Annotated in this window: 57 protein-coding genes and 2 pseudogenes (1 of these 59 only partly in view); 5 read left to right on the top strand and 54 right to left on the bottom strand. The window is 44.6% G+C overall.

What is annotated here, in order from left to right; all coding sequences use genetic code 11:
• Positions 1-298 precede the first annotated feature (298 nt).
• From BQ4305_RS09200 to rnz, 5 genes are all read right to left on the bottom strand, one after another.
• Positions 299-1,093: an ABC transporter ATP-binding protein gene (locus BQ4305_RS09200; RefSeq protein ID WP_110927519.1), complete on the bottom strand. Its 795-nt coding sequence runs from the start codon at positions 1,091-1,093 to the stop codon at positions 299-301.
• On the bottom strand, positions 1,093-2,097 hold the full coding sequence (locus BQ4305_RS09195; protein ID WP_110927518.1) for an ABC transporter permease: 1,005 nt from the start codon (positions 2,095-2,097) through the stop codon (positions 1,093-1,095). The genes BQ4305_RS09200 and BQ4305_RS09195 overlap by 1 nt, the downstream gene beginning before the upstream one ends.
• Positions 2,098-2,132: 35 nt before the next feature.
• Positions 2,133-3,134, bottom strand: a complete 1,002-nt coding sequence (locus tag BQ4305_RS09190) for an ABC transporter substrate-binding protein (protein ID WP_110927517.1) — start codon at positions 3,132-3,134, stop codon at positions 2,133-2,135.
• Between the two features lie 187 nt (positions 3,135-3,321).
• Positions 3,322-4,140, bottom strand: coding sequence for a squalene/phytoene synthase family protein (locus BQ4305_RS09185; protein ID WP_110927516.1), 819 nt, complete (start codon positions 4,138-4,140; stop codon positions 3,322-3,324).
• 109 nt (positions 4,141-4,249) lie between these two features.
• Positions 4,250-5,182, bottom strand: a complete 933-nt coding sequence (rnz, locus tag BQ4305_RS09180; protein WP_110927515.1) for a ribonuclease Z — start codon at positions 5,180-5,182, stop codon at positions 4,250-4,252.
• A 184-nt stretch (positions 5,183-5,366) separates the two neighbouring features.
• Between rnz and zwf the strand changes: the two genes are divergently transcribed.
• The gene (gene zwf / locus BQ4305_RS09175; protein WP_110927514.1) at positions 5,367-6,848 is read left to right on the top strand and encodes a glucose-6-phosphate dehydrogenase; all 1,482 of its coding nucleotides are present in this window, start codon (positions 5,367-5,369) and stop codon (positions 6,846-6,848) included.
• Positions 6,849-6,998: 150 nt separating this feature from the next.
• Here the strand turns inward: zwf and BQ4305_RS21420 are convergent, their stop codons facing one another.
• The 8 genes and pseudogenes from BQ4305_RS21420 to mce all read right to left on the bottom strand — a co-directional run bounded on the left by BQ4305_RS21420 (position 6,999) and on the right by mce (position 14,351).
• Positions 6,999-7,160, bottom strand: a complete 162-nt coding sequence (locus BQ4305_RS21420; protein WP_199880636.1) for a hypothetical protein — start codon at positions 7,158-7,160, stop codon at positions 6,999-7,001.
• A 310-nt stretch (positions 7,161-7,470) separates the two neighbouring features.
• Positions 7,471-7,779: an excalibur calcium-binding domain-containing protein gene (locus BQ4305_RS09170; RefSeq protein WP_110927513.1), complete on the bottom strand. Its 309-nt coding sequence runs from the start codon at positions 7,777-7,779 to the stop codon at positions 7,471-7,473.
• 171 nt (positions 7,780-7,950) lie between these two features.
• A complete protein-coding gene (locus BQ4305_RS09165; RefSeq protein WP_110927512.1) occupies positions 7,951-8,166 on the bottom strand; it encodes a DUF3006 domain-containing protein in 216 nt (71 codons plus the stop codon).
• A gap of 288 nt (positions 8,167-8,454) precedes the next feature.
• Positions 8,455-9,867 (bottom strand): NADP-dependent phosphogluconate dehydrogenase, encoded by a 1,413-nt coding sequence (gene gndA / locus BQ4305_RS09160; RefSeq protein WP_110927511.1) that lies wholly within the window; start codon positions 9,865-9,867, stop codon positions 8,455-8,457.
• 108 nt (positions 9,868-9,975) lie between these two features.
• Positions 9,976-11,036, bottom strand: a pseudogene (locus BQ4305_RS09155) (DNA polymerase IV).
• A 111-nt stretch (positions 11,037-11,147) separates the two neighbouring features.
• Entirely contained in the window at positions 11,148-12,269 is a 1,122-nt protein-coding gene (locus BQ4305_RS09150) for a M20/M25/M40 family metallo-hydrolase (RefSeq protein WP_110927510.1), read from the bottom strand.
• A gap of 112 nt (positions 12,270-12,381) precedes the next feature.
• Positions 12,382-13,932: an acyl-CoA carboxylase subunit beta gene (locus BQ4305_RS09145; RefSeq protein WP_110927509.1), complete on the bottom strand. Its 1,551-nt coding sequence runs from the start codon at positions 13,930-13,932 to the stop codon at positions 12,382-12,384.
• The gene (gene mce, locus BQ4305_RS09140) at positions 13,929-14,351 is read right to left on the bottom strand and encodes a methylmalonyl-CoA epimerase (protein WP_110927508.1); all 423 of its coding nucleotides are present in this window, start codon (positions 14,349-14,351) and stop codon (positions 13,929-13,931) included. The genes BQ4305_RS09145 and mce overlap by 4 nt, the downstream gene beginning before the upstream one ends.
• Positions 14,352-14,475: 124 nt before the next feature.
• Between mce and prli42 the strand changes: the two genes are divergently transcribed.
• Entirely contained in the window at positions 14,476-14,571 is a 96-nt protein-coding gene (prli42, locus tag BQ4305_RS21415) for a stressosome-associated protein Prli42 (protein WP_199880635.1), read from the top strand.
• A gap of 66 nt (positions 14,572-14,637) precedes the next feature.
• On the opposite strand, the gene BQ4305_RS09135 is transcribed toward prli42, so the two are convergent.
• The 5 genes from BQ4305_RS09135 to BQ4305_RS09115 form a co-directional block, all read right to left on the bottom strand.
• A complete protein-coding gene (locus BQ4305_RS09135; RefSeq protein WP_110927507.1) occupies positions 14,638-15,159 on the bottom strand; it encodes a L,D-transpeptidase in 522 nt (173 codons plus the stop codon).
• 11 nt (positions 15,160-15,170) lie between these two features.
• The gene (locus BQ4305_RS09130) at positions 15,171-16,154 is read right to left on the bottom strand and encodes an aromatic acid exporter family protein (protein ID WP_110927506.1); all 984 of its coding nucleotides are present in this window, start codon (positions 16,152-16,154) and stop codon (positions 15,171-15,173) included.
• 186 nt (positions 16,155-16,340) lie between these two features.
• On the bottom strand, positions 16,341-17,063 hold the full coding sequence (locus BQ4305_RS09125) for an amino acid ABC transporter ATP-binding protein (protein WP_110927505.1): 723 nt from the start codon (positions 17,061-17,063) through the stop codon (positions 16,341-16,343).
• Positions 17,056-17,724: an amino acid ABC transporter permease gene (locus BQ4305_RS09120; protein WP_324611573.1), complete on the bottom strand. Its 669-nt coding sequence runs from the start codon at positions 17,722-17,724 to the stop codon at positions 17,056-17,058. Before BQ4305_RS09120 ends, BQ4305_RS09125 begins: the two co-directional genes overlap by 8 nt.
• A 111-nt stretch (positions 17,725-17,835) precedes the next feature.
• Positions 17,836-18,633, bottom strand: coding sequence for a transporter substrate-binding domain-containing protein (locus BQ4305_RS09115; RefSeq protein WP_110928000.1), 798 nt, complete (start codon positions 18,631-18,633; stop codon positions 17,836-17,838).
• Positions 18,634-18,885: 252 nt separating this feature from the next.
• Between BQ4305_RS09115 and BQ4305_RS22260 the strand changes: the two are divergent.
• A pseudogene (locus BQ4305_RS22260) lies at positions 18,886-19,005 on the top strand (DUF4017 family protein); the annotation flags it as partial.
• Positions 19,006-19,148: 143 nt separating this feature from the next.
• Here the strand turns inward: BQ4305_RS22260 and BQ4305_RS09105 are convergent.
• From BQ4305_RS09105 to BQ4305_RS09060, 10 genes are all read right to left on the bottom strand, one after another.
• Positions 19,149-19,586, bottom strand: a complete 438-nt coding sequence (locus BQ4305_RS09105; protein ID WP_110927503.1) for a BrxA/BrxB family bacilliredoxin — start codon at positions 19,584-19,586, stop codon at positions 19,149-19,151.
• A 215-nt stretch (positions 19,587-19,801) separates the two neighbouring features.
• Positions 19,802-20,908: a methylmalonyl Co-A mutase-associated GTPase MeaB gene (meaB, locus tag BQ4305_RS09100; RefSeq protein ID WP_407640152.1), complete on the bottom strand. Its 1,107-nt coding sequence runs from the start codon at positions 20,906-20,908 to the stop codon at positions 19,802-19,804.
• Positions 20,905-23,097, bottom strand: coding sequence for a methylmalonyl-CoA mutase (scpA, locus tag BQ4305_RS09095; RefSeq protein WP_110927501.1), 2,193 nt, complete (start codon positions 23,095-23,097; stop codon positions 20,905-20,907). Before scpA ends, meaB begins: the two co-directional genes overlap by 4 nt.
• Entirely contained in the window at positions 23,090-24,955 is a 1,866-nt protein-coding gene (locus tag BQ4305_RS09090; protein WP_110927500.1) for a methylmalonyl-CoA mutase family protein, read from the bottom strand. Before BQ4305_RS09090 ends, scpA begins: the two co-directional genes overlap by 8 nt.
• Before the next feature lie 176 nt (positions 24,956-25,131).
• Positions 25,132-26,406 carry a dihydrolipoamide acetyltransferase family protein gene (locus tag BQ4305_RS09085; protein WP_110927499.1) on the bottom strand — a complete coding sequence of 425 codons (1,275 nt, stop codon included), beginning with the start codon at positions 26,404-26,406 and terminating at the stop codon, positions 25,132-25,134.
• 27 nt (positions 26,407-26,433) lie between these two features.
• Entirely contained in the window at positions 26,434-27,417 is a 984-nt protein-coding gene (locus BQ4305_RS09080; RefSeq protein WP_110927498.1) for an alpha-ketoacid dehydrogenase subunit beta, read from the bottom strand.
• Between the two features lie 12 nt (positions 27,418-27,429).
• Positions 27,430-28,425: a thiamine pyrophosphate-dependent dehydrogenase E1 component subunit alpha gene (locus BQ4305_RS09075; RefSeq protein ID WP_110927497.1), complete on the bottom strand. Its 996-nt coding sequence runs from the start codon at positions 28,423-28,425 to the stop codon at positions 27,430-27,432.
• A 123-nt stretch (positions 28,426-28,548) separates the two neighbouring features.
• Entirely contained in the window at positions 28,549-29,970 is a 1,422-nt protein-coding gene (gene lpdA / locus BQ4305_RS09070) for a dihydrolipoyl dehydrogenase (protein WP_110927496.1), read from the bottom strand.
• Positions 29,971-30,041: 71 nt separating this feature from the next.
• Positions 30,042-31,139 (bottom strand): branched-chain amino acid dehydrogenase, encoded by a 1,098-nt coding sequence (gene bcd / locus BQ4305_RS09065; RefSeq protein ID WP_110927495.1) that lies wholly within the window; start codon positions 31,137-31,139, stop codon positions 30,042-30,044.
• A 226-nt stretch (positions 31,140-31,365) separates the two neighbouring features.
• Positions 31,366-33,429, bottom strand: a complete 2,064-nt coding sequence (locus BQ4305_RS09060; protein ID WP_110927494.1) for a sigma 54-interacting transcriptional regulator — start codon at positions 33,427-33,429, stop codon at positions 31,366-31,368.
• A gap of 133 nt (positions 33,430-33,562) precedes the next feature.
• On the opposite strand from BQ4305_RS09060, the gene BQ4305_RS09055 reads away from it, so the two are divergent.
• Entirely contained in the window at positions 33,563-33,808 is a 246-nt protein-coding gene (locus tag BQ4305_RS09055) for a DUF2627 domain-containing protein (RefSeq protein ID WP_110927493.1), read from the top strand.
• Positions 33,809-33,823: 15 nt separating this feature from the next.
• Here BQ4305_RS09055 and BQ4305_RS09050 read toward each other — a convergent pair whose 3' ends face one another.
• The 24 genes from BQ4305_RS09050 to spoIIIAA all read right to left on the bottom strand — a co-directional run bounded on the left by BQ4305_RS09050 (position 33,824) and on the right by spoIIIAA (position 55,127).
• The gene (locus BQ4305_RS09050) at positions 33,824-34,549 is read right to left on the bottom strand and encodes a glycerophosphodiester phosphodiesterase (protein ID WP_110927492.1); all 726 of its coding nucleotides are present in this window, start codon (positions 34,547-34,549) and stop codon (positions 33,824-33,826) included.
• A gap of 249 nt (positions 34,550-34,798) precedes the next feature.
• Positions 34,799-35,590 (bottom strand): sporulation transcription factor Spo0A, encoded by a 792-nt coding sequence (gene spo0A, locus BQ4305_RS09045; RefSeq protein WP_110927491.1) that lies wholly within the window; start codon positions 35,588-35,590, stop codon positions 34,799-34,801.
• Between the two features lie 284 nt (positions 35,591-35,874).
• Positions 35,875-37,164: a SpoIVB peptidase gene (gene spoIVB / locus BQ4305_RS09040; protein WP_110927490.1), complete on the bottom strand. Its 1,290-nt coding sequence runs from the start codon at positions 37,162-37,164 to the stop codon at positions 35,875-35,877.
• Between the two features lie 136 nt (positions 37,165-37,300).
• A complete protein-coding gene (gene recN / locus BQ4305_RS09035) occupies positions 37,301-39,022 on the bottom strand; it encodes a DNA repair protein RecN (protein WP_110927489.1) in 1,722 nt (573 codons plus the stop codon).
• A gap of 21 nt (positions 39,023-39,043) precedes the next feature.
• Positions 39,044-39,493, bottom strand: coding sequence for a transcriptional regulator AhrC/ArgR (ahrC, locus tag BQ4305_RS09030; RefSeq protein WP_110927999.1), 450 nt, complete (start codon positions 39,491-39,493; stop codon positions 39,044-39,046).
• Between the two features lie 168 nt (positions 39,494-39,661).
• Entirely contained in the window at positions 39,662-40,492 is an 831-nt protein-coding gene (locus BQ4305_RS09025) for a TlyA family RNA methyltransferase (RefSeq protein ID WP_110927488.1), read from the bottom strand.
• A gap of 2 nt (positions 40,493-40,494) precedes the next feature.
• Positions 40,495-42,387, bottom strand: a complete 1,893-nt coding sequence (gene dxs, locus BQ4305_RS09020) for a 1-deoxy-D-xylulose-5-phosphate synthase (RefSeq protein WP_110927487.1) — start codon at positions 42,385-42,387, stop codon at positions 40,495-40,497.
• A gap of 86 nt (positions 42,388-42,473) precedes the next feature.
• Positions 42,474-42,782 carry a hypothetical protein gene (locus tag BQ4305_RS21410; protein WP_199880634.1) on the bottom strand — a complete coding sequence of 103 codons (309 nt, stop codon included), beginning with the start codon at positions 42,780-42,782 and terminating at the stop codon, positions 42,474-42,476.
• Between the two features lie 54 nt (positions 42,783-42,836).
• Complete coding sequence (locus tag BQ4305_RS09015; RefSeq protein WP_110927486.1) at positions 42,837-43,730, bottom strand: polyprenyl synthetase family protein; 894 nt, start codon at positions 43,728-43,730, stop codon at positions 42,837-42,839.
• Positions 43,730-43,966, bottom strand: a complete 237-nt coding sequence (locus tag BQ4305_RS09010) for an exodeoxyribonuclease VII small subunit (protein WP_110927485.1) — start codon at positions 43,964-43,966, stop codon at positions 43,730-43,732. The genes BQ4305_RS09015 and BQ4305_RS09010 overlap by 1 nt, the downstream gene beginning before the upstream one ends.
• Positions 43,966-45,315, bottom strand: a complete 1,350-nt coding sequence (gene xseA, locus BQ4305_RS09005) for an exodeoxyribonuclease VII large subunit (RefSeq protein WP_110927484.1) — start codon at positions 45,313-45,315, stop codon at positions 43,966-43,968. The genes BQ4305_RS09010 and xseA overlap by 1 nt, the downstream gene beginning before the upstream one ends.
• 180 nt (positions 45,316-45,495) lie before the next feature.
• The gene (gene folD, locus BQ4305_RS09000) at positions 45,496-46,362 is read right to left on the bottom strand and encodes a bifunctional methylenetetrahydrofolate dehydrogenase/methenyltetrahydrofolate cyclohydrolase FolD (protein ID WP_110927483.1); all 867 of its coding nucleotides are present in this window, start codon (positions 46,360-46,362) and stop codon (positions 45,496-45,498) included.
• Between the two features lie 70 nt (positions 46,363-46,432).
• The gene (gene nusB, locus BQ4305_RS08995; protein WP_110927482.1) at positions 46,433-46,825 is read right to left on the bottom strand and encodes a transcription antitermination factor NusB; all 393 of its coding nucleotides are present in this window, start codon (positions 46,823-46,825) and stop codon (positions 46,433-46,435) included.
• A 369-nt stretch (positions 46,826-47,194) separates the two neighbouring features.
• Complete coding sequence (locus tag BQ4305_RS08990; protein WP_110927481.1) at positions 47,195-47,608, bottom strand: Asp23/Gls24 family envelope stress response protein; 414 nt, start codon at positions 47,606-47,608, stop codon at positions 47,195-47,197.
• A gap of 28 nt (positions 47,609-47,636) precedes the next feature.
• A complete protein-coding gene (accC, locus tag BQ4305_RS08985) occupies positions 47,637-48,989 on the bottom strand; it encodes an acetyl-CoA carboxylase biotin carboxylase subunit (protein WP_110927480.1) in 1,353 nt (450 codons plus the stop codon).
• Positions 48,990-49,002: 13 nt separating this feature from the next.
• Positions 49,003-49,488, bottom strand: coding sequence for an acetyl-CoA carboxylase biotin carboxyl carrier protein (gene accB / locus BQ4305_RS08980; RefSeq protein ID WP_110927479.1), 486 nt, complete (start codon positions 49,486-49,488; stop codon positions 49,003-49,005).
• A 421-nt stretch (positions 49,489-49,909) separates the two neighbouring features.
• Positions 49,910-50,482: a SpoIIIAH-like family protein gene (locus tag BQ4305_RS08975; RefSeq protein WP_110927478.1), complete on the bottom strand. Its 573-nt coding sequence runs from the start codon at positions 50,480-50,482 to the stop codon at positions 49,910-49,912.
• Positions 50,483-50,497: 15 nt separating this feature from the next.
• Positions 50,498-51,163, bottom strand: a complete 666-nt coding sequence (gene spoIIIAG, locus BQ4305_RS08970; protein WP_110927477.1) for a stage III sporulation protein AG — start codon at positions 51,161-51,163, stop codon at positions 50,498-50,500.
• Between the two features lie 2 nt (positions 51,164-51,165).
• A complete protein-coding gene (gene spoIIIAF, locus BQ4305_RS08965; RefSeq protein WP_110927476.1) occupies positions 51,166-51,801 on the bottom strand; it encodes a stage III sporulation protein AF in 636 nt (211 codons plus the stop codon).
• 13 nt (positions 51,802-51,814) lie between these two features.
• On the bottom strand, positions 51,815-53,026 hold the full coding sequence (gene spoIIIAE, locus BQ4305_RS08960) for a stage III sporulation protein AE (protein WP_110927475.1): 1,212 nt from the start codon (positions 53,024-53,026) through the stop codon (positions 51,815-51,817).
• A 30-nt stretch (positions 53,027-53,056) separates the two neighbouring features.
• Positions 53,057-53,446: a stage III sporulation protein AD gene (gene spoIIIAD / locus BQ4305_RS08955; protein ID WP_110927474.1), complete on the bottom strand. Its 390-nt coding sequence runs from the start codon at positions 53,444-53,446 to the stop codon at positions 53,057-53,059.
• 12 nt (positions 53,447-53,458) lie between these two features.
• On the bottom strand, positions 53,459-53,662 hold the full coding sequence (spoIIIAC, locus tag BQ4305_RS08950; protein ID WP_110927473.1) for a stage III sporulation protein AC: 204 nt from the start codon (positions 53,660-53,662) through the stop codon (positions 53,459-53,461).
• A 21-nt stretch (positions 53,663-53,683) separates the two neighbouring features.
• Positions 53,684-54,199, bottom strand: coding sequence for a stage III sporulation protein SpoIIIAB (gene spoIIIAB, locus BQ4305_RS08945; RefSeq protein WP_110927472.1), 516 nt, complete (start codon positions 54,197-54,199; stop codon positions 53,684-53,686).
• Entirely contained in the window at positions 54,192-55,127 is a 936-nt protein-coding gene (spoIIIAA, locus tag BQ4305_RS08940; RefSeq protein ID WP_110927471.1) for a stage III sporulation protein AA, read from the bottom strand. Before spoIIIAA ends, spoIIIAB begins: the two co-directional genes overlap by 8 nt.
• Positions 55,128-55,324: 197 nt before the next feature.
• On the opposite strand from spoIIIAA, the gene BQ4305_RS21405 reads away from it, so the two are divergent.
• Positions 55,325-55,462: a hypothetical protein gene (locus tag BQ4305_RS21405; protein WP_199880633.1), complete on the top strand. Its 138-nt coding sequence runs from the start codon at positions 55,325-55,327 to the stop codon at positions 55,460-55,462.
• A 93-nt stretch (positions 55,463-55,555) separates the two neighbouring features.
• Here the strand turns inward: BQ4305_RS21405 and BQ4305_RS08935 are convergent, their stop codons facing one another.
• Positions 55,556-57,214 (bottom strand): glycerol-3-phosphate dehydrogenase/oxidase, encoded by a 1,659-nt coding sequence (locus BQ4305_RS08935; protein ID WP_110927470.1) that lies wholly within the window; start codon positions 57,212-57,214, stop codon positions 55,556-55,558.
• Positions 57,215-57,402: 188 nt separating this feature from the next.
• Positions 57,403-57,671, bottom strand: partial view of a glycerol kinase GlpK gene (gene glpK, locus BQ4305_RS08930; protein WP_110927469.1) — the 3' end only. It continues 1,222 nt past the right edge of the window; the window shows 269 of its 1,491 coding nt (coding positions 1,223-1,491); its start codon lies beyond the right edge, outside the window; it ends in the stop codon at positions 57,403-57,405.

Here is a 57,671-nt window from a genome sequence, read left to right as displayed (position 1 = left end):
AAAAGCGTGAAGGCCGATACCCCACAGGAGCAAAGCGACGAGGAGGATTGGGCCACGCCCGCGGAAAGCGTCCGCCGAAACGAAAATCAACTAACACTATTTTAAAAACTATTACTATTATTTTAAAAGAAAAAAGACTGTAGGCAAACTCGAAATTTCGAGTTTGTCTACAGTCTGTATCAAATTTCCTTTTAAGAAATTTGATATTTTTATGCTTATGCAGAATGGATTTTCGTTCAGAAACTCGGGTCAGCCTCTTCTTTACTGTCTAAACAAGAACGAAACGGATACGCCGGTTTCAAACCAGAACTGCACGGTCATTCAGGACTTCCCCGCCCTTGATCCGCTGGAATTCATCTAATAATTTGCTGACAGTGAGCCTTTGTTTTTCCTCGCCCCTTGCCTCAAAAATAATCCGGCCCTTATCCATCATAATCAAGGAATCGCCAAGGTCGATCGCCTGCTGCATATTATGAGTCACCATCAGGGTCGTCAAATGGTTTTTCTCGACAATTTCTCCTGTCAGCCTTGTTACAAGTTCAGCCCGGGATGGATCCAGAGCTGCTGTATGTTCATCAAGCAGCAGAATTTTTGGATGGGTGAACGTGGCCATCAATAAGGAAAGCGCCTGCCGTTCTCCTCCTGATAACAGCCCGACTTTTGCCGTCATCCTGTTTTCAAGCCCAAGATGAAGGGTCTCCAGCTTCTCCCGGAAAAATACTTTTCTTTTCTTTGTCACTCCGAACCCAAATCCCCTGCGGTGCGTCCGTCCATAGGCGATCGCCATATTCTCTTCAATCGTCATATGCGGGGCAGAACCGGCCATCGGATCCTGAAATACACGCCCAATCATACGCGCGCGGGTATGTTCTTCTACATGTGATACGTCCTTGCCGTCAATCAAAATTTCCCCGGCATCGGGCAAAATTTTCCCCGATACCATATTCATCAAGGTGGATTTCCCTGCTCCATTGCTGCCGATCACCGTAACGAATTCGCCTTTTCCCATTCTTAGCTGGAGATTTTGCAGGGCAAGCTTCTCATCAGGAGTTCCTTCATTGAAAACTTTAAAAATATCAGTGAGCTGAAGCATTACTGTGCCTCCTTCTTCAGAGCAGCAACATGGCTGAATTTCAATTCCTTCAGGCGTTTTTTCTTACGGCTCCGCACTTTCCGTCTTTCAGAAACTTGCGGGATAATTAGTGCTCCAATGACGATAAGAGCCGTAATCAACTTGACGTCTCCTGTTTCCAAAAAATTGAAGCGCAATGCAAATGTCACCACAATTCGGTAAATGATCGCTCCTCCAATAACAGCCAAAGTCGCCCTCGCAATCGTTTTCGCCCCGAAAACAGCTTCCCCAATAATGACCGAAGCAAGGCCAATCACAATGATGCCAATGCCCATACCGATATCGCTGAATCCATTGTACTGGGCTACAAGCGCCCCTGAAAAGGCAACAAGCGCATTGCCAAGTGCCAATCCTAAAACTTTCAAATTCGCCGTATGGGCCGAAAAACTTTTCACCATCGCTTCATTGTCACCGGTTGCACGAAGAGCAAGACCAATTTCGGTCTTCAGGAAAGCGGAGAGTGCCATCTTGATGACCAAAACCGTCAGCAGCATGACAATCAGGACAGACCAAGTTTTTGGTACACTGTCACCAAGACCGACGGAAGTCCATAGACCGTTCAGCAGCGGGTCCAGTCCGGTTTTCTGCCATGCATTCTGAATATTGGTCATAAGCGTATTTTCAGACAGAAGCGGAATATTTGATGTCCCCATAATTCTTAAATTGATCGAATATAAAGCGATCATCATCAGAATTCCGGAAAGGAGCGGATTAATTTTTCCTTTCGTATGCAAAAGCCCCGTCACCGTGCCGGCGGCAAAACCGGCAGCAAGAGCACACAGGGTTGCTATGAGAGGAGAATAGCCATTTACGATAATGAGTGCTGAGACAGAAGCTCCGGTAACGAAGCTTCCATCGACTGTCATATCAGGGAAATCAAGAATCCGAAAGGTCAGATAAACACCAAGTGCCATAATGGCGTAGATCATTCCAGATTCAAATGAATTGAACAGAGCTGTAAACATATGTGCATCTTCCTTTCCCGGCCGAGAGATCAGGCTTACTTAACAATCTCAGCCTCTTCCTTCCATTCATCCTTTATTTCTACTCCCATGTCTTTGGCAGCCTTCTCATTGATCATAAGCTTAAGATTCTGAGGGTATTGAACTGGAATGTCTCCTGGATTCTTTCCATCTTTCAGAATTTCAGCTGCCTTTTCTCCTGCTTCAAAGCCGATATCATAATAACTGAATCCATAAGCCGCAAAACCGCCCCGCTGAACAGAATCCAGCTCCCCGACAAATAATGGGATATCCTGATCGTTAGCTACAGAAATAACGGACTCCAAAGCGGATACAACTGTATTGTCCGTAATAATGTAAAACGCATCCGCTTTTCCTGCTAAAGATTCCGCTGCCGTCTTCACTTCAGCAGATGTGGACACAGAGGCTTCAGCTACCTTAATTCCAGACTTTTTCGCTTCAGCTTTCATGGCATCCACCTGGACAATGGAATTCTTCTCCCCTGAGTTGTAGACCGTTCCAATCGTTTTGGCTCCAAGCTCATCGGCAAGGAATTTCACTGAATTGGCAATGGCATCAGGCTGGGAGTCCGTCGTTCCCGTTACATTTCCGTCTGGCTTATCCATCGAAGAAACCAGCTTCGCTTCAACCGGATCCGTGACAGACGTAAATACGATGGGAATATCCTTTGTTGCATTTAAAGCGCTTAATGCACTTGGTGTTGAGTTCGCAAAGATTAAATCCACTCCGTCTCCGGCAAAGTTATTAGCGATTGTCTGGCTGTTGTTTTGATCCCCCTGGGCAATCTGCACATCATAATCTGCTTTGATTCCCTCTTCTTTTAAGGCAGCTTTGAACCCCTTATACGCTTCATCCAAGGAAGCGTGCTGCACGATTTGTGTAACGCCAATTTTATATGTCTTTCCGTCTCCTGCAGAGGAGGAACCTTCTTCTTTGCTCGAATCACTGTTCCCGCAGCCCGCCAGCAGCGAACCCGCCAAAATGGTGACAGCTGCCGCAGCACCCCATATTTTCTTCATCTGTCTCTCCCTCGTTTCTCTCTTTTTGTCTTCTATCTTTCACTTTTAAGCTTTTTAGCTTTTATGTACTAAATTATAATCGTTTAGGCATATTCTTTTCAATGAGTTTCTCGACTTTTTAGAATATTATTTGCCTTTTTGTGAATGAAAAAACCGGGGATAGGATTTCTCCTTTCCCCGGCAGCTCTTATTTCACTATATTTTGTACGATTTCATTTACTTCCTGGCGATTCAGCTTTTCCTGCCCGTCCTTTAAAACCTTCAAGGTTGCCTTGGCTAGTTCCAGCGGTATTCGGCAAAAATGGAGGATTTTCTTTGTTTCGATATCCTCCACATACTGATCAGCCAGCACCAGATTTTTTTCCGTATGGGTAAACATCTCACTGAACCCCCACCCATCTGGAAAGAAATTCACGCCTCTTTCAGCATCTTCCTCGCGATTGCGGAGAATATTGACGGTCTGAAGGCCTCTTCCAAAAGCAATAGCCAAATCTCTGTCCGTTTTCGTTCCGTCATACCAGTTCCAAATATCAGACAGCATGACGCCTACAAGACCGGCAACATAGTACGTATAGTCATCCAATTCTTCTTGCGTATGAATCATCCACCCCTTGTCGACCCACTTAGCCATTCCGCGGGCCATTTCAGCTGTGGATTCAAGGACCTTCTCCCTTGTCTCCGCAGGACAAAAGGCAATCCAGTCAGGAAGAAGCAATGTAACCTCCGGAAGCTGTTCCTGATAAGGACCGTACACTGCCTGAAATGCGTCGGCACTGTACTCTTTCTTTTCTAATAAATCCGCTGTTCTTTCTAAAAGATGAATCTTGTCTGCCGCTGGGAGAGAGGCATCATCTTCAATTTCATCAATGGCCCGCATACAGAGATAAGCTGCCCCAATAGCTTCCTGCAGGCGCCCAGGGAGCTGGCTGATGGGGATGTAAAAAGTCCGGCTCGTTTTTAGCAGGAAATCCATGGCTTTCTTATGTAAATCACTATCTTTCATCATAATCCTCGCTCCTTCATTCTCTTTCCAAAGGACTTCGTGACACATGCCTTTCAACGGAATAATAATTGCTTTATTATAACAGATTTCTGTTTTTTTTCATATGAAGAGGCTATTCCTCCAGATGTAAAGGAATCTTAATGGACAGAAGGTCTTCAGCAATGAGCGTTTTCGGAAAAATTTCCTCTCCTTCTTTTTTCAGCTTTTCTATATCCTCAGCTGTATACCTGGAGCTGATATGTGTAAGAATCAAGTTCTTTGCTCCCGCCTTTGCAGCTGTTTCTGCTGCCTGCGACGTCGTAGAATGGCAGTAGGAATGAGCCATCTCTGTTTCATCCGCTGAAAAAGTGGCTTCATGGACTAAATAATCACAGTCACTTGCCAGCTTGATTGCATTCTGACAATACCTAGTATCACCGAGGATCGAAATGACCCGTCCCTTTTTAGCTTCACCTAAATAATCAGGGCCATGAATCTTCCTTCCGTCATCCAATGTGAGGGTTCCCCCGTTTTTTAACACTTTAAATTGAGGTCCCGGTTTTATTCCTTCACGAAGGAGTCTGTCCACCTGCAGGCTGCCCGGTCGGTCTTTTTCTACAATTCGGTAGCCGAAGCTTAAGATGCCGTGGTCAAGCTCCAAACAGCTCACCGTAAAGGTTTCATCCTCAAAAACCTTTCCTTCCTGAATCTCTATGATCTCTAAAGGGTATTTTAAATAGGTTCCGCTTACCTTAAGGGACGTATTAATAAAATCAGCAATTCCTTCCGGGCCGTACACTGTCAGCTTCTCGGTCCCTCCCTGAAAAGAACGGCTGCCCAGAAGTCCCGGCAGACCGTAAATATGATCACCATGCAAATGAGTGATGAAGATTTTTTCAATTTTCCTCGGTTTGACTGCCGTATGCAAGATTTGATGCTGTGTCGCTTCTCCGCAGTCGAAAAGCCAAACCGTTCCCCTTTCTTCAAGGAGCTGCAGGGCAATAGAGGAGACATTCCGAGCTTTAGCCGGCATCCCGGCCCCCGTACCCAAAAATACAAATTCCACTCATTTTCCCTCCGTTATCAATTTTGAATGTACCATCACTATAGCATAAATGCCTCTATTTTGGCAGAAGAGGGCAAGAAGTTCAGCTTCCCAAGATAAATTGATTGATTTGCGGGAAAGCTAACTTTAAAATAAGTAGTTGATTCAGAAGATAGAATCTATATAGAAAGTCGAGGTTTTTAGGATGTCTGAAAACAAAAAGCCAACAGCTTTAATTATTATTTTCGGAGCAACAGGAGATTTAGCGAAACGAAAGCTTTTTCCGTCCATTTACCGTCTATTCCGCAAGGATAAAATTGATAAATTTGCCGTAATCGGGGTGGCCAGACGCTCGCTAACCAATGAACAGTTTCAAGAGAATGTAAAAGAATCTGTTCTTACTTTTGGAAATGGGGAGGAAGATGTCGAAGAATTCATCAGCCACTTCCACTATCACTCCCATGACGTCTCAAGCTCAGAGTCTTATTCGCAATTAAAAGTTCTGGCAGAAAGCATAGACAATCAATACAGTTTAGAAGGAAACCGAATTTTCTACTTGGCGATGGCTCCGGAATTTTTCGGAACAATTGCTGAACAAGTAAAGGCTCAAGGATTAACGGATACTGCCGGATACAAGCGTCTGGTCATTGAAAAGCCGTTTGGCCACAGTTTCGAAACAGCCCAGCAGCTTAATGAACAGCTCCGAACCGCCTTTCGTGAGGATGAGATTTACCGGATTGACCATTATCTTGGAAAAGAGATGGTCCAAAATATCGAGGTTATCCGTTTTTCAAACGCCCTGTTCGAACCGCTATGGAATAACCGTTACATTTCCAATATTCAGGTTACATCCAGCGAAGTGTTAGGAGTCGAGGAACGCGGCCGTTACTATGAAACAAGCGGAGCTCTGCGTGATATGGTTCAAAACCACCTTATGCAGATGGTTGCACTGCTGGCCATGGAACCGCCGATTTCTCTGACAACAGAAGAAATCCGCAGTGAAAAGGTAAGGGCGCTCAGATCGCTTCGTCCTATGGCCGTAAACGATGTGGACAACTATTTTGTCAGAGGGCAATACGGGGCAGGCCAGCTGAACGGCGAGGATGTTCCCGGATACAGAGAAGAACATAATGTAGATCCTGAATCCAATACGGAGACTTTTGTAGCAGGAAAACTGATGATCGATAATTTCCGCTGGGCAGGCGTCCCCTTCTACATACGGACAGGCAAGCGGATGGACAAGAAATCAACACAAATTGTCGTTCAGTTCAAAGATATTCCAATGAACCTATACTATAGGACAGAAGAAAACTTAACTCCAAATCTTCTTGTCATCCATATTCAGCCAGAGGAAGGCATCACCCTGCAGCTAAATGCAAAAAAAGCAGGCACGACTGCCAATACAACACCTGTTAAGCTTGCCGTATCAAACGAAGGCATTGATAAAATGAACACTCCGGAAGCATACGAGAAATTAATTTTTGACAGCATGCGCGGAGATGCAACCAATTTCACTCATTGGGACGAAGTTGCCTTATCATGGAAGTTTACAGATATCATTTCTGAAGCTTGGGAAACCAAAAAAGAACCATCTTTCCCTAATTATCCTGCCGGTTCAGCCGGTCCAAAAGCGGCGGATGATCTGTTAGCTCAGGACGGGCACAAATGGTGGTCAACGGATATTTAATTGCCCTGACAGAAGGAATGGAGATCCGAACCTATACAGCATAAACACAAAAACATCCAATTTCTCTGTGAAATTGGATGTTTCATTTTTTTGATAAGCTTTAGGCTCCGGTATAGAAAACACCCGGAACTAAAGACAGCGGCCGTCGTTTTAAGAAGCCTTTTTATTAAGTATTTTATCACGAAGCGAATAAAAGAATTCCCTGCCCTTGAATCCTTCAGGTTTAGGAGCGGCATTAAGCCATCTTCCGACTGCCGTTTCGAATAGGAAAATAATAAGCAAAATGATCAGTAAAATGATAGCAATTTTCATATTTCTTCACTCCTCTTAGCCTTCTAACGGCCCTGATTCATTCTATTCTATTTCCTTCTTCTGGATGATTGAAACCTTTCATAGGGTAACATCTAAAGCTTAAAGTGCAGGCAATCGAAAGATCCCTCTCCGCTTCTCTGCAAGCAAGAAAGGAATAAAATAAAACGTTTTCAGGCCGCAGATTACTAAAGGATGAATCTAAATGCTGTTTTACAGAAAATATTCTGGGATATCCTTTTTCTCCGCCGGAAGGCATCTATTATTTAAAAAATAATCTATAAAAGGGGACTGTATGGCGGATAACGTTTTATTATCGTTCACACGCAATTCCGTCTTTATCACGATCCAAATCCTTATTGTATTTCATAGCTGTTTTATAGACAGAAGATGAAATCTTTGTGCCTTTTGACAATGCTTTATACGATACTTTTTTCGTGGATTTGCTAATAACTTTATTTTTGGTTTTAGAAGATTTTGCAACGCCTTTTGAATATTTTTTATTGAACGCTGTACAGTTTTTATAAACACCGGATGCCGCATCGGCCTGTATTGGTGATGACACAGCAATTCCGCCTGTTATAAGTGTTGCTGCCACTGCTAAAGATATGATTTTCTTCAAAATTATCCCTCCTTTATCAAGAAATTATACTATATCCTCCCGACAAAATATCTAATACTTTAGATATGTAAATATATATTAAAATAAGTTTTTTTATGAAATATCCGTTTAAAAAGTATCCATTCCCTGCAAAAAAAGACCCTCTCACAGGAGAGAGCCTTTTTTATGATTTTACTCTTCAAAGAGTTCTTTGATCAGCTCATCTAATTCCTTTTTAGCCTTTTCTGTCTCTTTTTTTGAGATTTTTATATCGTCCCCATCAAACAGGAGGACATCTCCAAAATTAGCATCTGGCGGCAGCAGTTTCCTTGGAATATCCTTCATTTCCTTTTCAAATTCTATGACTGCCATGTCCCCTTCAAATCGGTCAATCATTCCTTTTTTCATTTCTTCCTTTACCTTCTTTTCAGTAATTTTCTAACCTAATAATCAAAATTTGCTGTTCACCTTTCATTACATGCAATCGAAAGTGCTCAGCTGCAAACGTGTAAAGAGGAAAAAGGATGAGCTTATCTGCCTAAGCAGTCACTCATCCTTTTATTACTCTATGTTATCTGTGATGGGAACTAATAATCATTTTGCCGCCTATCGCAGGAAAGATCTTCAGCGTTATAGGCAGGATGACATTCTAATCAACAAAAACACGGATCATAAAAGTATCCTTGTAAATTCTTCTTACTTTTCCATCCATTCTGTATGGAATGTTCCTTCTTTATCCACTCGCTGGTAAGTATGGGCACCAAAGTAATCTCTTTGAGCCTGAATCAGGTTCGCAGGAAGGGTTTCTGTCCTGTAGCTGTCGAAATAAGCAAGCGCAGCAGAGAAACTTGGAACAGGAACGCCATTCATGACAGCAGTCGCAATGACTTCACGCAGCGCCCCCTGATATTCTTCCGCAATACCTTGGAAATAAGAATCAAGTAAAAGATTATTCAATGCCGGTTCACGGTCATAAGCATCCTTGATCTTTTGAAGGAATTGGGCACGGATGATACATCCGCCGCGGAAGATCATCGCAATATCTCCATATTGAAGATCCCAGCCGAATTCATCGGATGCAGCTTTCATTTGAGCGAATCCCTGAGCATAAGACACGATTTTACTCATGTACAGCGCTTTGCGAATGCTTTCAATGAAGGCAGCACGGTCTCCCTTAAATGCAGCAGGTACAGGGCCTTTCAGTTGTTTGCTTGCTGTTACCCTTTCTTCTTTTATCGCGGAAATGAAACGCGCGAATACAGATTCAGTGATGACAGGAAGCGGCACACCTAAGTCAAGCGCACTTTGGCTTGTCCATTTTCCTGTCCCTTTTTGTCCCGCTTTATCAAGAATAACGTCGACCATTGGTTTGCCAGTCTCCGGATCATACTTCTTGAAGATATCCGCAGTAATTTCAATCAGATAGCTGTCAAGCTCGCCCTTATTCCAATCAGAGAAGATTTCATGCAGTTCAGCTGCATCTGCTCCCAAAAGGTGTTTTAACAGAAAATAAGACTCAGAAATCAGCTGCATGTCGCCATATTCAATTCCATTATGCACCATTTTTACATAATGGCCGGCACCGTCCGGACCGATATATGTACAGCATGGGTCTCCGTCAACTTTCGCTGAAATATCTTTAAGAATCGGTGCAACCAGTTCATACGCTTCCTTTTGTCCCCCTGGCATAATGGAAGGCCCTGTTAAGGCCCCTTCTTCCCCGCCGGAAACGCCGGTACCGATAAAGTGGATGCCTTGGGCGCTGAGCACTTCGTTACGGCGCTGAGTATCCTTGAAGAACGTATTTCCGCCGTCAATGACGATATCCCCTTTTTCCAGCAAAGGCTTTAACTGATCAATAGTAGCATCAGTCGCTTGCCCAGCCTTTACCATGAGGAGAATTTTGCGAGGAGTTTCCAATGAATCAACGAACTCTTCTAACGTGTAGGCAGGAAATACATTTTTCCCTTCTGCTTCTTTCATCATTTCATCTGTTTTTGCGCGTGAGCGGTTGTAAACGGAAATGGAATATCCTCTGCTTTCAATATTGAATGCCAGGTTTTTCCCCATGACCGCAAGGCCGATTACGCCGATTTGTTGTTTACTCATAAAATAATTCCCCTTTATTTTAAAATTGAAGTATCCTAACCGCCCATGCTTCAACCAGGCACTGCGGATCAACATGTATACTGTCTAATGTACCCGGATCCGGGCAGACTACTCTTCTCCCTCATCAGCTGCTCGTTTCTTTTGCTTCATCAAATCCATAAAGTCTTTACTGAAGCTCGTATCTGCGCTGTTTGAACGGTTATGAAAAGGCAGCCCCTTTTTGATAATATTTTTTCCATACTTGGTTTGCAGCTTCTGCATCGCCAAATAAAGCGATTCCTTCTCCGCTTCTTCGTGAAAAGAAAAAAGATCGAGCTGTTTGACAGCAGCTTCTTTTTCAATAACATCAAAAGCGGTAACACCAAGGAGACGGACACCTTCCCCGTTCCAATTTCATGAGGCAATGTTGTGGAGTTGCCGACACTTTTATAATCAAAGACTGAGTCCGGATCAACGGGTCTTTCGTCCTTGCCATTAGCCCGTTCCTTTAAACGGGTGCCATTAATCCCAAGTACCTTTCTCAGCTGGAAATCATCAGCTACGGCCAAATCGCCAATGGTCTGAATTCCTATAGAAGCCAGTTTTTCTGCGGTCTTCAGTCCAATACCGTGCATTTCTTCCGCCTTCATTGGCCAAAGGACTTGCGGAACATCCCGCTTTCTAAGAATCGTAATTCCTAAAGGCTTTTTCATATCTGAGGCCATTTTAGCCAGAAATTTATTCGGGGCAATGCCGATGCTGCAGGGCAGGTCCATCGTTTCCATGATTCGCCTCTGTATCGTTTGAGCGATTTCAATAGGGGTACCGATATCACCGCAGTCAGTAATATCCAAATATCCTTCATCAATAGAGACAGGCTCCACCCGTTCAGTATATTGGCGGAACAATTCAAAAATCGCCAGCGAAGCCTGCCGGTACCGATCAAAGTTAGGCTGTTGGATGATCAGGCCCGGACATAATTTTTTCGCCTGCCATACCGGCATTGTCGTTTTGACCCCGAATTTTCTCGCCTCATAACTGCAGGTAACAATAATGCCCTTTCTTTCCTCGACATTTCCTGCAATGGCGAGCGGCCGCCCTTTTAGATCGGGATTGTACGCCATTTCCACCGAGGCATAAAAACTATTCATATCGATGTGGAGAATGACTCTTCCCTTCTTAGGATACATATGATTCACGGCTGACACTTCCTTTTTACCACGCAGCCGGCAGACCGGCACAGAACGGAAGACAACGGCTTATGAAGCTGCCTATACCTTGTTTCTTTCCGACCAAAACACTTACTCTCCAGCTACGATACCGACGATGGCAATGACCATTTCAGCAAGCTTCGTTAATTCTTCAACCGGAATTTTTTCATTCGTTGTATGGATTTCCTCATAGCCTACCGCAAGATTGACAGTTGGGATCCCAAAGCCGGCAATCACGTTTGCATCGCTCCCGCCGCCGCTTTTTTGAAGTTCACACGGACGGTTAATCTTCGCTGCAGCCTGTCTTGCCACTTCGACAACATGGTCGCCTGCACCATATTTAAAGCCAGGATACATCACAGTAACATCCACTTCAGCACGTCCGCCCATTTCAACAGCAGCCATTTCAAATGCTTCTTTCATCTTTGCTACCTGCTGTTCCATTTTTTCCGGAACAAGAGAACGGGCTTCCGCAAGGATATCAACAAAGTCACAGACAATGTTTGTCTGCTGGCCGCCTTGGAAACGACCAATATTGGCTGTGGTTTCTTCATCAATTCTGCCAAGCAGCATCCTGGAAATAGCTTTTGAAGCGATTGTGATAGCCGATACGCCTTTTTCAGGTGCTACACCGGCATGAGCGGTTTTTCCATAAATTTTGGCTGCTACTTTTGCTTGGGTCGGAGCAGCTACCACTACATTTCCTACTTTGCCGTCACTGTCAAGGGCATAGCCGAATTTTGCCGTTACGAGTGAGCGGTCTAAAGCCTTGGCACCCACAAGGCCGGATTCTTCGCCTGCTGTGATAATGAATTCGATTTTCCCATGGGGAATATTCTGCTCTTTCAGTACACGGATTGATTCAATCATCACTGAAAGACCTGCTTTATCATCAGCACCCAGGATTGTGGTGCCGTCTGAAACTATGTATCCGTCTTTAATAGATGGTTTGATTCCATTGCCAGGTACAACTGTATCCATGTGAGAAGTGAAATAAATGGTTTCAGCTCCGTCTTTGCTTGCAGGAAGGGTACAGATTAAATTTCCGGCACCGTGTCCAGTTACTGACGCTGTATCATCTTCATAAACATCTAAACCAAGCTCAGTGAACTTCGCTTTAAGGACTTTCGCAATTTCAGCTTCATTTTTCGTTTCTGAGTCTACTTGCACTAACTCGAAAAATTCCGCCACTAAACGGTCTTGATTAATCATAAATAAAACCTCCATTAATATATTCCATCATAAGTATACTTCTAAAAGCAACAACCCGGCAAATAATGTGATATAAAAAGAAGTCCGGAGAACCGAACTTCTGCTTTTTCTGTCACAATGGGATATTTCCGTGCTTTTTCTGCGGCCTTGTTTCTTTTTTATTACGCAGCATATCTAATGCCTGAATGATTTTCTTTCGAGTTTCCCGGGGATCAATGACATCATCCACCATCCCTTGGCTTGCGGCCACATATGGATTGGCAAACTTCTCACGGTATTCTTCTATTTTAGCAGCCCGTGTTTCTTCGGGATTGTCACTGTTTTGGATTTCACGGGCAAAGATAATATTGGCAGCACCCTGAGAGCCCATCACCGCGATTTCCGCATTCGGCCACGCAAAAGTAAGATCGGCACCGATTGATTTACTGTTAAGTGCCACATAGGCTCCGCCGTATGCCTTTCGCAGAATGACCGTCAGTTTCGGCACTGTTGCTTCAGAATAAGCATATAGAATTTTGGCCCCGTGCCTGATAATGCCGCCATGCTCCTGCTTGACCCCCGGAAAGAAACCGGATACATCTTCAAAAGTAATGAGGGGGATATTAAAGGAATCACAAAAGCGGATAAATCTCGCCGCTTTATCAGAGGAATCGATATCAAGGCCGCCGGCAAGCACCTTTGGCTGGTTGCAGACAAATCCAGCAACCCGGCCTTTCACTCTTCCAAGGCCAATGACAATGTTTTTAGCAAAACCTTCCTGTATTTCCATAAAAGAATCCGGATCAGCAACCTCTTCAATGACCTTTCGCACATCATAAGGGCGAACGCCTTCGAATGGGACAATATCAGCCAGATTTGGACGGTCATCATCTTCCGTATCCGCTTCTCCCGAAGGAGGCTTTTCTTCATTATTTTGCGGCAGATAGCTCAAAAGCTTCCTCACAGATTTAAGTGCTTCTTCTTCAGAGGATGCCTGAAAATGGGCATTGCCGCTGACTGTATTATGTATTTTTGCACCGCCAAGATTTTCAGAACTGATTTTCTCGCCGGTCACCGTTTCAATGACTTTCGGACCTGTTATGAACATCTGGCTCGTTTTTTCAACCATAAAAACAAAATCCGTGATGGCCGGTGAATAAACCGCTCCGCCTGCACAGGGTCCCATAATAACAGAAATTTGCGGGATCACTCCCGAATAAATCGAGTTACGGTAGAAAATCTGGCCATAGCCGTCCAATGAAACAACGCCTTCCTGAATTCGTGCCCCGCCGGAATCATTCAGTCCGACAAAGGGAGCGCCGTTTTTGGCAGCCAAATCCATAACATTCGCAATTTTCATCGCATGCATCTCTCCAAGTGCCCCGCCAAAGACTGTAAAATCCTGTGAAAATAAGTATATATCCCTTCCATTCACTTTGCCGTACCCTGTCACCACTCCATCACCGGGTCCTTTGATCTTATCCAGGCCAAAATCAGTGCTCCGATGCTGAACAAATGGATTCAGCTCAACGAAAGTGTCGGGATCTACAAGCAGCTCAATTCTTTCTCTGGCAGTCAGCTTTCCCTTTTCATGCTGCTTTTCGATTCTCTCGTCTCCGCCGCCAAGCTCTACTTCTCTCTTACGGTCATACAGCTCATTAATTTTTTCATAAATATCCGTCATTTCGATTCCTCCCCGCCTGCCGGCCTCTCGCAAAGTTCAAATAAAATGCCTGCTGTGGATTTTGGATGAACAAACGCTACATCTGCATGATGTGCGCCTTTCCTCGCCTTCTCATCAATCATCCTGAGACCGGATTGCTTTATTTCCTGTATCCGATTTTCAATGCCCGTTACCCCCAAAGCGATATGGTGGACTCCTTCACCCTTTTTTTCTATAAATTTAGCAATGGGGCTATTTGGTGACAGCGCTTCCAATAATTCAAGACAAACATTGCCCGCCTGAACGAAAGCAACCTTAACGCCTTGGCTTTCGACCGTTTCCATCCCTTCCAGCCTGAACATGAAAGTTTCTGTATAAAGCGGCAGGGCTTCCTCCAATGATTTCACAGCAATACCGATATGGTCAATTCTTTTAATCATATCAAAGACCCCCATTTTTTAAGTCAACCGCGTAAATGAAATGTCTGGATTCTATATAAAACTTGTTTCTATTATAAGGACACGTTACAATAATTCTATCGAAAATGTGTGTAAGGAGATCGTTATGAAAAATAAAAACATCAGAAAATTCGTCATATATTTAATGCTTATTTCCATGCTGCTGACTACCCTGCTTTCAGGAATCGCTTTCCTTTTATAAGTGCTTCTGAACTCTAAAAAAATAGCTTTTCCCAACCATTAGAAAGGCATCGCAGCCTTTCTTTTTTTATTGAACATTGCTCAAATCCTTAGCAAGAGCCGCAAAGCTTTTATCAGATGACAGGATAAAGACGCGGCCCCCCACGGGAACCATCTCATAAATTCGCTCTACATCCTCATTTAAGAGTCGAATGCAGCCGTTCGACATATACTTGCCAATGGATTCAGGCCGATTCGTCCCATGAATTCCATACCTCCGGCCATCCGTCTCTTCCGCATCAAAACCGATCCAGCGGGTGCCAAGCGGATTGGCCGGATCTCCTCCCTCAATATCTCGGTTTCTGTAATAAGGGTTAACAGCCTTTACTTTTATGGTAAAAGCACCTTCAGGCGTATCTTCATTGGATTTGCCAGTACCTGCAGATACAATTTCTAAAATTTTGCCGTTCTCTGCAACTGCCAACTGATTATTGGCTTTATTGACAATCAGAAAGACCTCTTCATCTGCAGAAGCAGCAGGAGCGGCAGAGATTCCAAAGAAAAGAAAAAGAACCAGCACTAAAGCTAATGGACCTTTCAAACAGATCATCCTTTTTTAGCTTAGTTTGAACGGACCCGTTTCTTTTCATTCGGCGGATTATAGCCTTTGAAAGCATGCTTCAGAAGGAGATACTCTTCCATTTCATTCATCAGCTGTACAAGAGCCGCCCTAGATTCAAATTCTGTCCGCGTCTCAGGCAGCGGCATTTCTTGAAAAACCTGCCTCATCTTCTCAAGCTTCCTTAAATAAATGATGGCAGTATTATGAAAATGAACATTGTTGGCCAGCTCTTCGATAAATTCAGCCAGCATTCCGCTCTGTTTCACTACCTGCGGAATATTCGTCACTAACGGAAGAATCCTTTCAATAATTTGAAATTGATCTTCCCTCATTTCAAAGTAGCTATAATACAAATCATCGTCACTCAACAAACGGTTCTCTATATCGCGGAAAGCAATCCGGCGGGCACTTTTCAGCAGATTTGAGGTCTCCATAATCTCCCTTCCGTCCCAAGAGTGGTCGTTATCCCTTAAATAATGAACGATTCCCATCAGCATTAAACGGAAGTTTTCCTCGATTCGCTTCTGATAATCAATCAATACTCTTTCAGCACTCGGCATATAGAGATTCATGAGCAAAGCGACGGCGATGCCGACGGTGATAAGGAGTGTTTCATTCAAAATAAGCTTAAACGTAATGTTCCCGGCTGCATAGAGATGAAGCAGGATCACACTGCTTGTGACGATCCCTTCATTGATCTTTAGAGCTACCGTAATCGGAATGAAGATCAGAAGGAACAAGCCAATGACAATCGGATGGAAGGCAATGAACTCAAACATCAGGCTTGAAAGAGCAATCGCAAGCATACAGGCTGCGAAACGCGCCCCTGAGGCCCGCAGTGATTTTTTCTTCGTTACTTGAATACACAATATCGTAATAATGCCTGCAGACGGAAAACTCTCTAAATGGAGCATCTGGGCAATGATGATGGCTACTGCTGTACCCACAGCCGTTTTGATCGTCCGATAACCTATTTTAAACATATAAGCACCCTGCTTCTTATAAGAAGACTTCCCTTTCATCATACTTGATTTCGAAATAGAACAAAAGAATAGTTAACTGAATTTTATGTAAAATATATACGATTTAGATTTTATATCAAATGAATAAATGGATAAAAAAGAGTCCGGAGGATTCCGGACTCTTTCATCATAGCTTATTTTACGGATTTAAAGAACTTTTTCAAGAAAAAGCTTCGCCCTCTCTGTTTTTGGACTGGAAAAGAAATCCTCAGGAGGTGCATCTTCGACCAGCAGGCCGCCGTCAAGGAAAAGCACACGATCCGCTACTTCTCTGGCAAATCCCATTTCATGCGTCACAATCATCATCGTCATCCCTGAAACCGCCAGATCTTTCATAACAGCCAGAACTTCTTTCACCATCTCTGGATCCAGTGCAGATGTCGGCTCATCAAACAGCATCACTTCCGGATTCATGGCAAGCGCACGGGCTATAGCCACACGCTGCTTCTGCCCCCCGGAAAGCCGGGTTGGATAAACTTTCTCTTTATCAGCCAGACCGACTTTCTGTAATAAGGCCCTCCCATGTTTTTCTGCTTCAGCCTTGGAGACCTTCTTGACTTTCATCGGCGCATAAGTCAGATTCTCCAGTACGGTTTTATGCGGAAACAGATGAAAGTGCTGGAATACCATTCCGACATTTTCACGGATTTTCACAATATTTGTCTTTTTATCGGCTGCATCCTGGTCTTTAATCCAAATATGACCGTCTGTCGGCTTTTCCAGCATGTTTATGCATCGGAGAAAGGTTGACTTTCCAGATCCCGACGGTCCGATAATGGCAACTACTTCGCCTTCCTTCACCTCAGTGGAAATGCCCTTCAGCACTTCAAGGCGGCCGAAGCTTTTATGAAGGTTTTCTATCTTAATCACTTCGCCTCATTCTCCTTTCAAGCACTTTTCCGAGTACGGTTAATATCATGACCATCACATAATAAATGAATCCGGCAAACAAAATCGGTTCAAAAAACTTATAGGTCTCTCCGCCGACGATATAAGCTCTTCTCATAATATCACTTAGGCCGATAATCGTTACCACAGCTGACTCCTTCGTCAGGCTGATCAATTCGTTCATTAACGAAGGCAGGATATTCTTAATCGCCTGCGGCAGGATGATATTAAGCATCATACTGTGATAGGGTACACCAAGGGCAAGGGACGCTTCACGCTGTCCTTTATCCACTGCATTAATTCCCGCCCGAATGATTTCTGAAATATAAGCTGCAGAGTTCAAGCCGAATGACAGGAACGCTGCTTCAAAAGCTTCAATCTGTATCCCTAATATTTGCGGAGAGCCGAAATAGATCAGCATCAGCTGCAAGACTAGCGGCGTACCGCGAAAAATGGATGTATAAAAATCAGCCAGCCAATTCAATGGCTTTATTCTGCTGATTTTGAATAAGGCCAGTATAATACCGAGTACAAACCCCATAACTGCCGCGATTCCGACTATTTTCAGAGTCGTCGGAATCCCTTCCAGAATAAAAGGCAGGGACGGCAGGATTCTTTCAAAATCCAGATTCACAGGACTCATCCTTTCTGTTTGTTCAAATTCTGTCGGCTACTCCAATAGCCTTCTGATGTTCAGAAGGAAAAAACGTTCAGAAGGCACTCAGGTCTCTGAACGTTTTCCTCTGCACATTTTTTATTTCGTTTCTCCGTCAAACCACTTCACAATCAGCTTATCTAATTCACCGCTGTCTTTCATCTTCTTCAATTCTTTATTGAAATCATCTGTCAGGCTGCTTCCCTTTTCAAAGGCAATGGCTGTCCCAGTCTTTTCGTCTCCATTATCGATCTCAAATCCCGCCAGGTCCTTATTGTCTTCAAGGTATCCCTTGGCTACTGTATCCTCAATAATCGCTGCATCGAAACGGCCTGCTGCGATTTCCTGGAAAATTTCAGGTATTCGATTAAGCTTTTTCGCTTCAAAATCAATTTTTTCTTTTTTGGCGATATCATTTGCCAATTCCTCTTGAATCGAGGCAAGCTGTACCCCAACGTTCTTTCCTTCTAAATCCTCTATTGTTTTAATATTGCTGTCTTTTTTCGCAACGATCATATTCTCAGCTTCATAGTAAATGTCACTGAAATCAACCGTTTTTTCCCTTTCAGGAGTAGGAGTCATACTCGAAATAACAACATCTACTGTTCCATTCTCCAATGCCGGAATCAAACTATTAAAATCAATATCTTTTACTTGTACTTGATATCCTAGATCTTTGCCGATTTTTTTAATAATATCAATGTCAAAGCCGATAATTTCTTCACTTGAAGCTGTTTCCACATATTCAAATGGTTTATAGTCAGCCGAAGTCCCGACAGTAAGAACTTTTTTATCAGCAGAGCTTCCTGATCCTTCCTTTTCTCCTGAATTTCCGCAGGCTGCCAAACTCCCTGCCATCACAACACTCGTAAGTAATAAGCCCAGCTTCTTTTTCATTTTCATATCTATTCCCCCATGCATTTGCGTTTTTATTTTAAAATAGTATAATATAGAATGACTAAACGAATAACTATACAACAATATGTATTTTAACACACACTTATAATTATGCAATAATATTTATAAATAATCTTAAAGTCTTATAATTCTGAATATATAAAAGTCGGTTCCATATAGTATCGTTATCAAGAGAGGGGAACCACTAAAATGAAGTTGGTTTTCCCGACATTGGTCTAATTACTTGTTTGTCTCGTTTGTGTGTGCATGCCAGCCACTCCAGGCTATAACACAGCAGGATGGAAGTTATTCACCGGGCAATTATGGGCTGTGCCGGTCTTACTCCTTGCATCATCCTCACATTTTCCGTGAATAAAAAACGAAAATTAAGATAAAGATTGACTGAAGCCCTTCATGCTTTTCAGCGCACAACAGCAAAAAAAGCACCGAGAAAACTCGGTGCTTTTTGCCGAATGCTGAAACAGCGCTTACCAGGGGCACTGTCAGATCAATTCTTATACTTCTTCACAATACTCATCGAAATAGCCTTGCAGCTTTTCAATGACCGCCATAGGATGATGGCCTTCGATTTCATGCCGTTCAACCATCTTGATGATTTTCCCGTCCTTTAACAGCGCAAAGGATGGAGAGGATGGCGGATATCCTTCAAAATATTCACGCGCTCTGCCTGTAGCTTCCTTATCTTGACCGGCAAATACGGTAACAAGTCTGTCTGGACGCTTATCGTTATGAATGGCATGCGCTGCAGCCGGTCTTGCAATCCCTCCGGCACAGCCGCATACAGAATTGACCATTACAAGCGTTGTTCCCTTTTGCTGCAATGTCTCATCTACTTCTTCAGCTGTCTTTAATTCTGTATATCCGGCAGCCGTAATTTCATCACGAGCTGTTTTCACAACATCATTCATTAAAAAGTTAAAATCCATGCCCATTGTTCATTGCCCCTTCCGTTTAATCTCTTGCAAGACTATCATATCAATTGATTTCCTGCGATTCAATTAATTTACCCGGACTTCAGGAGAAAAATGTTTAACCCGGCACAAAAAGGGAATATATTCCGTAACATCTAGATCCATACCTCTAACTCCCTAATAAAGGGCCGGTTACAAAAAGGAGAATTTCCTTTTACCGGCCCCTTTTTGTATGCTTATTTCTTCGACTGCCAAAATTGGTCAAAGGCTTCTGTCACGGCTTGTGTTACCGGCTTGGTTCCTGCCATCACTTCATTTTCCAGCCTTGGAAGAACACTCCCGACTGTCTCATCTTTATAAAACAGCTGCTGCAGCTGGTGATGAATCAATGTGTGCATCCATTCCTTCAGCTGCTGCCTCCGCCGGTCCTGAAATACACCGGATTCTTTTGTTGCTTCAGAAAAATGCAGCAGTTCTTCCCAAATTTCTTTTATACCAGATCCGGTCATCGAGGAACAAATATGTGCTTTAGCTTCCCAGCCCTTTGTAGCCGGCTGCAGGAAATGGAGAATCCTGCTGTAATCCGATTTTGTTTTCATAGCCAGCGGCAGGTTTTCACCGTCTGCTTTATGGACAATCACTCCGTCCACGAGCTCCATGATCCCCTTCTTCATTCCCTGCAATTCATCCCCGGCTCCCGTAAGAACAAGCAGCATGAAAAAATCCACCATACTGCGGACGATTCCCTCGCTTTGGCCTACCCCTACTGTTTCCACTAAAATAACATCAAACCCGGCGGCCTCACATAAAAGCATCGTTTCCCTTGTTTTTCGGTGCACACCCCCGAGTGTTCCCTCCGATGGAGACGGCCTGATGAAAGCATGCGGATTCCTTGCCAGTTCCTCCATCCTTGTCTTATCCCCAAGGATGCTCCCGCCGGTAATGGCCGAGCTGGGATCGACAGCCAAAACGGCAACTTTGAAACCGAGATCGCATAAGTACATGCCAAATGCCTCAATAAAAGTACTTTTGCCGGCTCCCGGAACCCCTGAAATGCCAATCCTGATCGAGCTGCCCGTATGAGGAAGAAGAGCCTGAAGAAGTAGCTGAGCCTGTTCAAAATGGCGGACGGCATTGCTCTCGACTAATGTGATTCCTTTAGCCAGCTTTGCCCTGTCTCCCATCAGAATTCCCTCTTTTAATTCCGCGATGGAGACTTCTGATTCCTTTTTCTTCACAAACCTTCCAGCTGGATGTTCCGAATCTTTCTTTAGGGAAGATGCAAAACCGCCATTATCTGAGCGGGAATGGACCTCATCTCTTCTTTTGCCTTCCTCCATTATTTCGTCACTTCCTCGTACCCAAGCCGATTATAGATTTCCTTCAGCACTTTTTTTGCTGCCTGCGGAATAACGGTGCCGGGCCCAAATATAGCTGAGGCTCCGTTATTGAGAAGATATTCATAATCCTGAGCGGGAATCACGCCGCCTACAATGATAACAATATCTTCTCTTCCTAATTTCTTCAGCTCGGCAGCAAGCTGCGGAAGCAGGGTTTTATGCCCTGCAGCAAGCGAACTCATCCCAACTGCGTGAACATCGTTTTCAACTGCTTGAAGGGCGGTTTCCTCCGGCGTTTGGAATAATGGGCCGATATCTACATCATAGCCTAAATCGGCAAATGCCGTTCCGACAACTTTGGCACCGCGGTCATGGCCGTCCTGCCCCATCTTCGCCATTAAAAGCCGCGGTCTTCTTCCTTCGTTTTCAAAGAATTCTTCTGTCAGCTGGAGGACTTCGTTGATTTCATCCTCTTTCGAATAGGCAGAGCTGTAGATGCCGCTGACAGAGCGGATGGCTGCCTTATGTCTTCCTGCGGCTTCTTCAATTGCCTGAGAAATCTCACCGAGCGAAGCGCGCACACGGGCAGCCGTTACAGCAAGCTCCAGCAGGTTCCCCTCCCCGCTTTTCGCCGCTTCCGTTATGGCAAGCAATGCAGCATCCACCTGCTCCTGATTGCGGTTGGATTTCAGCAATTCCAGCCGTTTCAGCTGACTTTGCCTTACTGCGGTATTATCAATTTCCAAAATCTCGATTGGATCTTCTTTATCGAGACGGTATTGATTCACACCTACGATGATTTCTTCTCCAGAATCTATTTTTGCCTGCCGTTTGGCAGCCGCTTCTTCAATTCTCATTTTCGGGATGCCCGTTTCAATCGCTTTCGCCATGCCGCCCAAGCTTTCAATTTCTTCTAAGTGATCCCATGCCCGCTCTATCAGCTCATTTGTAAGGGCCTCTACATAATAAGAACCGCCCCATGGATCAATGACCTTCGTGATATTTGTTTCTTCTTGAAGATAAAGCTGTGTATTTCTTGCTATTCTTGCGGAAAAGTCTGTCGGCAGAGCGATCGCTTCATCAAGAGCGTTCGTATGGAGAGACTGGGTATGGCCTAATGCAGCGGCATGAGCCTCGATCAATGTTCTTGTTACATTATTGAACGGGTCCTGCTCGGATAAACTCCAGCCGGAGGTTTGAGAATGAGTCCTCAGTGCCAGTGCCTTCGGATTCTCCGGATGGAACTGCTTCATCAATTTCGCCCAAATAAAGCGACCGGCCCTCATTTTGGCCACTTCCATAAAATAATTCATCCCAATGGCCCAGAAAAATGACAGCCGCGGGGCAAACCTGTCAATATCCATTCCTGCCTTCAATCCAGTCCGGACATATTCCAGCCCGTCTGCAAGCGTATAGGCCAGCTCTATATCAGCAGGTGCTCCGGCTTCCTGCATATGATAGCCCGATATGGAAATGCTGTTGAACTTCGGCATATATTTAGATGTATATTCAAAGATATCTGCGATGATTTTCATAGACATCTCCGGCGGATAAATATACGTATTGCGAACCATGTATTCTTTTAAAATATCATTTTGGATGGTACCTGAGAGTTGATCCTGAGTAACTCCCTGCTCTTCTGCGGTAACAATATAGAAGGCTAATACCGGCAGGACTGCACCGTTCATGGTCATGGATACAGACATCTGATCCAGCGGTATTCCATCGAATAAAACCTTCATATCCAAGATGGAATCTATGGCTACTCCTGCCTTTCCTACATCGCCGACAACACGCGGGTGATCGGAATCATAGCCCCTGTGGGTGGCAAGATCAAAAGCGACAGAAAGACCCTTCTGGCCCATTGCCAAGTTTCGGCGGTAAAAAGCATTTGATTCTTCAGCCGTTGAGAAGCCTGCATATTGCCGGACCGTCCATGGACGGTTCACATACATTGACGGATAGGGCCCTCTCGTGAAAGGGGCAATGCCGGGGAGACTGTCCATATGCTCCAGGTTTTGGATGTCCTCCTCCGCATACACCGGCTTTAATGTTATTTGTTCATTTGTCTCAAATAAAAGTTCTTCTATGTTTTTGCCAGCTGCGGCCTCAGCCTGCTTTTTCCATTGTCCGGCCGATTCGGCGGATTCTGGATTCACCGGCTTGACCCGTGAAAAATCTGGTTTATTCATACTCACTCACTCCCAGCTGTCGAAGTAGTCGTTCCAGAAGCTCCACGGCATTTGTTTCTTTATGGATAAACCCTTCCAGGCCTGCTTTTTTCAGCCTGCCGATCCAATCTTCCGCCTGTAAGCCGGCCATATAAACAGGAGTGTCAGGAAAATGCCGTTTGATTTCATTCACTGCATCTTCCCCAAAGGCGCGGCAGGAACCATCGCTTCCGCACAGAATATATGCCAACAAACCGGTTTCTTTAGCAAAGTCTGCTGCTTCCTCGGCTGTATGACATCCTTTGCTTTCAATTGGGTGGACTCCGCCTGCCGCCAGCATCCCTTTTATAAAATCCGCTCTCGGTTTAGAAGATTGGATGTCATTCAAATTGATTAAGCCTGTCTTCGGAGGCTGACCCGTTTTTCTTTGATAATTCTGACTTCTATTTCTGAGGATTTCGAAAGGTTCTGCAGTCCGTTTGAGTTTCAGCGGCTCGATAGCCGTCGCCTCGTTTATTTCTAAAGGAAGCTTCTGCGGTTTATTTTGGTCAAAGGGCAGTTTCTCTTCCGGATTCGGGTATACATTCGTTCCGATTATGCTTTCCTTCCGGCATGCAGCGTTCCGAACTCTTTCTTTCTGTATTTCGTTAATTTCCTTTTGAAGGCGGCCGGTTTGGATCAAATGGAGGATTCCTCCGGCCTGGTCGATTTCTAAAAATTTCGTCCACGCCTGTTCTGCCAATTCGTTTGTCAGCTTTTCAACATAGTAGGACCCTCCTGCAGGATCTGCAACCTTTGTCAGATGGGCTTCTTCTTTTAAAATCAGATGTATATTGCGCGCAATCCGCTCTGAAGTATCACTGGCCGTGCCGATTGTATGGTCAAAAGGCAGAATCTCAAGAGATTGGACACCGCCGACAGCGGCGGCAAATGCCTGATTCGCCGTTCGAAGGATATTGACATGCGGATCGCAGACCGTTCCTTCCGCTTCTGAAGTTATACCATGAATGTGCATTTTAAATCGTTCAGGATCTGCTTCATAGGCCTCAGCCATAGCGGCCCAAAGCCTTCTTGCAGCTCTCAGCTTCGCAATATTCATGAAATAATCAGAACTCACAGCAAAAGAAAAGACCATGAGCCCGGCTATATCTCCTGCATCCATTCCTTTCTCCAATCCGGCCTCCAAATAGCGGGCGGCGGCAGACAGACCGAAAGCAATTTCCTGTACAGCATTTGCTCCGGCATTATGATAGACCTGAGTTTTGATAAGAACAGTTTTCAAGGACGGAAAGGCCTTACTATACCCACTGAGCTTTTCCATCCATCTCGAGAAATAGCCGATACCGTCTTTCGGCATTTTTCCAGCTGCAAGCCATTCGGCAATTGGATCTTCAGCCAGCACTCCATGGATATCAGGAGCAAGCTGATACAATTCCTTCATAAAATCTGATTGCTGTCCTTTTAGATCCATAAAGAAAGGAAGCTGATCCAAAGGCAGGCCGCCTGTGAGCTTTTCTATTTCAGCACCTTCTGCCCATAATTCTACTGGGCAGCTGATACAATTTTGCCCCCTATTTAGAGCGGACTGCATGTTTTGACTGGCCTCCCCTGCTGTTGCCCCCTGAACGGGCTGACATACCAGCCAAGGAATTTCCTGGTATCCAGCTGTAAAGATGCCTCTTGTATAAGGAAAAAAACCTGGAAGTTCTGAATGTTTCATGTCAGTGGAGATATAGAGCGGCTGAAGAGTGATGTTTTCATATGTAGAGGTTTTCAGCTGTGCTGTATTTTTTCCTTTCATGCCGGCTCTGACAGCATCGGCCCATTCTTCATAAGCAGGCTTTGGGAACGAAATATTTCGGACATCTTTCAATTCCATTGTAATCGCTTTCTTTTTTGGCCTATAAAACAGCCGGAAAAGAAAGCCTCCCTCCAATCCCTCAAATACTTTTGAAATTATACTAATATTCTAACATAAAAAACCTTTAAAAAGCATTACCCGATTAAATCGTAAAAAAAGCAAAGAAGCGCTGCCTGCCTTCTTTGCTTTTACAATCAGTATATTGGAGTGTTTTCACTGGAAATCTTCTCAACGATCTCTTTCACCCTGGCAAGAAAACGGCCGCAAATCAAACCGTCCAATACCCGGTGATCCAGAGACAGGCAAAGATTAACCATATCCCGGACTGCTATCATCCCATCAATTATAACCGGCCGCTTCACAATGGTTTCTACTTGTAAAATGGCCGCCTGCGGATGGTTGATAATGCCCATGGATTGAACGGATCCGAAAGAGCCCGTATTATTGACCGTAAAGGTACCGCCCTGCATATCTTGAGCTGTCAGCTTTCCAGTTCTGGCTTTTTGGGCCAAATCTGTTATTTCCCTGGCAATACCTTTAATCGTTTTTTCATCCGCATGTTTAATAACAGGCACAAAAAGTGCGTCTTCAGAAGCGACCGCTATCGAAAGATTGATCTCCTTTTTCCGAATAATTCTGTCGCCGTCCCACATGGAATTGATTTCAGGGAATTCCTTTAACGCCTGTGCTGCGGCTTTTACAAAGAAAGCAAAATAAGTTAGATTATATCCTTCGCTGGCCTTGAATTCTTTTTTGATGGCGTCACGGTACCGAACAAGGTTTGTGGCATCCACCTCCACCATGGTCCATGCATGAGGCACTTCCTGTTTGCTTTTAACCATATTAGCAGCAATCGCCTTACGGATCCCGGAAACAGGGATTTCGACATCCCCGGAAGCGGTACTGTAAGAAGCTTGTTTTTGCCCGTTCTGCTCAGGTACAGAATGGTCTGCCGATTCAGGCTTCGGAGCCTTGGTTTCTTCTGCCTTTGGAGCTGCTTCAGGAATGTATCCGGAAGCAATAATTTGCTGAAGATCCTTTCGGGTAATGCGTCCGCCTTTACCCGAACCTTTGACTTGGGTCAGATCAATGCCGTGTTCCTGGGACATCTTCAGGACAGCCGGTGAATACCTTGCTTTTTGGGATTCATCCGGCTGCTCTTTTACATCAGGAGCAGCCGCTTTTGCTTCAGACTGTTCAGGTGCTTTATTCTCAGCATCTTCATTGCTTTCTGCATCAATCAGACAGATAATATCGCCAACCGCCATTGTTTCGTTTTCGGCCGCTTTCAATTCCTTAATCACTCCGGTGAATGAGGAAGGGATTTCTGCACTGACCTTGTCTGTCATCACTTCTGCAATCGGATCATACTTATTTACATGCTCTCCCGGGTGAACCAGCCACTTGCTGATTGTGCCTTCCGTTACACTTTCTCCAAGCTGGGGCATTTTCATTTTTTCTATCGCCATTAATCAAACATCCTCCTTCCGCCGTGATCAGTATCCGGCAAGCTCCCGCATTGCTTTTTCTACTTTTTCAGGATTAACCATAAACCGTTTTTCCATCGTAGGGGCATAAGGCATCGCAGGAATATCCGGCCCAGCAAGTCTCATGATCGGAGCATCCAGGTCAAACAGACAGTTTTCTGCAATGATGGCCGCAACCTCGCCTATAATACTTCCTTCTTTATTATCTTCCGTGATTAAAAGAACCTTGCCCGTTTTAGAAGCCGCCTCGATGATCGCGTCTTTATCAAGCGGATAGACCGTACGCAAATCAAGTACATGGACAGAGATCCCGTCACTTGCCAGCTTTTCAGCTGCCTGAAGGGCGAAGTGAACACAAAGACCGTATGTAATCACGGTAATGTCCTCCCCGTTCCGTTTGACATCGGCTTTCCCGATTGGCAATACATACTCTTCATCCGGAACTTCCCCTTTTATCAGACGGTAAGCCCGTTTATGTTCAAAAAACAGAACCGGATCTTCATCCCGGATGGCAGCCTTCAATAAACCCTTCACATCATAAGGGGTAGAGGGCATCACGATTTTCAAACCGGGCTGGTTTGCAAAAACCGATTCTACAGATTGCGAATGATACAAGGCACCATGGACACCGCCTCCATAAGGAGCGCGGATTACGATTGGACAATGCCAATCATTATTGGATCTGTAGCGGATTTTTGCTGCTTCAGAAATAATTTGATTGACCGCCGGCATGATGAAATCGGCAAATTGCATTTCAGCCACCGGTCTCATGCCGTACATAGCGGCCCCGATGCCCACTCCCGCTATCGCAGATTCAGCAAGCGGAGTATCCATAACCCGCGATTCTCCAAATTGGTCATATAACCCATGGGTCGCTTTAAAGACGCCCCCTTTTTTTCCTACATCCTCACCAAGCACAAATACACGCGAGTCTCTCTCCATTTCTTCGCGCAAGGCTGCGGTTACAGCGTCTATATAAGATATAACCGGCATCTCTCTTCCCCCTTACTGTTCTGCATAGACATGATCAAAGGCAGTTTCTGCTTCGGCGTACGGCGCTTTTTCCGCATAATCCGTCGCTTCATTGACAAGCTTCATCACATCATCATTTATTTGTTTTTCCAGTGCATCATCCATAATAGCCATCTCTTTCAGATAGGCGCCAAAAGTAATGATTGCATCTTTTGTTTTCGCTTCCGCCACTTCATCCGGAGCCCTGTAACTGCGGTCGTCATCATCGCTGGAGTGCGGAGTAAGACGGTAGGAAACCGTCTCAATAAGCGAAGGTCCTTCACCTCTGCGTGCACGGTCTGCCGCTTCCTTCACTGCCGCATAAACCGCAAGCGGATCATTTCCATCTACTGTGATTCCGGGCATTCCATATCCAACGGCTCTGTCTGATACATTTTCACATGCCAGCTGTTTTGAAAGCGGGACAGAAATCGCATATTTATTATTTTCACACATAAAAATGACCGGCAGCTTATGAACCCCTGCAAAGTTCGCCCCTTCATGGAAATCCCCCTGATTGGATGAACCTTCACCGAACGTTACAAAGGTCACCAAATCCTTTCCTTCCAGCTTTCCTGCGAGCGCGACTCCCACCGCATGGGGAACCTGTGTCGTAACAGGCGAAGAGCCGGTGACAATCCGGTTTTTCTTTTGTCCAAAATGGCCGGGCATCTGTCTTCCGCCAGAATTCGGGTCCTCTGCTTTGGCAAACCCTGAAAGCATTAAATCTTTTGCCGTCATGCCGAATGTAAGGACAACCCCTACATCACGATAGTAGGGAAGCACATAATCCTTCTCCCTGTCGAGTGCAAAAGCAGCTCCGACCTGTGCGGCTTCCTGGCCCTGACAGGATATAACAAAGGGGATTTTCCCCGAACGGTTCAGAAGCCACATCCTCTCATCAATTCGACGGGAAAGAAGCATCATCCTGTACATATCCAAAACGACTTCATCGCTCAATCCCAATTGAACATGGCGATTTTCTACCATATTGATCCCTCCAATAGTTAATACAACTGCAGCCTTTCAAAAAAAAAATCAGGGAAACAAAGCCGCAAGCCTGCATCGATTTTTCGAAATTCACAGCCGTTTCCTTCCTTAAGCAAACCTCTATTACAGATGGATTGCCCTACCGTCCACTGCCAGTGCAGCTTCGCCGACGGCCTCTGACAGGCTCGGATGCGGGTGGACAGTTCCAGCCACTTCCCAAGGCGCTGCATCCAGCACCATTGCGAGCCCTGCTTCTGATATCATATCCGTTACATGCGGTCCAATCATATGCACACCGAGAATATCATCTGTGGAACGGTCGGCAATAATCTTAACAAATCCATCAGATTCACCAAATACTAATGCTTTGCCAATGGCCTTGAACGGAAATTTTCCAATTTTAATATCAAACCCTCTGTCCAAAGACTGTTCCTCTGTCAGCCCGACACTTGCCACTTCCGGATCAGAATAGACACACCTGGAAATTCTCATATAATCCAGTTTGTCAGGTTTTTCTCCGGCAATATGCTCTACAGCTGTCAATCCTTCATGGGAAGCGACATGTGCCAGCTGAAGTCCGCCGATTACATCCCCGATGGCGTATATATGAGATTCCTTTGTCTGAAAAAATTCATTCACTGATATGTAATCGTTTTCAGTCTCTATCTCTGTGTTAGACAGACCGATGTCTTCAATATTGGCTGCTCTTCCGACAGAGACAAGCATTTTTTCTGCCGCAAACTGTTCAGGGGTTCCGTTTACTTCAGCCGTAACCTGAACATCGCCTTCGGTTTTTAAGCTTTCACCGTCTACCTTAGCATTGGTCACAATCCGGATTCCCTTTTTCTTTAACAGCCGTTCCAGCTCCTTGGAAATATCCCTGTCTTCAGAAGGTATAATTCGGTCCGCATATTCAATCACAGTGACGTCCACCCCAAAATCGCTAAGCATGGAAGCCCATTCGATCCCGATAACGCCCCCGCCAATTATGAGAATCGATTGAGGAAGACTTTCCAGCTGAAGAGCTTCATCGGAAGTCATTACTTTTGTGCCGTCAATCTTTAATCCCTGAAGGGTTTTAGGCCTTGAACCGGTAGCAATAATCACATTTTTCGGAACAAGCATGACATTATCGCTGCCATCTTTCATTTCCACTGAAATCGTTCCAGGCATTGGAGAGAAAATAGACGGGCCAAGTATTCGGCCAAACCCTTCATAAACCGTAATTTTCCCTTGTTTCATTAAATGCTGGACACCCCGGTGGAGCTGCGTGACAATGTTCTCTTTCCGCTCCTGCACTCTTCTGAAATCAAGTTTGACATCTTCAGTTAACACACCGAATTCTGCGCCTTGTTTTGCCGTTCTGTAAACCTCAGCACTTCTGAGCAGGGCTTTTGAAGGGATGCACCCTTTATGAAGGCAAGTGCCCCCAAGCTTTCCCTTCTCCACTATTGCCGTTGAAAGGCCGAGCTGAGCGGCGCGTATGGCTGCCACATAGCCTCCAGTCCCTCCGCCGAGTATGACAAGATCAAATTCCTCTGCCATTCTTCCTCCTCCTTTTCATGAAAGCGATTCCTGTGCCCTTGCGAAACACAGGAGTTTTGTAAGCTGGACGATTATTTGCGTCTGTTCAGGATATGCTTTTCGTTTTGCAGAAACTGGCTTCTTGAATTTCTCATTCGTTCAATTCTTTCTTCTACCATCCTGTCTGCTGCCATATAAGTCGGAATGCCGTCTCTCTTCGCAATCTCGATTACTTTTTCGATGCTTCCGTAGACACCTTCCACTCGTTTTAATGCCCGTTCTCTATTATAACCGTACAATTCATCAGCTACATTGATAACTCCGCCGGCATTGATCACGTAATCCGGAGCATACACAATCCCCAGTTCATGTATCCGATCTCCATGGACCGTATCTTTCAGCTGGTTATTGGCAGCCCCTGCAATGACTTTTGCTTTAATGTTAGAAATCGTTTGATCGTTAATCACGGCACCAAGAGCACAAGGCGCATAAATATCACACTCAACTCCGTAAATGTCTTCCGGATCCACGGCTTTTGCCCCGAATTCCTCGACAGCCCGGCTCACCGCTTCCTTGTTAATATCAGTGACAATCAAGCTTGCGCCTTCTTCATACAAATGCCTGCATAAATGATAAGCAACATTTCCGACGCCTTGGACAGCGATGACCTTGCCTTCCAAAGAATCTGTGCCAAAGGCTTCCTTCGCAGCCGCCTTCATTCCTTTATATACGCCATAAGCCGTTACAGGAGAAGGATTTCCTGATGAGCCGAAAGCAGGGGATATCCCTGTGACATAATCCGTTTCTTCATGAATGAGATCCATGTCCGCTACTGTTGTACCGACATCCTCCGCCGTAATATAACGTCCATTCAGGCCTTGGATATACCGTCCGAAAGCACGGAACATCTCTTCATTTTTATCTTTTTTAGGATCTCCGATAATGACTGTTTTTCCTCCGCCAAGATTCAGGCCTGCGGCGGCATTCTTATAAGTCATCCCCTTCGCAAGACGAAGCGCATCCTCAATGGCTGCTTCTTCTGAGGCATACGTCCACATTCTTGTTCCTCCAAGAGCAGGCCCCAACGTTGTATCATGAATGGCAATGATGGCCTTCAGTCCTGATTGACGGTCCTGACAAAAAAGCAATTGTTCATAATCGTATTTTTCTAGGTAGTTAAAAATCTGCATTATTTCAATCCTCCTAAAGATGTGTAATTCTTTTTTCCGTCATAATGGGATGCTGGTTATATTTTATCCCGATTTCTCATACTTGTTACCAATTAAACAGTCCTTTAACTACTATGCAAAAAGCGTGCCATTCCAACTATTTTGTTAAAACCCGCTGCGGAAGCTTCTTCCCCTAAAATACTTTGCAATTTTTTGCACGCTTGCAAAATACTGCATGCAATATCTATCACAGTTTATATTTCTCCATTTTATAATACAAGCTTCTTATTGAAATTCCGAGAGATTTAGCCGTAGCGGTTTTATTATGCTGATGATTTTGCAGAGCTTCCTTCAGCAGCTGCGCTTCGTGTATTTCAAGCATTTCGGCGAGCGGTTTTCCAGACTGATAGCTGTCTTTCGTCTGTTGGCCTGTCCCGTTTTTCTCCCCCAGAACAAAAGGTTCCAAAAAGTCCGGCAAATGATGGACATCCAGCTGCGTTTCATTCAGCTTCATAAAAATAATCGCCCTGCCTAAAATATTTTCGAGCTCGCGTACGTTTCCCGGCCAATGATAGTGACAGAGCTTATCAATAGCACGGTCTGTTATTCCCTCTACATTCCGTCCATATTCCTCATTGATTTTCATAATCAGGCGGCAGGACAGTTCCTTTATGTCTTCTATCCTTTTTCTGAGCGGAGAGATAAAAATGGGCATGCGATTCAGCCTAAAATATAAATCTTCGCGAAAATCTCCATTTTTTATCGCGTTTTCCAAATTGATATTGGTGGCGGCTATGACCCGGACATTAATTCTGATTGGCTTTGTGCCTCCAACCCGAACGACTTCATTTTCCTGGAGCACCCGCAAGAGCTTTGCCTGGATTTTAGGTGTCAGCTCACCAATCTCATCAAGAAAAATGCTTCCATTGTCCGCTTCTTCAAAATAGCCGGCTTTGCCGCCTCTTTTTGCTCCTGTAAAAGCGCCATCCTCATAGCCAAAGAGCTCGCTTTCCAGAAGTGATTCTGAAATCGCTGCACAATTCACCCGGATAAACCGGTTGAATTTACGGTCACTGGCATTGTGGATGGCATGGGCAAACAATTCCTTCCCTGTTCCCGACTCGCCTCTGAGCAGCACCGTAGCCGGCGTCCTTGCGCTCAATTTAGCCTGTTCGACAGCCAGTGTCATCTCCTCTGATGTCCCGATAATATCGTCGAAAGAATATTTAGCCTGCAAGGTACGGATGATCTGGCGTGCCCTGTCCAATTCATTTGTGAGCTGCCTGATTTCCGATACATCATGAATGACACCGACACTGCCCTTAAGCTGACCGTCGACAATAACGGGCGCGACATTGACGATCACTTCTTTTCTTTTAGGGCCGACCCTCATGTTCACACCCCTGACAGGCTTTTTGGTTTTCAGCACCTTCATATGCATACTTTCTCCCTCATAAATATCAATGGTAGCCGGCTTGCCAATGACCTGTTCTTCTGTCAAACCTGTAATCCTTGTATACGCGGGATTGATCATCATTCCCCTGCCCATGTCATCCACTACTGAAATAGCCTCGTCACTGGATTGGATAATGGCATTCAGCATCATATCGATTTCTTTCAAATCGGTAATTTCTTCTGCCAGCCGAACAGCTTCTGTAATATCCTTAAAGACAGAAAAAGCCCCGATCACTTCCCCTTCTTCATCAAGTAAAGGGATTCTTGTCGTAATCAGCTTTAAATTATCCTTTAAACTGACTTGCTGGTTTGCTTCAGTCCTTCTGGTTTTGATCACGTCCAAAAGTCCGCTGCACGGAACCAAATCGGAAATATGCTTTCCGATTACTTGACTCCTGTCTGTCGCTGTCATCTTTTCCGCACTTCTGTTGAAAAGAATGACGTATCCTTCTTTATTGATGACGATCATGCCATCACTTGTCGCATTAAAGATCAGCTCGCGTTTTCGCGATTCTGCTTTCAAATTATGTATAAGCTGATTTTTCTCCTCAAAGAGACGGGCGATAATATATGCAACGCTTCCCGGTATAAGCAGGGCTTTATGGTGTTTCTGGCTGCGTATTTCTTCAAAAGCTGCACGGTCCCCTGTCGTATCAATAATGATATCTACTGTATCGGTATAAGGGTTTTTCCACGTTTCTTCCCTCGGAATCCCCATCTGTTCCGCAAGAAGCATTCCGGGCGCAGCCGGGTTAATATCGGCCAGGCAGACAATCTGGAACTCCCGGCTTTCCCGGAGGATCCGCAGGAGTGCCGTCCCGCCCTTCCCGGCACCTACAATCATCACCTTCTGCAAACTTACATCCCCCTAAAGCGGCTGCCCGCTTAAAAATCATCCTTTTTTATTGTAAGCCAATTAGGGAACTCTTGACAAATATCCATTATAGCTTATCATTTTCTATAAGAAAAATATGGAAGGAACATGCGGAATGAAGAGACTGGTTGCATTTCTGATATTGTTTATTCCCGGTGCTTTTGCCGCATACGGAATCAAATTGATGAGGGATATGGTCTTCGGAATCCTTCAGTTTCCGTTTACAGTCCTATGGGTTCAATTTCTGATCGGTCTTTTCCTCACCATCGGAGGAATCAGTTTCATTGGCGGTTTTATCCTTCACCGCGATAAAAAACGTCAAAAAGTTCAAAGCCGTTTCACCAAAAAACCAGCTAAGTAAAAGAACTGGCTGGTTTTACATAATATGATAATTTTTCCTCACGCTTACAGCTTTTTTCGGATAATCCGTTATGATGGCGCTGCATTTGATGGAAAACAGCCTTTTCATTTCAGATTCTTTATTAATAAGGTATGGCCGGACCTGTATTCCCTGTTCGATTGAAGACAGGATGATTACTTCCGGAGCAGCCAGGATATTGGGATGGATGGATTTGGCCTGAATGGCCTTTGCATAAATCCATGGCATAAACAGGCCGTCCCGGTAAAGAATCGATGTTTCAACTTCTGGGGCAAGACGGTGACAATAGACCATGCTGTAATGATTGAAAGAGGTCAAAATAACTCTTTCTTCCATGCCGTATTCCCGGATAAGGCTGATCACCTTCTCTTCGATACCAGGATACAGAAATTGTGTGTTTTTCAGTTCTATTATACAAAGAAGCTCATTCCCCGACATCCAGCAGAAGACATCCTCCAGAGAGGGAATCGTCTCTGATTTCCCGAACAGCTTTGCCGCATTCAGCTTTTTCAGCTGTGTGTACGTATAATCTTTAACATAACCGCGTCCATTCGTTGTCCTTCCAAGCTTTTCATCATGAATGACGACAGCTTCCCCATCTTTCGATAATTGAACATCCAGCTCGATTCCGTCTGCACCTGCCCTCTCTGCCTCCTGGAAAGCGAGCATGGTATTTTCAGGATAGTTTCCTGAAGCTCCCCGATGTGCAAATATTTGTGTCATTCTGGCGCAGCCCCCTTTTTGCTACATGTATATGTCTGTGAGAAGCCTATTATCATCATACCCATTACGATAAACTAAATAAAAGCACCCGTATGGATGCTAATGGCTGAAAAGAATCAATCTCCGTTTTTCATCGCTCTGCAAAATAAAAAGACCAATAAATATGTGGGGTTCATTGGTCATTTCAGAAAAGTTTATGGAGTTTGAACTCAAATTTTTATTATACCGAAACCTCTTTGTCTATCCCTTTCAGGATGCTTTATGTTCCAGGCGCAATTTATCTGCGACCATTGCAATAAATTCCGAATTGGTCGGCTTTGCCTTTGTCATGCTGACTGTATAGCCGAATAAAGAAGAAATGGATTCAATGTTCCCTCTGCTCCAAGCGACTTCAATAGCATGCCTGATTGCCCTTTCCACACGGCTCGCCGTCGTATTATATTTCTTCGCAATATCGGGATAAAGAACCTTTGTTATCGAACCAAGCAATTCAATATCGTTATAGACCATTGAAATCGCTTCCCGAAGGTACATATATCCTTTAATGTGAGCAGGTACACCGATTTCATGAATGATGCTGGTTATGCTGGCATCCAGGTTCTTCGGTTTTGATTCAGTCTGCGGCCGATAGCTGAATTGAGAAGGATTTTTAAGAACCGACTGTGATTTACCGCTGACCTGACGGATATTGCTGGCGAGGTTTTCCATATCGAAAGGCTTAAGAATGAAATAAGAAGCACCAAGTTCAACCGCTTTTTTCGTAACATCCTCCTGACCAAAGGCCGTCAGCATAATTACGTTAGGCAGCTGTTTGCGGCTTGTCTCCCGAAGTTTCTCAAGAACTCCAAGACCGTCCAAATGAGGCATAATAATATCAAGAATCATAACATCCGGTTCAAGGTTTTCAAGCATGGCCAGGCAGTCTTGGCCATTATGGGCAACACCTATGACTTCCATATCTTCCTGAGAAGACAGAAACTCTTCCAATAGACCGACCAGTTCCCTGTTATCATCCACAACACAAACTTTAATTTTTTTCACGCTTGATTTCCTCCTCAACTACAATTTTCTATTTTTTCTCATTTCTTGTAATTCTATTGTAAATGAAATTTTCGACATGGGGAACTAAAATCCTTTTATTTTTCAAAAATAAGGGAAATCCCTTATTTCTCTCGTTATATCTCTGTTTTTCGACTATTTATGATATAAATTTACTTTTATGTCTAAATTTCTCCTTTATCCTTCATAGTGTACCATAATTTCTACACGGCCCTCTGCCAGTTTCGGCAAAAAAAAGAAGATCCCTGATCAAAGGGAATCCTCTTTCAACTGGCTTTTTGTCCAGAATCTTCATATATATTAATGCCCGCTTCATCGAGCATCCATTCAATATGAACTCCATACCCGCTTGTCGGGTCATTAACAAATACATGGGTGACAGCTCCGACCAGCCTTCCATTCTGGATGATGGGACTTCCGCTCATTCCTTGGACAATGCCGCCTGTTTTCTCCAGCAATTTCCTATCGGTTACTTTGATAACCATCCCTTTAATAGCAGGAAACTTTTGCGGGATGGAACTGACGATTTCTACGTTAAACTCTTCCACCTTAGACCCTTCCACGACCGTCAATATTTTGGCCGGCCCTTCTTTGACTTGATGGGACAGGGTAATCGGCAGCGGCTTATTCAAGATTCCATTATCTGTTTTCGCATTAAGCTTTCCGAATATCCCAAAAGGACTGTTGCTTTTAATATTGCCGATAATTTCCTGGCTCGGCGAAAATCTTGCCAGTTTTTCACCGGGATCACCATTGCTTCCCTTTTCTATGGAAGTCACTGTCGAGTTAACGATTTGCCCATCCTTCACAACAATCGGTTTCTTCGTATCCATATCTGAAATGACATGGCCAAGCGCTCCGTATTTCTTAGTGCCCGGATGATAAAACGTCATGGTGCCGATCCCTTGAGCGGAATCTCTGATATAGACCCCTAACTTATAGGTCCCTTCTGATTTGTCTTTCATAGGCAGCAGCTTTCGCTCTAACGTTTGGTTATCACGGTTGATAAGGATATCAAGCGGCTTTCCTGTTTTGCCTGCCTGCTGGACAAATGGGGTTACATCCCCCATCTTCTTGATTTTCGTGCCATTAATCTCAGTGATGATATCTCCCACCTGAATATGGGCGTCTTCACCAGGGGATTTTTTTCCCTCTTCTGTTTGCACCAAATGATGCCCGACTACTAAAACTCCAAGGGTATTCAGCTTTACACCAATCGACTGTCCGCCAGGAATTACCTTAAAATCATTCAGGACGCGAACATCAACTTTTTTTACCGGCAATCCGGCAACCTCGAGCATCATTACATTGCTTCCCGGTTCATCAGCCCGGACAGTCAGCTCGCTCCCTTTCTTACTGACGGAAAGACCGGCATTTTCGTCCTGCACCCTTGCGGTGACCGGTGCAGTATTTGCTATTTGATACTGGCTGTCTTTAAATAAAACAACCTGATTGGGAATTAAGAAAAAATCACGAAATGGCTGGTATAACCCTAAAGTTAATAGCGAAATAAGGAGAATCCCACCAATGATTCTTTTGGTCCGTGCTGCTTTCAATGTTTTTCACTCTCCTCGCTATTTGCACACTTTATGGCTACATCTTTAATGTGGCCTTTGAGAGGCCTGTTTATAACAGACGAAAAAAAATAAAGCTATCCGAATTTGGATAGCTTTACAAGATAGCGCCCTTGGTTTATACAAGATGCGCCTTTTTTATTTTGTTCGCCTGCTGGATCAGTTCATTTGCATGCTGCTTCGTCAGATCGGTAATTTCGACTCCTGATATCATCCGTCCGATTTCTTTAATCTTTTCATCCTGCTGGAGCGGAGTTACCGACGTATTCGTCCTTCCTTCTCTGACATTCTTGGCAATGAACAAATGAGTGTCAGCCATCGCAGCTACCTGTGGAAGATGAGATATACAGAGAACTTGAGAACCGGCAGCAACTTTGAAAATCTTTTCAGCAATGGACTGCGCCACCCTGCCGCTTACGCCTGTATCCACTTCGTCAAAAATGATGGAAGTGATTCCCTGATGCTTAGAGAATATGCTTTTTAAAGCAAGCATGATTCGGGAAAGTTCTCCGCCGGATGCAATTTTGGAAAGCGGCTTGAGCGGCTCCCCCGGATTGGTTGAAATATAAAACTCCATAACATCCAGTCCTGTTCTGCCGATATCCCGGTCCGAAAACTCATCATAGGATTTAGCTATCTGATGAAAATGCGCCTCAAACACAGCCTTTTCCATATACAGCTCCTTCAGCTCCCGCTGAATTTTATCCGTAAGCTTGGCCGCAAAATGCTGCCGTAATTCAGAAAGCTCTCTGCCTTCGATCAGTAAGTCCGCCTTGATCGATTTCAGCTCCTTTTCAAGCTGTACAATATGCGTCTCCCTGTTTTGAAGCTTCTCGATTTCTTCCTCAATGCCGGCTGCATATTCAAGAATCTCTTCAATGGTCCGGCCGTATTTTCGTTTCAGCTGATTGATTTCATTCAGCCTGCTTTCGATAAAATCGGCACGTTCTGTATCAAAGTCAAGCGAATCAAGCTGATCACGAATGACAGTAACGGCATCTTCGAGCATAAAATAGCTGTTGGCTACGATTTCAGAACTTTTTTTAAGCTCCGGATCCAGATTTGCTGCCTCTTCCATATTGTTCATCGCAATGCTTAGCCAATCCACTGCATGCTGTTCTCCGTTCAGCGCATTATAACTGATCTGAAGCGCCTCATGGATCTTTTCAAAATTATTGATTCTACGGCGCTCTTCAAGCAATTCATCGTCTTCATTCAGCTTTAAATCGGCATTCGTAATTTCCTCATACTGAAACTGTATGAGGTCCAGGCGATGCACCATCTGCTGTTCATTCTGGCTTAAGCCTTTCAGCTGTTTCGCTGCTTCTTCATATCTTTTATAAAGCTTTTCATATTCTGAAAGCGCAGCGGCAATTTTCGCGCCGCCAAATTGGTCCAGAAGAGGAAGATGCAAACGCTCTTCCATCAGCTCCTGATGTTCATGCTGACCATGAATATCAATTAAGGTCCTGCCGACTTCTCTTAAAATGGCGATGGTCACAAGCTTGCCGTTAACCCGGCAGACACTTTTTCCTGTGCTTGAAATATCTCTGCGCAGGACCGCCATCCCATCCCCTATTTCAATTCCGAATTCCGCCGCCTTGGCAATGACAGGATGCTTAGGATCATCAATTTGGAACAGACCCTCGATTTCAGCCTTCGACTCCCCATGCCGAATGAATTCCGCTGATCCTCTGCCCCCGACGAGCAAGTTGATTGCATCAATGATGATTGATTTCCCCGCTCCTGTTTCACCAGTCAGCACCGTCAGCCCTTTATCAAATGATACGGAAAGGGATTCAATAATAGCAAAATTCCTTATTGAAAGTTCACTTAACAAACTCCTCACCCCACCTTGTTATTAAAGCATGTCCAAAAATCGTTGGGAAATGATTTCCGCTTCTTCATTTGACCGGCAAATGATTAAGCATGTATCATCTCCGCCAATGGTTCCCAATATTTCATCCCAGTTCAGATTATCAATCAGCGCGCAAATCGCCTGGGCATTGCCGGGAAGCATTTTAATGACCAATAAATTATTGGCTGCATCAATTCGCACAAAGGCATCAATCAGCATTCTTTTCAGCTTCTGAAGCGGATTAAAACGCTGATCGGCAGGCAGACTGTATTTATACCTTCCGTCAAGCAGCGGCACTTTAACAAGGTGAAGCTCCTTAATATCCCTTGATACTGTCGCCTGGGTCACATTGTAGCCCAAGGCTTTCAGTTCATCTACAAGGTCGTCCTGAGTTTCTATATCATTATTGGCTATAATTTCTCTGATTTTGATATGCCTTTGACCTTTATTCAAAGAAAGCACCTCTCTATTCTCCTTCTTGGCAGGTATGTAATCCTTATTCTCACCAGTTTTCAAGAAAAATCTCTTCTATTCATGTTAGTCTATTTTTATGCAAATGTACATTTTTTTCACGCTTCAAAAAAAAGCTCCTTCAGCCCGCAGCCGGAAGGAGCAAATCAATTATTCTCTTTCAAACTGGCTGTGTGCTTCCTTTACGACATCATCAGCCGTATAGGCGAAACGCACCGTCCCTTCTTTATCCTTGTCACCGGTCCATTTCAGATGAAGCAGAAATTCAATATTTCCGTCCCCGCCCGTAATTGGAGAAAAGGAAAGGTCATGGACATCATAGCCTTCCCGGATGGCAAGGTTTATAATTTTTTCGATTACCTGCTTATGAACTTTCGCATCCCTTACGATTCCTTTTTTCCCGACTTGCTCCCTGCCGGCTTCGAATTGCGGTTTGACAAGGGTCACTACATCGCTCCCAGGTACCAGAAGCGTCTTCAGCACCGGGAGGATCAAGGATAAGGAAATGAAGGACACATCAATACAGGAAAAATTCGGCATCTCTCCATCTAGGTCAGCAGGCGTGACATACCGGAAGTTGGTCCGCTCCATCACTTTAACACGCTCGTCCTGACGAAGCTTCCAGGCAAGCTGATTATACCCAACATCGAGCGCATAGCTTTTGACTGCTCCATTTTGAAGGGCACAATCTGTGAAGCCTCCTGTTGACGCTCCAATATCAATGATCGTTTTCCCTTCAACAGACAAATCGAACACCTTAAGCGCTTTTTCTAACTTCAGGCCGCCGCGTGATACATAAGGCATTACTTTGCCTTTTATATTCAGTTCAAGGTCGACCGGAACTTTTTCTCCCGGCTTTTCATATCTTTCTTCATTCGCATATACCAGACCGGCCATAACCATCCGTTTCGCCTTTTCCCGTGTTTCGGCAAGGCCTTGGTTTACGAGCAATACATCGAGTCTTTCCTTTTGCACTTTCATCTTCAGGCCCTTTTTTCTTTCTTAGGTGTCAGCAATTTAATTTTATCAATGGCTGTCTCTGCAGTAAAACCAATTTCATCCAGAAGTTCATTGACGCTGCCATGCTCGATGAAATGGTCAGGAATTCCCATTCTGTCAATCACAGCATCATAAAATCCCTGAGCAGAAGCATATTCCATAACATGGCTGCCGAAACCGCCTTGCAGGACTGCTTCCTCAATGGTCAGAATCGGCATTTTCTCGCCAAGAATTCCGCTCAGCATCTTTTCGTCAAGCGGTTTAATAAATCTGGCGTTGACGACCTTCACAGAGTAATCTTCTTTTTCAAGCCGGGCTGCTGCTTCCAGTGCCATCGGGATAGAGGTTCCGAAAGTAAGAATCGCGGCATCCGTTCCCTCTTTCAGCACTTCCCAGGTTCCAATTGGGATTTGCTTAAGCTCTTCATCCATCGGCACACCGTAGCCATTTCCGCGCGGGAACCGCATCGCAATCGGGCCATCATCATATTTCATAGCTGTAAAGACCATATGCTGACCCTCGTTTTCATCCTTCGGCATCATCAGCACCATATTCGGCACATGTCTCATAAAAGCGATATCGAATACTCCCTGATGCGTCTCTCCGTCAGAGCCGACAAGTCCAGCCCGATCGATGCCGATAAAAACATTCAGATTCTGGCGGCAGATATCATGGACGACCTGATCATAGGCACGCTGCAAGAAAGTGGAATAGATTGCAAGAAACGGCTTCATTTTTTGTGTGGCCAGACCGGCTGCAAAAGTGGCAGCATGCTGTTCCGCAATACCGACATCATAAAACCTGTCTGGGAATTCACTTGCAAAACCTTCGAGTTTGCTTCCGACAGGCATGGCAGGCGTGATGGCAACAATCCTTTCATCCTTTCGGGCAAGCTTCCTCACCGTCTCGCTGACAAGAGAGCTCCACGCAGGACCTTTTACAGGGGATTTCACGAAATCTCCTGTTTCAATTTTATATGGGCCTGTACCATGCCAGTTTCCGATTGTATCGTTTTCAGCCGGAAGATAGCCCTTCCCTTTCTTGGTGATCACATGAAGAAGGACTGGTCCTTTTGTCTTCTTAGCATACCTTAAGTTCTCAAAGAGCTCTTCATAATTATGACCGTCCACAGGTCCGAGGTAGGTAAAGCCTAATTCCTCAAAAAACATGCCATTGACCACTAGATATTTAAAGCTGTCCTTCAGACGCTCCGCTGTTGCTGCAAGCCGGCCGCCGACAGCAGGGATTTTCTTAATAAGGGACTCAGCCTCGTCCTTCGCCCAGTTATACTTGCCGGCAGTGCGCAGCCGGCCGAGTATCGAATGCATGGCACCGACATTCGGAGCAATCGACATTTCATTATCATTGAGGACAACGATCATGTCTGTTTTGGCATGGCCAATATGATTAAGCGCTTCAAGCGCCATTCCGCCTGTCAACGCTCCATCCCCTATAATAGGAAGAACAAAGTTTTTCTCTTTTTTGATATCGCGTGCGGCTGCCATTCCCATCGCTGCCGAAAGGGAAGTAGAACTATGGCCTGTTTCCCAGACATCGTGCTCGCTTTCAACCATTTTTGGAAAGCCGCAAAGCCCTTTATGCTTTTTTAGCGTGTCAAATTCTCCTGCCCGTCCTGTCAGGATTTTGTGCACATACGATTGGTGCCCAACATCCCATAACAGTTTATCTTTCGGACTGTTGAATTCTTTGTGCAAGGCGACAGTAAGTTCAACCACTCCCAAGTTGGGGCCGATATGTCCCCCTGTCACCGAGGTTTTCTCCACGAGGAATTTTCGGATATCCGAACTCAATTCAACTAATTCTTCATTATTCATTTTCTTTAAAAATGAAGGGTCTTTTATAGATAGAAGATCCAAACAGGACCACTCACTTTCTGTTATTTCCAAAACGATAAGTCAAGCCGCTTTCAGGAAATCTTTTTATGTTCATTTTATTTTTAGACTTAGTATGACTGTTTTTTATCAATCGCTTTCGTGTAATCGCTGTAAGTTCCTTCATAGGAAAGCAGCCGCCGTTCCTTATGAATACGGCGGCCGCATAAAATGAATGAATAGGAATACAGAACAAGTTCTGCAAATGCAGACAAGTCTGCTGACACGTACTCGGATGTGTCTCCAGACTGCTTGAAAACGATCTGCCCAAGGTACGTCCCCTGTAAGAAGGGCTGCCATTTCAGGTAAAACACATTCAGGCCGGGGTAAGCAGACAATCGCTTATCACAGCAAGACTGCAGGTCACTTATTATTGACATAATTTTGCACCATGAGTATATCACAAACAGGGTCTAATCACAAATAGCCAGATGTCAATACTCCCGGTCTGCAATCAAGTTTGTAAGCGCGGTTAACAATTCTGTCTCCAAACCGGTTCTGCTCAATGACTCATGAGCTTTTGTCACATGATGATGCAAAGCTTCCTTAGCCCCTTCAAGCGTCAGCAAGGCGGGGTACGTGCTTTTATGATTTGTTTCATCGCTGCCAACAGGTTTACCGATCAATTCTTGGTTTCCTTCAATATCCAGGATGTCATCCCTGATTTGGAAAGCAAGTCCGATATGATAAGCGAATGTCTTTAAAGCCTTCAGCTGTTCTTCGTTTGCACCGGCCAAGATGGCTCCAGAAAGGACACTGGCCTGCAGAAGCTTACCCGTTTTATGTTCATGGATATACTGAAGCTCCTCCAATGAAAGCTGTTTGTTCTCCCCTTCCATATCGGCAATCTGTCCGCCGACCATTCCGCTTGCTCCTGCAGATGCTGCAATCTCCTTAATCAGCTGCAACTTTTGCGAAGCAGTCACTTCAGGATGATCCATTGCAGCAATCACTTCAAAACTGAAAGTCAAAAGCGCATCTCCCGCAAGGACAGCAACAGCTTCTCCGAATACTTTATGATTCGTTGGCTTGCCCCTGCGCAGGTCATCATCATCCATGCTTGGCAAATCATCATGGATAAGGGAATACGTATGAATCATTTCAATCGCGCTGGCTGCCGGAATTCCTCTGTTCAAATCCTTACCGAATGCAGCCAAGGTTGCAAATACAAGCAAAGGGCGGATTCGTTTGCCGCCGGCCTGTAAAGAATAAATCATGGACTCCTTCACGATTTCCGGGGCATTCAGTCCCCGTACATATTCCGCTGCCGCTTTTTCAATGATGCTTTTATACTCTTTGGAAAAGGCTGAAAAAGACATTTGATCCATCATGCTTCCTCCTCCGGAATAGAAAAGTTCTCCAGTTCTCCGTCCTCGCGAAGGATCTGTGTCAATTGGTCTTCCACGGATTTTAATTTCACATGACAAAGCCTGGATAGATCCATTCCTTCTTTATAAATCGAAATGGCTTCCTCTAAAGGCACATCTCCTTCTTCCAGCTGCTCCACGATTTTTTCCAGGTTTTCCATTGCCTCTTCAAATGTTAATTCTTGTTTATCAGCCATTAGTATTTGCGCTCCTTAATTGTTTGAATTTCACACTCAAGATTGCCGTCCTTGATGGAGACGGATATTCTGTCACCCGGCTTCACCTGACTCGCGCTCTTAATCAAGCTGTCATCTTGTGTGAACACAAGGCCGTATCCCCGCTCCATGATGTTCAGCGGACTCAGCGCTGACAAAGTAGCCGTCATCGAAGCAAACTTCTGTGATTTAGATGTATAAATGGTATTCATGTTTCTCGTCAGCATTCGCTTATACTGCTCGAGTTTCTCTCTGGACTCCTTGATTCCTTCTGCCGGATGCTGTTTTTTCAATAATCCCAGCATATGTTCAAGTCTCTCTTTTTTCGCCTGAAAATAACGGCCGCTGCTTTTTGCGAGTCTTTCATCTGCCCGGTCAAGCTGTTCAAGCTTCTCCATATACATCTTCTGAGGATAGCGAAAGGCATAGGATTTCTCAAGTCTCGCAATTCTCGTCCGCTGCAGATTCATCAATTCCTGGAACGATCTCGTAAGCCGGTTCTTCCGGTTCATCAGCCGCTCCAGCAATTCATTCAAATGCGGAACAGATAATTCAGCTGCAGCAGTAGGAGTCGGCGCTCTAAGATCTGCTACAAAATCGGCTATCGTGAAATCCGTCTCATGTCCCACCGCTGAAATGACAGGGATATCTGAATCATAGATGGATTCGGCTACAACTTCTTCATTGAAGGCCCACAGCTCTTCAATGGAACCCCCTCCTCTTCCGACAATCAGCACATCTGTCTCAGCCCGTTCATTGGCCTTTGAAATCGCACCAGCAATCGATCTAGCTGCATTTTCACCTTGAACAAGGGCGGGATAAAGAATAATATTCGCTATCGGGTAGCGCCGTTTGATTGTAGTGAGGATATCCCGTAAAGCGGCCCCTGTCGGAGAGGTGACAACTCCCACCGATTTCGGGTAAGCCGGAATGGTCTTTTTATGTTGATCCGCAAACAGTCCCGCTTCCTCCAGCTTTTTTTTGAGCTGCTCATAAGCGAGGTACAGATCGCCGATTCCATCCGGCGCCATACTCTTCACATAGAGCTGGTATTGGCCGGATGCTTCATAAACACTGATATCTCCCTTCAGGAGCACTTTCATGCCGTTTTCAGGTTTAAACTTCATCCCTTTATTCTGGGCTGCAAACATGACAGCCAGCAGGCGTGATCTGCCATCCTTCAAGGTGAAATACATATGTCCGCTCGTATGCTGCTTGAAATTGGACAGTTCTCCTCTTATGTATACATTTTGCAAATGAGGATCTGCATCAAACTTTCGTTTAATATATTTTGTCAATGCCGATACACTCAGATATTGTTGTTCAGTCATAACCTTCTCCTTTGTGAGGCCTGGCATTATTTCTGCATTAAAATGCCAAGGCGGCCGCAGAGTATACTTCCTTCATCTAAAACCATTTATAAGGAAAGTACACATGCTTCCCAATAAAAAAAGCGGTCTCCTGTTATTATAAAACAAGGTGGCCGCTTCTTCGAATATTTTAATGACTTTTTAAGCTTTTAGCTGCAATTCCTTACTTTTCCGGGCAGCCTTTACGGTATTCTGCAAGAGCATCGTAATGGTCATCGGACCGACTCCCTTTGGTACCGGAGTGATATAAGAAGCTTTCTGGCTGACTTCTTCAAAAGCCACATCCCCGCAGAGACGGCCATCCTCATCCCGGTTCATTCCCACATCAATAACGACGGCGCCGTCTTTCACATGATCGCTGGTGATTGTGTTTCTTTTACCAACTGCAGCTACAATGACATCCGCCTGTTTTGTATGGTAAATTAAATCATTTGTTTTGGAATGACAATAGGTGACAGTGGCGTTCGCATTCAAGAAGAGCTGCCCAGCCGGTTTACCGACGATATTACTGCGGCCGACAATCACAACGTGCCGTCCCTCAAGTTCATATCCAATATGTTCCAACATAACCATCACTCCATACGGGGTGCAAGGGAGAAAAGCATCCTGGCCTGTCATCATGCGGCCGATATTAATGGGATGGAAACCATCAACATCTTTTTCAGGAGAAATTGCTTCGATGATTTTCTTTTCGTTGATGTGACCTGGAAGAGGCAGCTGGACCAAAATGCCATGAATGCTGTCATCGAGGTTTAAATCCTGAATATCTTTCATTAACTCTTCTTCAGTCAATTCAGCAGACCGTTTAATCAAGATCGAATGCATGCCCAGTTCCTCACATGCCTTCTGCTTGTTTCTTACATAAGTCTGGGAAGCCTGATTATCGCCAACCAGGATTACGGCAAGTCCGGGAACAATCCCGTTTTCCCTTAATTCCTGTACATCGGACTTCAGTCCTTCCCTTACCTTTTCTGCGATTTCTTTACCATTGATAATTTGAGCTGTCATTTCGCCTATTCCTCCTGCCTGTTAATCTATGAAGAAAGTGCGTAAGAGACAGTAGGCGAGTGAAGTCAAGTTATTCCGCCGGATTGTTCTTCAGCTTTGATAAAACCGCATTGACAAAGCGGCTTGACTGATCATCACCGAATCTCTTCGCAATTTCAATCGCTTCATCCATGGCTACACCGACAGGAACATCATTACTGAAACGCATTTCAAATGCTGCGATTCTCAGCAGATTCCTATCAATATTGGCCAGTCTTTCCAATTTCCAGTTTTCAAGGTTTCCTGTTATTAATTGATCAATCTCAGTACGCTTATTCGCGATTCCCGTTACAAGTTTTTCAAAATACGCATCGGTCTCGGCACCGTCTAATACGCTTTCCATTGCTTCATTGATTTCTGTATCCGCAATATCCATTTGATATAAAGCTTGCAGGGCTTTCTCACGGGCTGTTCTTCTTTTCATATTCTTACTCCTTTATTCATCTCTATTATATATCAAAAACCATATAAAAACGAACATTAAATAACAAGAATTAAAAAATATTAAGTTTTAGCATTCTTGATGTTCATTTTCCGTCCATACCGTCTTCATCCGCTTCCTGTAACGGTATTTTCTTTTCATCCTATACACTCTACCAGAAATCAGGATTGAATAAAAGTGAAATATCAGACCAGCTTTATATATTCCTTCATCTTTTACATGTTTTTGCTGATTCATACCATTCCATCTCTCCGCATAAGAGACACAATGCTTCAAAAACATTCTGTGCTGTTATGTAAAATTGAAAAACCCGGCTTTCGCCGGGTTCCTCGATTTTTTTCTATTGCTGAATCATACCTCTGATCCAAAGTCCGGTTCCTGTTTCGCCATTTCGAATTGAATGCCTACTACATGGATATTGACTTCATTCACTTCAAGTGCCGTCATGTTCATCAGTGCTTCCCGAATATTATCCTGCACTTCTTGTGCAACCTTCGGTATGGAAACTCCAAATTTAACAACACAATATAAATCTACTTGGATTGAATCTCCGGAAAGGTCGACTTTCACGCCTTTTCCGTGATTTTTCTTTCCTAGCCTTTCCACAACTCCGGCAGCAAAGTTACCGCGCATATGGGCAATTCCATCCACTTCGGATGCCGCAATGCCGGCAATTACTTCAATAACTTCCGGAGCAATTTCCACCTTGCCCAATCCGTTGCTGTGTCCACCCATTTCCAATAAAGTGTTCTCTACTTCACTCATTCAAAACACCTCCAGTCCTCTTTATACATTATGAGTTCATTACATCATAAATATCAAGGAATTTGGTATTAAATTCCCCTGAAACGAATTGATCATGCTGAAGAAGCTTCAAATGGAACGGAATCGTTGTGTGAACTCCTTCAATCACAAATTCGCCCAAGGCCCGTTTCATTTTCTCAATGGCTTCATTACGGGTCGGAGCATGAACGATCAGTTTAGCGACCATCGAATCGTAATACGGCGGAATCATATAGCCTGGATAGGCTGCTGAATCAACACGCACTCCATATCCGCCCGGAGGCAGGTACATTTTAATTCTTCCTGCTGACGGCATGAAATTCTTTTCCGGATTTTCAGCATTGATCCTGCATTCAATCGCCCAGCCGCTGAAAGTTACATTCTCTTGAGTAAGAGAAAGTTTTTCTCCCGAAGCGACTCGGATCTGCTCCTTAATCAAGTCGACACCTGTCACCATTTCAGTAACAGGATGTTCTACCTGAATTCGCGTATTCATTTCCATGAAATAGAACTTTCTGTTTCTGTAATCATAGATGAATTCAACAGTCCCTGCACCTGAATAGTCAACAGCCAAAGCAGCCTTTACAGCCGCCTCTCCCATTTCAGCGCGTATCTCTCCGTCTAATGCAGGTGAAGGAGTTTCCTCAACAAGCTTTTGAAGACGGCGCTGGATCGAACAGTCGCGTTCGCCAAGATGAATGGCATTCCCATGATTATCAGCCATTACTTGGATTTCCACATGACGGAAATCTTCAATATATTTTTCAATATAAACACCAGGATTGCCGAAAGCCGTAGCAGCTTCCTGCTGGGTAATGTTAATTCCACTCACGAGTTCTTCTTCATTTCTCGCTACACGGATTCCTTTTCCGCCGCCGCCTGCTGTCGCTTTGATAATAACGGGGTATTCCATTTTATTTGCAAGCTGGATCGCTTCTTCCGCATCTTTAATAATTCCCTGTGAACCGGGAACGATCGGAACATTTGCTTCCCTCATCGTTTCTCTGGCAACATCCTTCGTTCCCATCTTATTAATGGCCTCTGGACTTGGTCCGATGAAGGTAATATTTACTTCCCTGCAAAGCTCTGCAAAATCTGCATTCTCGGCAAGAAAACCATAGCCCGGATGAATAGCATCCGCCCCTGTTTTCTTAGCTGCGCTTAAAATATTTGTCTTGTTCAAATAACTGTCCTTAGACAGTTTTGGGCCGATACAGATCGCCTCATCAGCAATTTGAACATGAAGTGCTTCTCTGTCTGCTTCCGAATAAACGGCTACTGTTTCGATTCCTAATTCCCTGCAGGCCCGGATAATCCGAACTGCAATTTCCCCGCGGTTTGCGATCAATACCTTTTTAATCATTTAAAACAGCTCCTCATTCCGGCTTCACTTTAAATAAAGGTTGTCCATACTCTACGAGCTGGCCGTCTTTTACAAGCACTTCCACGATTTCACCATTTACTTCTGCTTCGATTTCGTTAAATAGCTTCATTGCTTCTACGATACATACGATGGAATCAGCGGATACCTTGTCTCCAACCTTCACATAGGCTGAAGCCTCCGGTGATGATGACTCATAAAATGTTCCGACCATTGGTGAATTGATTGTATGTAAGTTATCGGCTTGCTTTTCCGTTTCCGCTGCAGGAGCTTCAGCAGGCTTTGCTGCCGGTGCAGGAGCTGCACTTACGGCTGCTGGCGCTGCAATCATTTCTGCTGGCTGTGGAGCAGCAGTGTATTGCACGACATTTGCCTCTGCTTTTTTCATTGTAATTTTTGAACCATCCTGTTCAAAAACGAACTCGGTGATATTGGACTGATCGATCAATTTAATAATTTCCCGGATTTCTTGTACTTTCATTTCGGCACCCCTTGTCTCAATTTAATTAGGATCTGTAATTTTGCCTGACTTGAAGAGTTGTATGTAAATCCAAGCCGCTAGATAGTATGAGCAAGACAGACGGATTATTTGCATCTGATCACGGCCATGAACATAGACATGAGCAGATATTCTGTCCACTGCTTCTTGCCAATCTGGGCAACTGACTTTTTCTGTACATATCAAAAAAATTAGCACCAGATACTATTATCATACGATATTATCTACTAGAATTTCAATAAGAGGTGTCTGGAAATCTCACTCATCCCTGCTCAAGCTTGAAATAAAAGGGCTTTCTCCCCCCGCAGCCAAGCCAGCCCTTGAACATTTCAAGCGTCCAAACCAGCCAAAAAAACTATTCGGAACATAAAAAAAGGCCTCGGTCAAAACGAGGCATTGTGCGTTATTTCTCCGGCTGGAAATCAATGGACACATTCTGGCTGCTTCCGATTTCCTTTTGAACAAGACGGATAATGTTGTTCGCTTCTGTCGGTGAATGTTTATCAGCTTTTACTGATACTTTTATATCATTTCCTTCTACCCGAACCAAGGCTGCATCGTAATCCATTGAAACGATCAGGTTCTCAATAATGTTTTCCTGTACCTTTGTCTCGCTCATTTTCTCGATGGTTTCATAAGCTTCGTTTCTCTCCTCTTCGGTAAGAGCTGTATCGCCCATTTTCGCAGTGAGTTCTTCGCTCAATTTAGCCCGTTCATCTTCTATCTGCATCCTCAGTGCATCAAAATCATCGTCGCCGGACGCAATCGTGACAGAGGATTCCTCTTTTTCATTTTTAGCTGACTCCTCTTTTTTCGTATCGGCTTTCTCTTCCTTCTTTTCCTGTCCAGCTTCTTCCTGCCCATTTGTCATGATATTCTGATTACCGCCGTCAGGAGATGTTAAATAATATACCGAAAGAACTACAACCAGGCTCAGCATCGTCAACAGCCAAACAGTTTGTTTTTTTAAAAGCATTTTGTTCATTCCCCCTTATTTTTTGGGCATTACAGATACACGGTGGCTTGGAACATCCAAAGCTCTCGTGACAGCTTCCACAACCATTTTTTTAATTTGAATATTTTCGGCTCCCTTTGCCACTACAAGGACCCCGTTCACTTTAGGTTTCTGAGTTTCCGATATAATCGGCCCCTCTTTATCTCCATTTTTAATAATGACGAGCTGATCATCCACCGATGTATCTTCAACCGTCCTTTTTCCGCCTTCTTTGTCCGTTTCACCTGTTACCTGTTTTTGAGTGACCTTATTCCTCTCATAGACTTTCTTCTCGGAAGAATCCACAAATACGACGACCTTCACTTCCTCTACACCTGCAATCGTTTCAAGAGCTTCTTTCATTTCATTTTGCAAATATATTTCGTATTCCCTTGTTGTTTTAAAGTCACCTGATGACTTTTGCCCGAAGGTCTCCACATTCTCTTCATTCTTTTCCCCATCAGATTTAAACACCGTGCTGCTGGCGGTGCCAGCATCCTCTGTTCCAGATGGCTTCAGAAGATTTCCCGCCATCATAATGCCGATGCCGAGCAAGCCGATGATCAGGGCATACACATAAAGGGAAGGCTTCTTGTCTTGCTGGCCTCCCTCTTTATTCAAGAGTTTTTGAAGCCAGGATAATGGACCTTTTTCATTTTTCAATGCTAGTCACTCCTTTCCCCGGCAATTTCAATCATTCCCTTTTCGACAGACCATTGCGCGGCAAGGAACTTCTCCACCTGTTCAGAGTCTTGCAACGGCTTTGTTTGAGCTTCTGTTTCAGTTCCTATTTGGACTTCAGCAATCGTTTCGACGGCTTCTTCATCGTTCTTTGCTCCATCTGCTTGACTAGCCGGCTCAAGGGTGAGAGTGATTTTTTGAAGTTCTTCAGGGATTTTCGGCGCCTCATCATTTTTCACCTCAATCTGGATATCTCCAATTGCAACCTGATATTTTTCCATCAACTCCTCTTCCACCTGGGACTTCATTTGGACAGCCATTTGTTCTAAAATATATGCACCCTGGGCAGCTTGTATTTCTTTTTTCTTCGATTCTGTTAAATTCTCTAAATCTTTTTGTCCGCCGTCTTCGTTCATTCCGCTTGTCGCCATGGCCAGCATTTCATCAAAGTCCGTTTGGAAAAGCTTGAAGATCGGTGTGATGATAATAGCAATCAGCAGCAGCCCGACAACCATCTTTGTGTATTTCTGCATAGGGGAATTCGGCAGGAGCATATCAAGAATGGTCGCAAGCAATACAAAAATGATGATATTGGAAATCCAACTGGCTATAAAACTCAAACTTATTTCCTCCTCATCTGACCATAAGAGTGATATTCCCTGCTGCTATGATGACCGTGATGCTCAGAAAAAACATTAAGGATACTAGCGCCAGGGAGGCAAAGATATAAATCATGCTTTTTCCAATGATGTCCAGGCACTTTATAATCGGTCCGCCTCCAAGCGGCTGAAGCAGACTTGCAGACAGCTTATATATAAACGAAATCATCAGGATCTTGATGGCCGGAAAGGCAGTGATCAGAAGAAGGATGATGACCCCGGTCAGCCCTACAGTATTTTTCAGTAAAACAGATGCATTCATGACCGTATCTGTCGCATCCGTGAACATCCGGCCGATAACAGGGATAAAGTTCCCTGCCACGAACTTGGCCGTCCTGAGCGCTACCCCGTCTGCGACCGCAGAAGTTGTGCCCTGTACGGACACGACACCAAGAAAGACAGTCATAAATGCCCCCAAAATGCCGATAGCAAAGTTTCTGAGAAGCTGGGCCAGCTGGGTCATTTTATAATGCTCGGTCATCGTGCTGACAATGCTCAGAAGCGCCGAAAAGAACAGGAGCGGCAGAACAACAAACTGGATCAGCATCCCGCTCGTATTCATGAGGAAAAGCAGGACAGGATGGAAAAATGCCGCTGATACCATCCCTCCAGTAGCTGCTATCAGCGCCATTAACAGAGGGATCAGAGCCATCAGGAACGAAATCATAACATCGATGGTTTCTTTTGTATATTCGATGGCGACATGAAAGCTGTTAAGTCCCAGGATAATAAGAACCATATAAACGATTGAGTAGGCAATTTTACTGATGGTACTCTGTTCAAAAGCATTTTGCAGAGACTGAAGGAACATGCTGAGAATTGTCAGCAAGAGGAGGGAACCGAGCAGCCTGCCATTGACAAGAAATTCATGAAAGATAAACTTTCCGATTCCTTTGAACCACTCCTGGAACGAGAATTCCTTTTCACCGCTGATGAAGTCCACAAGACTTCCCTTCTGGCTTTCCGGCAAAAAACCGCCATATTCATCCACAATATCATCCCAAAACTGCTTCAGTTCCCCTAACCCAATCTGATCAACTTGAGCTTGTACCATGTCAGACTGCAGGTTTTCTTCGCTTGCCTGTCCTTCTTCCTCACTTCCAATATCCTCCGCGGCCAGAACTTCCTGCTGCATGATCATTACTAGGAATAACGGCAGAAATAAATAGTGCAACCATCGCTTCATACATTCACCCCATGACGGAAAATGGCTTGATTAACTGGGAAGCATCTGCAGGATTGTTTCGATAATAACAGTCAAGATTGGGATGGCCATCGCCAGAATCAACACCTTGCCGCTCAGCTCGATTTTCGAAGCCAGCGACCCCTGGCCGGCATCTTTTGTAATCTGGGAAGCAAACTCCGCAATATAGGCGATGCCGATGATCTTTAGGATTGTTTCTAAATACACCATATTCACATTTGCTTGAAGGGCGATTTTTTCAATCATCAAGATAATCTCATAAATTTTATCTGCCAAGAAAAGAAAAATGGCACAGCCGGTAAAAACTATGAGAAGAAACGCAAAGTTTGGCTTTTGTTCTTTAATGATCAGCGCCAGGAAAGTGGCAATCAGGGCAATGCCGACAATTTTTATGATTTCAATGGCGTATCCCCCCTACTGAAACAAAAAAACAGATTTGATTTTCTGAAACAGATCTTCCACAATCGAAGCAACCATAAATAAGATATAGATGAAACCGAAAAGGGTCACCCACTGGGCGTATTCTTTCTTTCCAACCTGATCTAAAATGGTATGCAGGAAGGCGACTACCAGTCCCACTCCCGCTATTTTGAAAATGATATCGACTTCAATGCCCATCATTCATTCCCCCCGCTTTGCTTATATCAACAGAAGACTCAGCAGCAGCCCGGATAAAAAGCCAAGGCTTTTCATCATTTTCTCGTATTTACTCTGCCGTTCTAGCGCATCTGCTTCTTCCCTCTCCAAATGGGCCATCGTCAGCTGAATTTGTTTCTGCTGATGATATTTATCACTTTTGCCAAGGGTTTCCCCAAACTGGGAAAGAATTTCAAACTCTCCCTCTTTTAAAGTGAGCCTGTCCCAGTTCATCCGCAGGCTTCCCTCCCAGGCCTCTTTAACAGTCGTGCCTCCTGATTCCAGCCCTGCGGCAAATAACTCAAAAAGATCAGACAGGGGAGAAATCAATTGTTTGGAAAGCTTCCGCGCAGCTTCCTTCAGCGGGGTATGCCCGTACATAATTTCCGCTTCAAGGGAATGGAGGGCTACTTTCAGCTGCCTGAGCTGACGGGGACGGAGGCTTAATTTTTTCGCTGATTCAAATCCCATCCAGGTTGTCACGGCAATGATCAAGGCAGCGCCAATCAATTTAAGCATGCCTGCCCTCCACAGCCTTTTCTTCTATTTTCCTGCCGGCACTGTCCAGAATAGCCCAATGCCTCTTTCCTTCACGGTCTCTCCGAAGCTCAATGATTCGGTTGAATATTGACTGGCTGAGCAATTCTGATATGACCGGCCTTTTGCAAATCTCTTCGTAAGTTCCTCCATGGGCGGTAATCATCAGCTTGATACCCGCATTCACTGCTTCCATGACTGCTGCTGAGTCTTCTTGGCGGCCTATTTCATCGACAATCAAAACGTCCGGTGACATAGAGCGGATCATCATCATCATTCCCTCCGCTTTCGGACAGCTGTCAAGCACGTCCACCCTCGGCCCAAAGTCTAACTGAGGGACCCCGTGAATGCAGCCTGCAATCTCCGAACGTTCATCAACAATCCCTACTTTCTCGGGCAGGATATCCCACTCTGCAGCGCCTGTTGAAACAACACGCGCCAAATCTCTCAAAATGGTGGTTTTTCCGGTTTGGGGGGCTCCAATGATCAGGGATTGAAGCCAGCCTTCTTCATATAAATAGGGAACAAGCGGTTCGGCAATCCCTACTTTTTGTCTGGCAATCCGGATATTATAAGAGGAAATATGCCGGACTGCTTTTACTCGGCCTTCTTCAAGAATGACCTTCCCAGCCAGTCCGACCCGATGGCCCCCGGATACTGTAATGTAGCCTCTTTTTAATTCCTCTTCCATCGTATATAGAGAGAACTGGCTGAGTTCATTTAAAAACATTTCACCGTCTTCCGGCCGAACCAGGTAAGGGATAAAAATCGGACGGCCCCCTTCAGCAATTAATTCAATCGGCCTTCCGATGCGTATTCTGACTTCCTCTACTTTCCTGAACAAATCCGGTGACATTCCCTTGAGCTGCAGCTGTATCGTTTTCGGCAATAGAGCTAGAATCGTTTCCAAGTAGACAACCCTCCTATATACACCGCGTTTCACTAATATGTATGCACTGCAGCTTTCAAACATGACATATTTTACTTTTTTGAAGTTCGATCCACTGCCAGTAGGCTGCTTACGGCGGGGAGTATTCAAAGTGCCCGTTTTTCAAATAGCCGATAAAAACGAAAAACAGCTCCAGGCAAAGGCCTGGAGCTGTCAGAATGTCTTTTCTTGATGAATTGCAGTTAAAATCCCTTGATCCGTTTCAAGTACTTGCTTTCCGGGGACGGACTTTAGCCGCCCATGGAAAGCATCCATCCACTGTGGAATCAACCTGCCTATTTACAACATCTATTTAAAAGAAAAAAGAGGGCAGATAAACTCGAAAATATTCGAGTTCTGCCCTCATTCCAGGCTAAGGCCTGAAGCGTTTTTTGAACCAGCTATTCAACTTAAGACTTCACAGGAGTTTCGGCCTGGTGAATAAGACGGTCAACTTCCTCTTTATAAGCAGATGCCTCTTTTTCTGACCAGCCAAATACATCCTGCATGTATTTTACGATTCCTTCTTTAAAGGACTTGGCTGTTTTGATGTCGAAAAGAATGGCGCCTGTTCTTCGCATTAAAACATCAAGCGGCGTTGCGGCCATTTCATACTGGACAGCATAAGCGGCTTTCCCATAAAGATCAAGCGGCAATCCGTATTTCTTAGCTTCGGCCTCTTTTCCTTTAACCAAATTAAATACCTTCTTGGCATTCGTACCGTACATCCTGGCAATGCCTTCTGCCTGTTCCCGGGTTAAGCCTGCAGATACACCTTCAGATGCCGTGCTCTGTACAAAGCTTTCGAATTGGCCGGAACCGCCAATATCACCGCCAGAAATCGGCAGATGTTTCGTTTGAACTTTATCAAACAAGATGCCTTCTTCCTCTTTAAATAGGCCGGCAACTTTGTCTACTACTTGTTCCGCCATTTTTCTGTAACCAGTCAGCTTTCCGCCGGCAATGGTGACTAACCCTGTGTTTGAAACCCAGATCTCGTCTTTTCGTGAGATTTCGGAAGGATCTTTGCCTTCTTCATGAATCAGCGGACGCACACCGGCCCAGCTTGATTCAATGTCATCTGCCGTAATGCCTGCCTCAGGGAACATATAATGAATGGCTTCCACAATATAATCACGGTCTGCTTCCGTCATCTTTGGATTGATTGGATCCTCTTCATAAAATGTATCGGTTGTTCCCACATAGGCTTTTCCTGCCCTAGGAATGGCAAAAATCATCCGGCCGTCAGGCGTATCAAAATAAACAGCCTGGGTCAACGGGAATTTAGATTGATCAATGACGACATGGACCCCTTTAGTCAGGTGAAGGGTTTTACCTTTTTTCGAATCATCCTTTTCACGCAGACTGTCAACCCACGGACCTGCTGCATTAATCACTTTTTTCGCTTTTATTTCATATTTCTCTTTTGTCAGGACATCTTCCACAACTGCTCCATTCACTTTTCCGTTCTCATAAGTGAAGTCGACTACTTTCGTATAATTCAGCAAATCCGCTCCCAGTTCGGAAGCCTTCTTCGCTACCTCAATGGTCAGCCGGGCATCGTCCGTGCGGTATTCTACATAATATCCGCCTCCAAGCAGGCCTTCTTTTTTGACAAGCGGCTCTTTTCGGCTTGTTTCTTCCCTCGTAAGAATAGAACGGCGCTCAGCCCGCTTTACTCCCGCAAGAAAATCATAGACTCTCAGCCCGATGGACGTCGTAAACTTTCCGAATGTACCTCCTTCATGGAAAGGAAGAAGCATCCATTCAGGTGTGGTAACATGGGGGCCGTTTTCATAGACAATCGCACGTTCCTTCCCTACTTCAGCCACCATGCCCACCTCAAATTGTTTCAAATAGCGCAGGCCGCCGTGTACCAGCTTAGTGGAACGGCTTGAAGTACCGGCAGCGAAATCTTGCATTTCCACTAAAGCCGTTTTCATACCCCTTGTTGTTGCATCCAAAGAAATGCCGGATCCTGTGATACCTCCGCCGATTACAAGCAAATCATACTCTTGCTTCTTCAATTTTTCTTTTATCTCAGTTCGTTTCAGATTAGTAAATGCCATTTATCCCACCCTCTCATCATATCTCTCTTTTACCCCAATATTCAGGCTTTAATACTTCTGAGCATAACAAAAGAGAGGCCACAACAGCATAGTTCCCCCTATACTGTCATGGCCTCTCCAAATCTCCGCCCGAATATTAACTTACCTTCATTATACTCCATCAAGAATTTATTTCAAGGGAAAAGCAATTATTTAAATACTTGCGCTGCTTTAACCGCTTTTTTCCAGCCCGTGTATAAATCTTCCCGTTCTGATTCTTCCATCGAAGGAGTAAATTCCTTATCCAAATTCCACTGCTTAGAAATCTCCTCTTGGTCCTTCCAATATCCTGTTGCCAGGCCAGCCAAATAAGCTGCACCCAATGCTGTTGTTTCATTGATAGTCGGACGTTCAACAGGCACATCCAGCAGGTCGCTCTGGAATTGCATGAGGAAATTGTTGCGTACCGCTCCTCCAT

This window comes from Bacillus massiliglaciei (assembly GCF_900098925.1).
Classification (GTDB): domain Bacteria; phylum Bacillota; class Bacilli; order Bacillales; family DSM-1321; genus Peribacillus; species Peribacillus massiliglaciei.
Note: the sequence above shows the minus strand (reverse complement) of the source record. Positions and strands in the feature narration are given on the sequence as shown.

What these genes read in the sequence shown, in the direction of transcription:
- BQ4305_RS09200 (WP_110927519.1), bottom strand. Translation starts at nt 1,093, where the DNA reads ATGCTTCAGCTCACTGATATTTTTAAAGTTTTCAATGAAGGAACTCCT.
- BQ4305_RS09195 (WP_110927518.1), bottom strand. Translation starts at nt 2,097, where the DNA reads ATGTTTACAGCTCTGTTCAATTCATTTGAATCTGGAATGATCTACGCC.
- BQ4305_RS09190 (WP_110927517.1), bottom strand. Translation starts at nt 3,134, where the DNA reads ATGAAGAAAATATGGGGTGCTGCGGCAGCTGTCACCATTTTGGCGGGT.
- BQ4305_RS09185 (WP_110927516.1), bottom strand. Translation starts at nt 4,140, where the DNA reads ATGATGAAAGATAGTGATTTACATAAGAAAGCCATGGATTTCCTGCTA.
- zwf (WP_110927514.1), top strand. Translation starts at nt 5,367, where the DNA reads ATGTCTGAAAACAAAAAGCCAACAGCTTTAATTATTATTTTCGGAGCA.
- BQ4305_RS21420 (WP_199880636.1), bottom strand. Translation starts at nt 7,160, where the DNA reads ATGAAAATTGCTATCATTTTACTGATCATTTTGCTTATTATTTTCCTA.
- BQ4305_RS09165 (WP_110927512.1), bottom strand. Translation starts at nt 8,166, where the DNA reads ATGAAAAAAGGAATGATTGACCGATTTGAAGGGGACATGGCAGTCATA.
- gndA (WP_110927511.1), bottom strand. Translation starts at nt 9,867, where the DNA reads ATGAGTAAACAACAAATCGGCGTAATCGGCCTTGCGGTCATGGGGAAA.
- BQ4305_RS09150 (WP_110927510.1), bottom strand. Translation starts at nt 12,269, where the DNA reads ATGATTAATCAAGACCGTTTAGTGGCGGAATTTTTCGAGTTAGTGCAA.
- BQ4305_RS09145 (WP_110927509.1), bottom strand. Translation starts at nt 13,932, where the DNA reads ATGACGGATATTTATGAAAAAATTAATGAGCTGTATGACCGTAAGAGA.
- mce (WP_110927508.1), bottom strand. Translation starts at nt 14,351, where the DNA reads ATGATTAAAAGAATTGACCATATCGGTATTGCTGTGAAATCATTGGAG.
- prli42 (WP_199880635.1), top strand. Translation starts at nt 14,476, where the DNA reads ATGAAAAATAAAAACATCAGAAAATTCGTCATATATTTAATGCTTATT.
- BQ4305_RS09135 (WP_110927507.1), bottom strand. Translation starts at nt 15,159, where the DNA reads ATGATCTGTTTGAAAGGTCCATTAGCTTTAGTGCTGGTTCTTTTTCTT.
- BQ4305_RS09130 (WP_110927506.1), bottom strand. Translation starts at nt 16,154, where the DNA reads ATGTTTAAAATAGGTTATCGGACGATCAAAACGGCTGTGGGTACAGCA.
- BQ4305_RS09120 (WP_324611573.1), bottom strand. Translation starts at nt 17,724, where the DNA reads ATGAGTCCTGTGAATCTGGATTTTGAAAGAATCCTGCCGTCCCTGCCT.
- BQ4305_RS09115 (WP_110928000.1), bottom strand. Translation starts at nt 18,633, where the DNA reads ATGAAAAAGAAGCTGGGCTTATTACTTACGAGTGTTGTGATGGCAGGG.
- BQ4305_RS09105 (WP_110927503.1), bottom strand. Translation starts at nt 19,586, where the DNA reads ATGGGCATGGATTTTAACTTTTTAATGAATGATGTTGTGAAAACAGCT.
- scpA (WP_110927501.1), bottom strand. Translation starts at nt 23,097, where the DNA reads ATGAATAAACCAGATTTTTCACGGGTCAAGCCGGTGAATCCAGAATCC.
- BQ4305_RS09090 (WP_110927500.1), bottom strand. Translation starts at nt 24,955, where the DNA reads ATGGAATTGAAAGATGTCCGAAATATTTCGTTCCCAAAGCCTGCTTAT.
- BQ4305_RS09085 (WP_110927499.1), bottom strand. Translation starts at nt 26,406, where the DNA reads ATGGCGATAGAAAAAATGAAAATGCCCCAGCTTGGAGAAAGTGTAACG.
- BQ4305_RS09080 (WP_110927498.1), bottom strand. Translation starts at nt 27,417, where the DNA reads ATGCCGGTTATATCTTATATAGACGCTGTAACCGCAGCCTTGCGCGAA.
- BQ4305_RS09075 (WP_110927497.1), bottom strand. Translation starts at nt 28,425, where the DNA reads ATGGTAGAAAATCGCCATGTTCAATTGGGATTGAGCGATGAAGTCGTT.
- lpdA (WP_110927496.1), bottom strand. Translation starts at nt 29,970, where the DNA reads ATGGCAGAGGAATTTGATCTTGTCATACTCGGCGGAGGGACTGGAGGC.
- bcd (WP_110927495.1), bottom strand. Translation starts at nt 31,139, where the DNA reads ATGCAGATTTTTAACTACCTAGAAAAATACGATTATGAACAATTGCTT.
- BQ4305_RS09055 (WP_110927493.1), top strand. Translation starts at nt 33,563, where the DNA reads ATGAAGAGACTGGTTGCATTTCTGATATTGTTTATTCCCGGTGCTTTT.
- BQ4305_RS09050 (WP_110927492.1), bottom strand. Translation starts at nt 34,549, where the DNA reads ATGACACAAATATTTGCACATCGGGGAGCTTCAGGAAACTATCCTGAA.
- BQ4305_RS09025 (WP_110927488.1), bottom strand. Translation starts at nt 40,492, where the DNA reads ATGAAAGTGCAAAAGGAAAGACTCGATGTATTGCTCGTAAACCAAGGC.
- BQ4305_RS21410 (WP_199880634.1), bottom strand. Translation starts at nt 42,782, where the DNA reads ATGTCAATAATAAGTGACCTGCAGTCTTGCTGTGATAAGCGATTGTCT.
- BQ4305_RS09015 (WP_110927486.1), bottom strand. Translation starts at nt 43,730, where the DNA reads ATGGATCAAATGTCTTTTTCAGCCTTTTCCAAAGAGTATAAAAGCATC.
- BQ4305_RS09010 (WP_110927485.1), bottom strand. Translation starts at nt 43,966, where the DNA reads ATGGCTGATAAACAAGAATTAACATTTGAAGAGGCAATGGAAAACCTG.
- xseA (WP_110927484.1), bottom strand. Translation starts at nt 45,315, where the DNA reads ATGACTGAACAACAATATCTGAGTGTATCGGCATTGACAAAATATATT.
- folD (WP_110927483.1), bottom strand. Translation starts at nt 46,362, where the DNA reads ATGACAGCTCAAATTATCAATGGTAAAGAAATCGCAGAAAAGGTAAGG.
- nusB (WP_110927482.1), bottom strand. Translation starts at nt 46,825, where the DNA reads ATGAAAAGAAGAACAGCCCGTGAGAAAGCCCTGCAAGCTTTATATCAA.
- BQ4305_RS08990 (WP_110927481.1), bottom strand. Translation starts at nt 47,608, where the DNA reads ATGAGTGAAGTAGAGAACACTTTATTGGAAATGGGTGGACACAGCAAC.
- accC (WP_110927480.1), bottom strand. Translation starts at nt 48,989, where the DNA reads ATGATTAAAAAGGTATTGATCGCAAACCGCGGGGAAATTGCAGTTCGG.
- accB (WP_110927479.1), bottom strand. Translation starts at nt 49,488, where the DNA reads ATGAAAGTACAAGAAATCCGGGAAATTATTAAATTGATCGATCAGTCC.
- BQ4305_RS08975 (WP_110927478.1), bottom strand. Translation starts at nt 50,482, where the DNA reads ATGCTTTTAAAAAAACAAACTGTTTGGCTGTTGACGATGCTGAGCCTG.
- spoIIIAE (WP_110927475.1), bottom strand. Translation starts at nt 53,026, where the DNA reads ATGAAGCGATGGTTGCACTATTTATTTCTGCCGTTATTCCTAGTAATG.
- spoIIIAC (WP_110927473.1), bottom strand. Translation starts at nt 53,662, where the DNA reads ATGGGCATTGAAGTCGATATCATTTTCAAAATAGCGGGAGTGGGACTG.
- spoIIIAB (WP_110927472.1), bottom strand. Translation starts at nt 54,199, where the DNA reads ATGCTTAAATTGATTGGCGCTGCCTTGATCATTGCCGTGACAACCTGG.
- BQ4305_RS21405 (WP_199880633.1), top strand. Translation starts at nt 55,325, where the DNA reads ATGTCTTTTCTTGATGAATTGCAGTTAAAATCCCTTGATCCGTTTCAA.
- BQ4305_RS08935 (WP_110927470.1), bottom strand. Translation starts at nt 57,214, where the DNA reads ATGGCATTTACTAATCTGAAACGAACTGAGATAAAAGAAAAATTGAAG.